Annotated in this window: 52 protein-coding genes (1 of these 52 running past the window's edge); 36 read left to right on the forward strand and 16 right to left on the reverse strand. The window is 39.6% G+C overall.

Going from position 1 to position 57,671, the window contains the following annotated elements:
* Nucleotides 1–330 precede the first annotated feature (330 nt).
* Nucleotides 331–1,701 carry a tRNA uridine-5-carboxymethylaminomethyl(34) synthesis GTPase MnmE gene (mnmE, locus tag KME09_15315; protein MBW4535303.1) on the forward strand — a complete coding sequence of 457 codons (1,371 nt, stop codon included), beginning with the start codon at nt 331–333 and terminating at the stop codon, nt 1,699–1,701.
* A gap of 16 nt (nt 1,702–1,717) precedes the next feature.
* On the opposite strand, the gene KME09_15320 is transcribed toward mnmE, so the two are convergent.
* The 5 genes from KME09_15320 to KME09_15340 form a co-directional block, all read right to left on the reverse strand.
* The gene (locus KME09_15320) at nt 1,718–3,088 is read right to left on the reverse strand and encodes a sugar transferase (GenBank protein MBW4535304.1); all 1,371 of its coding nucleotides are present in this window, start codon (nt 3,086–3,088) and stop codon (nt 1,718–1,720) included.
* Nucleotides 3,089–3,722: 634 nt separating this feature from the next.
* Complete coding sequence (locus KME09_15325; GenBank protein MBW4535305.1) at nt 3,723–5,114, reverse strand: IctB family putative bicarbonate transporter; 1,392 nt, start codon at nt 5,112–5,114, stop codon at nt 3,723–3,725.
* Nucleotides 5,115–5,217: 103 nt separating this feature from the next.
* Nucleotides 5,218–6,738, reverse strand: a complete 1,521-nt coding sequence (locus tag KME09_15330) for a GAF domain-containing protein (GenBank protein ID MBW4535306.1) — start codon at nt 6,736–6,738, stop codon at nt 5,218–5,220.
* 353 nt (nt 6,739–7,091) lie between these two features.
* Nucleotides 7,092–7,781: a GUN4 domain-containing protein gene (locus KME09_15335; GenBank protein MBW4535307.1), complete on the reverse strand. Its 690-nt coding sequence runs from the start codon at nt 7,779–7,781 to the stop codon at nt 7,092–7,094.
* Between the two features lie 248 nt (nt 7,782–8,029).
* Nucleotides 8,030–8,737, reverse strand: a complete 708-nt coding sequence (locus KME09_15340) for a response regulator transcription factor (protein MBW4535308.1) — start codon at nt 8,735–8,737, stop codon at nt 8,030–8,032.
* 225 nt (nt 8,738–8,962) lie between these two features.
* On the opposite strand from KME09_15340, the gene KME09_15345 reads away from it, so the two are divergent.
* The 6 genes from KME09_15345 (at nt 8,963) to KME09_15370 (ending at nt 14,057) form a co-directional block, all read left to right on the forward strand.
* Nucleotides 8,963–10,387, forward strand: coding sequence for an NADP-dependent isocitrate dehydrogenase (locus KME09_15345; protein MBW4535309.1), 1,425 nt, complete (start codon nt 8,963–8,965; stop codon nt 10,385–10,387).
* 227 nt (nt 10,388–10,614) lie between these two features.
* The gene (locus tag KME09_15350) at nt 10,615–11,343 is read left to right on the forward strand and encodes an ABC transporter ATP-binding protein (GenBank protein ID MBW4535310.1); all 729 of its coding nucleotides are present in this window, start codon (nt 10,615–10,617) and stop codon (nt 11,341–11,343) included.
* Nucleotides 11,344–11,546: 203 nt separating this feature from the next.
* The gene (locus tag KME09_15355; GenBank protein MBW4535311.1) at nt 11,547–11,687 is read left to right on the forward strand and encodes a photosystem II reaction center protein Ycf12; all 141 of its coding nucleotides are present in this window, start codon (nt 11,547–11,549) and stop codon (nt 11,685–11,687) included.
* A gap of 106 nt (nt 11,688–11,793) precedes the next feature.
* Nucleotides 11,794–12,234, forward strand: coding sequence for a DUF3293 domain-containing protein (locus KME09_15360; GenBank protein ID MBW4535312.1), 441 nt, complete (start codon nt 11,794–11,796; stop codon nt 12,232–12,234).
* A 308-nt stretch (nt 12,235–12,542) separates the two neighbouring features.
* Entirely contained in the window at nt 12,543–13,394 is an 852-nt protein-coding gene (locus KME09_15365; GenBank protein ID MBW4535313.1) for a M48 family metalloprotease, read from the forward strand.
* Between the two features lie 12 nt (nt 13,395–13,406).
* The gene (locus KME09_15370; protein ID MBW4535314.1) at nt 13,407–14,057 is read left to right on the forward strand and encodes a bifunctional 4-hydroxy-2-oxoglutarate aldolase/2-dehydro-3-deoxy-phosphogluconate aldolase; all 651 of its coding nucleotides are present in this window, start codon (nt 13,407–13,409) and stop codon (nt 14,055–14,057) included.
* A 44-nt stretch (nt 14,058–14,101) separates the two neighbouring features.
* On the opposite strand, the gene KME09_15375 is transcribed toward KME09_15370, so the two are convergent.
* On the reverse strand, nt 14,102–14,641 hold the full coding sequence (locus KME09_15375; GenBank protein MBW4535315.1) for a DUF2854 domain-containing protein: 540 nt from the start codon (nt 14,639–14,641) through the stop codon (nt 14,102–14,104).
* A gap of 80 nt (nt 14,642–14,721) precedes the next feature.
* Between KME09_15375 and KME09_15380 the strand changes: the two genes are divergently transcribed.
* The 9 genes from KME09_15380 to metK all read left to right on the forward strand — a co-directional run bounded on the left by KME09_15380 (nt 14,722) and on the right by metK (nt 22,378).
* Nucleotides 14,722–14,901: a hypothetical protein gene (locus KME09_15380; GenBank protein ID MBW4535316.1), complete on the forward strand. Its 180-nt coding sequence runs from the start codon at nt 14,722–14,724 to the stop codon at nt 14,899–14,901.
* Between the two features lie 41 nt (nt 14,902–14,942).
* Complete coding sequence (locus tag KME09_15385) at nt 14,943–15,389, forward strand: GNAT family N-acetyltransferase (protein MBW4535317.1); 447 nt, start codon at nt 14,943–14,945, stop codon at nt 15,387–15,389.
* A gap of 139 nt (nt 15,390–15,528) precedes the next feature.
* Nucleotides 15,529–15,855, forward strand: a complete 327-nt coding sequence (locus tag KME09_15390; protein MBW4535318.1) for a hypothetical protein — start codon at nt 15,529–15,531, stop codon at nt 15,853–15,855.
* A 308-nt stretch (nt 15,856–16,163) separates the two neighbouring features.
* The gene (gene psbB, locus KME09_15395) at nt 16,164–17,696 is read left to right on the forward strand and encodes a photosystem II chlorophyll-binding protein CP47 (GenBank protein MBW4535319.1); all 1,533 of its coding nucleotides are present in this window, start codon (nt 16,164–16,166) and stop codon (nt 17,694–17,696) included.
* 155 nt (nt 17,697–17,851) lie between these two features.
* A complete protein-coding gene (locus KME09_15400) occupies nt 17,852–17,947 on the forward strand; it encodes a photosystem II reaction center protein T (protein MBW4535320.1) in 96 nt (31 codons plus the stop codon).
* Between the two features lie 157 nt (nt 17,948–18,104).
* Complete coding sequence (gene nrdR / locus KME09_15405) at nt 18,105–18,641, forward strand: transcriptional regulator NrdR (protein MBW4535321.1); 537 nt, start codon at nt 18,105–18,107, stop codon at nt 18,639–18,641.
* Between the two features lie 281 nt (nt 18,642–18,922).
* Entirely contained in the window at nt 18,923–20,011 is a 1,089-nt protein-coding gene (locus tag KME09_15410) for a 30S ribosomal protein S1 (GenBank protein MBW4535322.1), read from the forward strand.
* A 111-nt stretch (nt 20,012–20,122) separates the two neighbouring features.
* Nucleotides 20,123–20,872, forward strand: a complete 750-nt coding sequence (locus KME09_15415) for an HAD-IA family hydrolase (GenBank protein ID MBW4535323.1) — start codon at nt 20,123–20,125, stop codon at nt 20,870–20,872.
* Between the two features lie 252 nt (nt 20,873–21,124).
* Nucleotides 21,125–22,378, forward strand: a complete 1,254-nt coding sequence (metK, locus tag KME09_15420) for a methionine adenosyltransferase (protein ID MBW4535324.1) — start codon at nt 21,125–21,127, stop codon at nt 22,376–22,378.
* A gap of 180 nt (nt 22,379–22,558) precedes the next feature.
* On the opposite strand, the gene thyX is transcribed toward metK, so the two are convergent.
* Together thyX and KME09_15430 are read right to left on the reverse strand one after the other, a co-directional pair.
* On the reverse strand, nt 22,559–23,269 hold the full coding sequence (gene thyX, locus KME09_15425) for an FAD-dependent thymidylate synthase (protein ID MBW4535325.1): 711 nt from the start codon (nt 23,267–23,269) through the stop codon (nt 22,559–22,561).
* A gap of 46 nt (nt 23,270–23,315) precedes the next feature.
* Nucleotides 23,316–23,918: a dCTP deaminase gene (locus KME09_15430; GenBank protein MBW4535326.1), complete on the reverse strand. Its 603-nt coding sequence runs from the start codon at nt 23,916–23,918 to the stop codon at nt 23,316–23,318.
* 407 nt (nt 23,919–24,325) lie between these two features.
* Here KME09_15430 and KME09_15435 point away from each other — a divergent pair, with 407 nt between their 5' ends.
* Nucleotides 24,326–24,787 carry an Hsp20/alpha crystallin family protein gene (locus KME09_15435; GenBank protein ID MBW4535327.1) on the forward strand — a complete coding sequence of 154 codons (462 nt, stop codon included), beginning with the start codon at nt 24,326–24,328 and terminating at the stop codon, nt 24,785–24,787.
* Nucleotides 24,788–24,903: 116 nt separating this feature from the next.
* On the opposite strand, the gene KME09_15440 is transcribed toward KME09_15435, so the two are convergent.
* Both KME09_15440 and KME09_15445 read right to left on the reverse strand, forming a co-directional pair.
* Nucleotides 24,904–25,113 (reverse strand): hypothetical protein, encoded by a 210-nt coding sequence (locus KME09_15440; GenBank protein MBW4535328.1) that lies wholly within the window; start codon nt 25,111–25,113, stop codon nt 24,904–24,906.
* A gap of 341 nt (nt 25,114–25,454) precedes the next feature.
* Nucleotides 25,455–26,021: a thioredoxin family protein gene (locus tag KME09_15445; GenBank protein MBW4535329.1), complete on the reverse strand. Its 567-nt coding sequence runs from the start codon at nt 26,019–26,021 to the stop codon at nt 25,455–25,457.
* A gap of 70 nt (nt 26,022–26,091) precedes the next feature.
* Between KME09_15445 and KME09_15450 the strand changes: the two genes are divergently transcribed.
* Complete coding sequence (locus KME09_15450) at nt 26,092–26,496, forward strand: 4Fe-4S binding protein (GenBank protein ID MBW4535330.1); 405 nt, start codon at nt 26,092–26,094, stop codon at nt 26,494–26,496.
* Between the two features lie 32 nt (nt 26,497–26,528).
* Here the strand turns inward: KME09_15450 and KME09_15455 are convergent, their stop codons facing one another.
* Together KME09_15455 and KME09_15460 are read right to left on the reverse strand one after the other, a co-directional pair.
* Nucleotides 26,529–26,888, reverse strand: a complete 360-nt coding sequence (locus KME09_15455; GenBank protein MBW4535331.1) for a DUF4164 family protein — start codon at nt 26,886–26,888, stop codon at nt 26,529–26,531.
* Nucleotides 26,889–27,125: 237 nt separating this feature from the next.
* Nucleotides 27,126–28,409: a sorbosone dehydrogenase family protein gene (locus KME09_15460; GenBank protein MBW4535332.1), complete on the reverse strand. Its 1,284-nt coding sequence runs from the start codon at nt 28,407–28,409 to the stop codon at nt 27,126–27,128.
* Nucleotides 28,410–28,559: 150 nt separating this feature from the next.
* On the opposite strand from KME09_15460, the gene lysS reads away from it, so the two are divergent.
* The 11 genes from lysS to KME09_15515 all read left to right on the forward strand — a co-directional run bounded on the left by lysS (nt 28,560) and on the right by KME09_15515 (nt 43,449).
* Nucleotides 28,560–30,284 (forward strand): lysine--tRNA ligase, encoded by a 1,725-nt coding sequence (lysS, locus tag KME09_15465; protein ID MBW4535333.1) that lies wholly within the window; start codon nt 28,560–28,562, stop codon nt 30,282–30,284.
* Between the two features lie 223 nt (nt 30,285–30,507).
* Nucleotides 30,508–34,140 (forward strand): tetratricopeptide repeat protein, encoded by a 3,633-nt coding sequence (locus KME09_15470; protein MBW4535334.1) that lies wholly within the window; start codon nt 30,508–30,510, stop codon nt 34,138–34,140.
* A gap of 377 nt (nt 34,141–34,517) precedes the next feature.
* Nucleotides 34,518–35,807, forward strand: a complete 1,290-nt coding sequence (locus KME09_15475; protein ID MBW4535335.1) for a tetratricopeptide repeat protein — start codon at nt 34,518–34,520, stop codon at nt 35,805–35,807.
* 40 nt (nt 35,808–35,847) lie between these two features.
* Nucleotides 35,848–36,996 carry a glycosyltransferase family 4 protein gene (locus tag KME09_15480; GenBank protein ID MBW4535336.1) on the forward strand — a complete coding sequence of 383 codons (1,149 nt, stop codon included), beginning with the start codon at nt 35,848–35,850 and terminating at the stop codon, nt 36,994–36,996.
* A gap of 62 nt (nt 36,997–37,058) precedes the next feature.
* Nucleotides 37,059–38,174 (forward strand): hypothetical protein, encoded by a 1,116-nt coding sequence (locus KME09_15485; GenBank protein MBW4535337.1) that lies wholly within the window; start codon nt 37,059–37,061, stop codon nt 38,172–38,174.
* 106 nt (nt 38,175–38,280) lie between these two features.
* Nucleotides 38,281–38,982 carry a papain-like cysteine peptidase gene (locus KME09_15490; GenBank protein MBW4535338.1) on the forward strand — a complete coding sequence of 234 codons (702 nt, stop codon included), beginning with the start codon at nt 38,281–38,283 and terminating at the stop codon, nt 38,980–38,982.
* Nucleotides 38,983–39,027: 45 nt separating this feature from the next.
* Entirely contained in the window at nt 39,028–39,855 is an 828-nt protein-coding gene (locus KME09_15495; protein ID MBW4535339.1) for an acyltransferase, read from the forward strand.
* A 111-nt stretch (nt 39,856–39,966) separates the two neighbouring features.
* Nucleotides 39,967–40,959 carry a KpsF/GutQ family sugar-phosphate isomerase gene (locus KME09_15500; protein MBW4535340.1) on the forward strand — a complete coding sequence of 331 codons (993 nt, stop codon included), beginning with the start codon at nt 39,967–39,969 and terminating at the stop codon, nt 40,957–40,959.
* Nucleotides 40,959–41,723 (forward strand): 3-deoxy-manno-octulosonate cytidylyltransferase, encoded by a 765-nt coding sequence (kdsB, locus tag KME09_15505; protein ID MBW4535341.1) that lies wholly within the window; start codon nt 40,959–40,961, stop codon nt 41,721–41,723. The genes KME09_15500 and kdsB overlap by 1 nt, the downstream gene beginning before the upstream one ends.
* Nucleotides 41,693–42,532, forward strand: a complete 840-nt coding sequence (gene kdsA, locus KME09_15510) for a 3-deoxy-8-phosphooctulonate synthase (protein ID MBW4535342.1) — start codon at nt 41,693–41,695, stop codon at nt 42,530–42,532. Before kdsB ends, kdsA begins: the two co-directional genes overlap by 31 nt.
* A gap of 404 nt (nt 42,533–42,936) precedes the next feature.
* On the forward strand, nt 42,937–43,449 hold the full coding sequence (locus KME09_15515) for an HAD-IIIA family hydrolase (GenBank protein MBW4535343.1): 513 nt from the start codon (nt 42,937–42,939) through the stop codon (nt 43,447–43,449).
* A 25-nt stretch (nt 43,450–43,474) separates the two neighbouring features.
* Here KME09_15515 and KME09_15520 read toward each other — a convergent pair whose 3' ends face one another.
* From KME09_15520 to KME09_15530, 3 genes are all read right to left on the reverse strand, one after another.
* On the reverse strand, nt 43,475–45,634 hold the full coding sequence (locus KME09_15520) for a DUF3769 domain-containing protein (GenBank protein MBW4535344.1): 2,160 nt from the start codon (nt 45,632–45,634) through the stop codon (nt 43,475–43,477).
* A gap of 177 nt (nt 45,635–45,811) precedes the next feature.
* On the reverse strand, nt 45,812–46,372 hold the full coding sequence (locus tag KME09_15525; protein ID MBW4535345.1) for an NAD(P)H-dependent oxidoreductase: 561 nt from the start codon (nt 46,370–46,372) through the stop codon (nt 45,812–45,814).
* A gap of 151 nt (nt 46,373–46,523) precedes the next feature.
* The gene (locus KME09_15530) at nt 46,524–47,711 is read right to left on the reverse strand and encodes a glycosyltransferase family 4 protein (protein ID MBW4535346.1); all 1,188 of its coding nucleotides are present in this window, start codon (nt 47,709–47,711) and stop codon (nt 46,524–46,526) included.
* Between the two features lie 303 nt (nt 47,712–48,014).
* Between KME09_15530 and KME09_15535 the strand changes: the two genes are divergently transcribed.
* The 7 genes from KME09_15535 (at nt 48,015) to KME09_15565 (ending at nt 57,227) form a co-directional block, all read left to right on the forward strand.
* Nucleotides 48,015–49,433: an MFS transporter gene (locus KME09_15535; GenBank protein MBW4535347.1), complete on the forward strand. Its 1,419-nt coding sequence runs from the start codon at nt 48,015–48,017 to the stop codon at nt 49,431–49,433.
* On the forward strand, nt 49,430–52,558 hold the full coding sequence (locus tag KME09_15540; GenBank protein MBW4535348.1) for a cyclic nucleotide-binding domain-containing protein: 3,129 nt from the start codon (nt 49,430–49,432) through the stop codon (nt 52,556–52,558). The genes KME09_15535 and KME09_15540 overlap by 4 nt, the downstream gene beginning before the upstream one ends.
* A gap of 252 nt (nt 52,559–52,810) precedes the next feature.
* Nucleotides 52,811–53,581 carry a hypothetical protein gene (locus tag KME09_15545; GenBank protein MBW4535349.1) on the forward strand — a complete coding sequence of 257 codons (771 nt, stop codon included), beginning with the start codon at nt 52,811–52,813 and terminating at the stop codon, nt 53,579–53,581.
* Nucleotides 53,582–54,074: 493 nt separating this feature from the next.
* Nucleotides 54,075–54,965, forward strand: a complete 891-nt coding sequence (locus KME09_15550; protein MBW4535350.1) for a zinc metalloprotease HtpX — start codon at nt 54,075–54,077, stop codon at nt 54,963–54,965.
* A 2-nt stretch (nt 54,966–54,967) separates the two neighbouring features.
* Nucleotides 54,968–55,276, forward strand: a complete 309-nt coding sequence (locus tag KME09_15555) for a hypothetical protein (GenBank protein MBW4535351.1) — start codon at nt 54,968–54,970, stop codon at nt 55,274–55,276.
* Between the two features lie 156 nt (nt 55,277–55,432).
* Nucleotides 55,433–56,152, forward strand: coding sequence for a gamma-glutamylcyclotransferase (locus tag KME09_15560; protein MBW4535352.1), 720 nt, complete (start codon nt 55,433–55,435; stop codon nt 56,150–56,152).
* 85 nt (nt 56,153–56,237) lie between these two features.
* Nucleotides 56,238–57,227, forward strand: a complete 990-nt coding sequence (locus KME09_15565) for a glycosyl transferase family 1 (protein ID MBW4535353.1) — start codon at nt 56,238–56,240, stop codon at nt 57,225–57,227.
* On the opposite strand, the gene KME09_15570 is transcribed toward KME09_15565, so the two are convergent.
* Nucleotides 57,217–57,671: the 3' portion of a hypothetical protein gene (locus KME09_15570; protein ID MBW4535354.1), read on the reverse strand. The gene runs 130 nt beyond the window's last position; 455 of the gene's 585 nt are visible here — the last part of the coding sequence; its start codon lies off the right edge, out of view; it ends in the stop codon at nt 57,217–57,219. The two genes, KME09_15565 and KME09_15570, sit on opposite strands and share 11 nt — an antisense overlap.

Consider the following 57,671-nt stretch of genomic DNA (forward strand, 5'->3'; position numbering starts at 1 on the left):
GTGATTCAAACCTGCCGTTTTCAGGGTCGCTCTGTGATGAATTTTTTCACTCAAGCTTTATTGGCAACCATCGGTGTTATTGATCGCCCTTCTTTAATCCCTCAACTTAGTACCTGAATTCTTACCATTTTTTCTATAATCTCGTCGTGATGATTCCCATGATGATTGCTTTGACTAAAAATAAATTTAATTCTGGGGTTTCATCATATATCTAAGAGAATGCTGGTAGCTGATAGCTGATAGCTGATAGCTACAAAAAGCTAAGCTACACAACTTAGAAACTTTCCCAGTTGTGTAAGATAAACAAAGCTCATCCATCAGGCAAGTTAAATGATTCAAGGAGAAACCATTGTAGCGATCGCCACTGCCGTATTACCCCAACAAGGCAGCGTGGGCATTGTACGCCTATCAGGTATCAAATCTTTGGCGATCGCTAAATCCTTATTTCACTCGACGGGGAAGCAGGAATGGTCATCTCATCGCATTCTTTATGGTCATATTCGCGATCCCCAAACCAAACAGATAGTAGATGAAGCACTGCTAATGTTAATGTTGCAACCTCGTTCTTTTACCCGTGAGGATGTCGTAGAATTTCACTGTCATGGCGGAATTATGGCGGTGCAAGAGGTTTTACAGCTATGTGTGGCTCAAGGAGCAAGATTAGCCCAACCAGGAGAGTTTAGTCTCAGAGCTTTTCTCAACGGCAGAATTGATTTAACTCAGGCTGAAAGTATTGCTGAACTAGTATCAGCCCAATCGAAAAAGGCCTCCCAGATAGCTTTAGCAGGTTTGCAGGGTAAATTAGGCAGTCCCATTCGGGATCTCAGAACAACTTGTTTAGATATCTTGGCAGAAGTAGAAGCCCGCATCGACTTTGCTGACGATCTTCCTCCACTGAATGAAGCCCAAATCGAACAGCAACTAGAGAATGTTTTGGCTCAAGTAAATCAGATCTTAGCAACAGCAGAACAGGGTGAATTGCTGAGAAATGGTTTAAAAGTGGCGATCGTTGGCTGCCCTAACGTGGGTAAGTCCAGTTTACTCAACGCCTGGAGCAAAAGCGATCGCGCCATTGTCACCGACTTACCAGGAACAACCCGCGATGTGATCGAGTCGACTCTAGTAGTTGGTGGGATTCCTATTCAGGTACTGGATACCGCAGGAATTAGGGAGACTACTGATACTGTAGAAAAAATTGGTGTAGAGCGATCGCGCAATGCGGCCAAAGATGCTGATTTAGTTCTCTTGACAGTCGATGCTTCTTTAGGTTGGACAGATCGGGATGGGGAGATATATGAGCAGGTTAAAGATAGACCTTTAATTCTGGTGATCAATAAAGCGGATCTAGCTTCACCTGAATCTTTAGATTGTCCCCAGGACATGGCATACAAGGTTTATACCAGTGCTACCCATCATCAGGGTATCACCGACCTAGAGACGGCAATTATCGCCTTGGCTCATCAGGGAAAAGTAATGGCAGCTAACCCAGAGGTAGCAGTAAATCAAAGACAGGCATCAGCCTTAACTAGAGCCAGAGTAGCGCTACAACAGGTACAGGAAACCATCTCTAATCAACTGCCCTTAGACTTTTGGACAATTGACCTTAGGGAGGCAATTCAAGCATTAGGAGAGATTACGGGAGAAGAAGTTACCGAATCTGTACTAGATCGCATCTTCAGCCGTTTTTGCATCGGTAAATAAAATAGTTAACTTTAAATTATCTACCTTTACCTAACAGTACTACTCTTAAGGTTTTAAAAGCGATCGCCAAATCCATCAATAAAGAATAGTTCTTGATGTAGTAAAGATCGTAAGCCACTTTTTGATAGGCATCTTCAACTGAAGCACCATAAGGATAACAAACCTGCGCCCAGCCAGTAATTCCAGGCTTAACTAAGTAGCGGACATCATAATAAGGAATTTGTTCTCTTAGCTGCATATCGAATTCAGGTCGCTCAGGACGAGGCCCAACTAGACTCATTTCCCCTTTAAAGACATTCCAAAGCTGAGGCAATTCATCAATTCTCGTGAGGCGAATAAAAGAACCAATTTTAGTGATGCGAGGATCTTTTTCTTTTGCCCATTGAACTCCTTTCGACTCAGCATTTTGGCACATTGAGCGAAATTTGTACACACGAAACTTCTTGCCGTTTAAGCCAGTTCTCACTTGAGAATAGAAAATCGGGCCTGGACTACTGAACTTGATGGCGATCGCTGTAGGCAGGGTGATTGGTAGAGAAACAATAATCATTACCGCTGCCACCACAATATCAATTAACTGTTTTAATTTAGCTTTAATTCTGTTGTGTAAAATGTTGAACCCAGAAGTGAAAGCAAACCAGTCATCCTGAACGTATGCAGGAGGAATTTTTTGCCAAAATTGTTCACAGAAATCAGCAATACTATATACATAAACTCCTTGCAGTCTCATGTCCATCAAATCTCTAACCATTTGCTGGGATAAGCTTCTTTCCGCACCGTCAATGAGAATTCCTGACCAGTACTGCTGTTTCCAAGTAGAGCTGAGGCTACCAACTCGATCGACTACCGCTGTTCTTGCGCTGGATCTAGCAGGAGTATAAGAATCTTCACCAGCAAAATCGGCAAAAGAAACAAATTCAGCCTGAGAGTTTAATTTGCGGTGTTCTTTACCAAACTCGACAACTTTTTGATCATCACCTAGTACTAGAAATCGGCTAGATTGCTGATTTGCTTTGAGCCATCCATCAACAATTGCTCTGCTAACTACAGCCCAAATTAAAAATAAACCAACACTAATTAATAAGACACCCCTACCGACAATCGGCTCACTACCCCATAACCCTGTAATGTAAACCAGAGAAGTTACTGCTGTTACCGCAGCAATAATACCCAGTATTGCTCTTTCTGAGAGACGAACTCCTGAAACTTCCCGATTGAGCTTATAAGTATCGGTTAAATATAATCCAAATAAATACATAGCAATCAAAGCATAGAGAATTGGCATCCCTAAATCTAGAGGTTGTGAAACTCGTAGCCGAAGAGCTAGGTCAAAGCACAACAGTAAACCAAGGATATCTCCAATGACCAACAAGCAGACTATGATCATACGGGATGTATGACTATAGATTAATAGAGTCGATAAATACTTCGACGATTGCCTACTGTAAAACATAAATTTGGATTATTAAAAAAACTAGTTCAAGGGATTTTTATAATCTAATTCTACAGGAAAATTAGTATATTTACTGATTAAATATTACTAATTTATAACTATGACAAACAGTGATTTTACTTATTTACAGAAGTTGATAATGGGTTGCCATCTATTATTAAAAAGTCGGCTAAAAACTCGCTTAAATAAAACGCTTAAATAAATACACAAATCTTAAAATCCTGTTAAAATGATATACCTTGATACAAAGTACAACCTTTATATCAGATGCTAAATTAGTAAAGATGCACTAAAATCTGTTATCAATTGGCTAAAAAGCAAATTTAAAATATTTTTAGGTTTAGTTTTATTAATATAAAACTAATAGAAACTCATAGCTGAAAAGATTATAAGTAGATTGTTTTAAGTTATTTTTTAGATATTAAGCAAAACTAATATATATAATATTTAATCTGAGAAAACGAGAAAAAAATAAAAAAAAGAAATTAAAAACTCAAATAAATCATGCGATTTGATGATTTACATTTCCCGCATGACTATACGGGATAAATGATTACTGATGTTGGCCTCAAGAATATACTTTTGCGGTATTACTTACTTGATTAACGTCTTCATAGAAACTGGCGACAATCGCCAAAATCAACCACCAAACCGTGTTTATTTGAGGGCGATACCAAACTGTATCAACAAATCCGTGAAAAGCAAGGCTAACAGTGGCAGCGATCGCAGCAATTAGATACAGACCTCTTTTGTTTCTAGTTTGGCGCAGGCGAGATATCTGTTGTAGACCATGATTACAGGTAACAGTGACCAGCCACAAAAAGCAGCCAAAGCCAAGATAGCCCATCTCAACAATATGTTCTAGATAGACAGAATAGGCGCTTAAAGCAGGGTAGCGCGAGTTCATGTAGCGAGGATAAATTTGATTAAAAGCATCGTGTCCTGGCCCAATACCGATTACGGGATAATCTCTAATAATTTGAAAACAGGCTTCCCAGACATTAATCCGAAAATTATTACTACTGTCTTCTCGCCCAGCAAAAATGCTCATTAATCTCAAGCGTAAAGGTTCTAAAGTAATAAAGGCGATGATTAATAGTCCTGCTAAAGAGCCAAAGACCAACGGTAAAAGCCAAATTTGCCAGAATCGGGGCAGATACTCGCGCCACCAAGCGTAAAACAACAGTAATAATACGCCAATTAACACTGCCATTGCCAGCCAAGCACCACGACTATCGGTAAAATACAAACAAGCTGAATTTACCGCCGTCATAATTACCGCTAAGGTTTTTTGCACCCAACCCTGCCAGACAAAGATCGCAGCTAGACTCAAAGCGATCGCTGGCAATAAATAACCTCCCAGCAAATTAGGATTACCCAAATAGCTATACACCCTAGTATCATTAGCTAGAGGAGAATTAGGATCGTTCCAAGTTGCCAGTTGCTGTACGCCAAAAAACTCTTGACGCACACCATAGGAGCTAACCACTAGAGCAGTTAACAGATAGCTGGTGATGATCCAGTTAAATAGCTTGGGCGATCGCAATATTTGAGCAGCCAGGGCAAAGAGAATTAAATACAAAGTTAGCGTAACCCAACCATTGAAAGCAGCAGACTTGACTGGAGAAAAGGCAGTGGCAACCGTGGCGACACACCAATACAAGAAAACCAGAACATGTATCGGGGTGATTATGGCTCTTTGAGCTGCCGTGAGGGTATTAATAATCCAGTATCCAGCCACTGCAACCAACAGCAAGCCAATGAGAGATGTAGAAGTATAAGGAGCAAGTAAAAACACGATACTGATTAAAGCAGCACCGATGGCTTCAGACCACTGAAATAGCCAACTGCTCTGTCGCCAGTCTGAGAGCCAGCCAGAAAATCGAGAGAGATAACTTCCCTTGAGCCACTGATTTAACTGAGGTTTTGAGAGGGTGATGATTGACCAAGCCGATTTCATGGATTAGATAACTGAGTTCCAAATTGAACATTAATATCCTAAACCACGTTTTCTCGCAATCTCAAATTTAATTGCTTAACCGATGCTTAGATCAGAGTTTAGTTTAGGTTTGAACCGACTTAACCGACTTAGTGGGTGGAATTTGTAATACATAACGATAACCCGAACTAGGAGAACCCTGGACAATCACTCTTCCTCCGTGCATTTCTGTCAAATGACAGCAAAATAATAAACTCAAGAGATCGCGAGGAATTTTATCAGTATTCTTGTCTAAATTATTTTCATCGTTAATTACCATCATCAAAGCCGAAGAAGTCAAGATTGGGTGATTATGAGGAGTCATAATACCTCTCGATATTTGGCCGCTTTCAAAATTTTGATTAAAACCTAGTGCTTGAGTCACTCCATGACCATGGAGTTTGGTCTCGCCAAAATCATTTCCTAGCCAGGGATGAGAAATAGTAACGGCAATGTTTAAGGCTTGACTACGTTGAGAAACATGAATTTGGAGTTCGCCTCCAGGTTCTGACATGGCTAAAATGCTGGCGATCAGATAATAGAGAGCTTGGCGAATTTTATCTTTATCTAAAGTCCAAAGCCGATTTCCTGGCTCGATGGAAAATCTCAATGTCTGCTGGTATTGTTTAGATAGATCCTCCAGACTATTAATTACTTGCTGAGACAACATTTCAATATCTACGGTTGTCGGATTCAGCTCAGAACTGCGATCGTTTAAAACTCCCAGACTGACTATTTCATCAACTAAACCAATTAAATTTTGACCACTATCATGAATAATTTCTAAATACTCTTTCTGTTTAACTGTCAAAGGGCCGTATACTTCTCGGTGCAGTACACTAGCCATGCCAATGACCGAAGTTAGGGGGGTTTTTAGCTCTTGAGTTAACTGTGCCAGTAATTTGAGCTTAATCGGGCTAGTTCTGGTAGGGTCTAATCTCAATTCAGATTGTTCGATTACAGCTAGTTGCTCCCTTGACAGTGAAGCTTCAGTATTAGTACTCTGCCACAGAGGTTGTAGGGAGGAGCTGATTGATTTGCCTGATTGAGTTTGGAGCATTTGATTTCGTTCAAATTCTCCCAGACACCAACTAGCAAGTAACGCCAGGTGATCTATGTCTCGATCGTCAAACTCTCTTGTTACCCAATCCATTACTTCTAAAGTTCCAATACAAACCCCTGAAGCTGTAACTAAAGGAACTCCCAAATAGGCTTTGATGCCGTAATGCTGAGTGAGAATGCTATGGGTAAAAGTGGCATGATTAAAAGTGTTAGCAATCGATAGAGGCTGTTGGCTATCAATCACATAGGTACTAAAAGACTCTTGAAGCGATATTTTTCTTTGAGTAGCCAGTTGATTAGTTAAATCAATAGCTGATAAACCTACCGCTGACTTAAACCACAGTTCATCTTCCACAACCAAGCTTAAAATGCTGATTGGCGCATGGACAAAACTTGCTGCTTTTTGCGTAGTTTCTTCTAAAATTGGCACTGCTTGTTGAACCATCAAGCCAAGTTCATTGAGCGTAGCTAATCTCTGTTCTGTTCTGACGGTAGGAGTCAGACCATCTAAACGGCAAAAAAGCTGGTTTTTCGGTTTAGCCATATTGTTAACTGACAATCCTAAATCTACTGCTTCCACTGGCATCACTAATTTTTTAATAAAAGTTATTGTTTATTGATGCAGTAGCTAATTCTGCATATTTAAATTTTTATGCAGCATTACGCGATCGATTAATTCTGCTCTAACTTAAAATTACAGAGAAAAGAGTCGGCGCGTTTTTTAGCCTGCTGACTTTAAAGTTCCCGAAAAAGTAGCGAAACAAACATTCTGCGCCTAAAATATTAAATTGCTCTTATCTCAAAACAGCAATAAATCAAGAATTCAGACTCTTTTAACCGTATTTTGCTGAACAATTGCTCAATTTAATTTAAAAACCTTAATTATCTAAGATTTATTTAATCTTGCTTTGTCCAAGCTGGATGAGCAAAAATAGCATCAATTACCCTAACTCCCCGTAGCTGATTGGATAAAGGTAAGTGACCCTTTGGCGCGGATAAATCCCAGGTAAACTCTTGAGGATAACGAGTCCAAACGTTACCAGATTTCCAGTTGATTTTTGTCCATAATTTAGTAAAATCCTTGCCTACAGACAACCAAATACGTCTCTGTACCGAAAACCCGAATTTACCAGCGGAAGACATGAGCCAAAGTCGATCTAAAGTGATTAAATCAGCACTCGGCAGGTTAACGACTTCGGTAAAGTAAATCCACTTGCGTTCTACCGCAGCAGTCCCCGCTAATTCACACATTTTTTGCAAAGTTAACACATCAGCGTCCTGAAAATTTTGCTGTGCCAGTAACTGCTGTAATGGTCGATAGTCAACTTCTTGGGTCGATTCTAAAGGTACAACCCCAAGTGGAAAGTTCTGCTGCAAAAATTCTTGGATCTTGGGATTGGGATTAAGATACAGTGCGTGATATGCTTTGCCCAAGGCTAAGTTTTCTGACTGTTCTTGGGTATCAATCATCCACCCCATCAGAGTTTGTAGATCTGACTCAGATTCTAATAGTCGATCGACTATTTTTAATTGATTTTGTTCAGATTCTAAATATATTGAATGATTGATGCTGCTGATATTCTGCATGTAATCTTTTCCTACCGCGAAGTGCTTGTCTAATAAACAAACTTCAAGATTTTAACTAAACTTTGCACCAATGCTGACAAACTTCATAAGTGTTTGTACTCAGTCCTATTATGCAAATACTATCATGATTTTGTGGCAGAAAACGCCTCAAATTATATTTGAATTGGGATTGCGTTATTTCCAGCTTAATTAGCATGATTAAATTATCTAAATTACTCAGGTAAGCAATTCTCCTGAATGTGAGTAAGCTAAGCTTTTTCATACCCTTGCTCATAAGCAAAACGAACTAGCTGAGTGCGATTGCTTAAGTCAAGCTTGCTGAGAATATTACTGAGGTGGGTTTGAACGGTTCTGGGACTAATAAACAAACGATCGCTGATCTGCTTGTTAGTATAGCCCTGAATGGTTTCCCAAAAAACTCTCTCTTCTGCGGGAGTTAAGGGTAAGGGTTTAGTGGGAACTGGGATAGCACTCTCTTCAATAGGTACAGTAGTTTGGCTCTCTTGAGCATTATTATTAAAGATCGTATCTTTTAACTGTGGACTAGCCAACTGCTCAATTAAATGGACTATTTCAGCATGAACCCGTCGCGATCGCTCGATCAAGGCTTCAATGTTTGCCAGCAGTTCCTTCATTTCAAACGGCTTAGTGAGATAGTTATCTGCGCCAATAGTATGACCCTGAACGCGATCGTTAAGTTCATTCTTCGCTGAGAGAAAAATAAAGGGAATGAGCTTTCCTGATGGCTGCGATCGCAGTTGACGACAAAATTCAAACCCATCCATTTCAGGCATGGAAACATCGGAGACAATAATATCTGGTACATCTTGACTAAACCGAGCCAAAGCATCCTTGCCAGAACCAACAGAAATGACCTGATAGCCTCTCTGTTCTAAAGAATTGTGCAAAATTCTGCGCAAGGTTAAATCATCGTCTACTATCAGTATTTTTTTCATTTCGTCTGCTTAAAGTAACTAAATTCAAATCTTTGCTGCTTTTTATTTTTATTTATATTTATTATTCTGCCATCAGTCATAGCAAGAAGATAATTGAACATCTTGCTTAAGATTTAAATTTAAGTTTTGTCTGAGCAAATTTAGGATGAATTATTCTGTTACTGTCAATTCAAGGCTACTTAATTGTACTGTAGCTATATTCAGTTTGTTTTTGACTAGAGTTTTATGTACGAGAAACTTACCCCGCCAACTATCGGTTCCAAAATCACCTTTAAGGATGGCAAGCCTGTTGTTCCCGATGAGCCGATTATTCCTTTTATTCGTGGCGATGGGACTGGGGTTGATATTTGGCCTGCTACAGAAATGGTAATTAATGCTGCGGTAGCCGCTGCTTATGGTGGACAGCGTAAAATTAACTGGTTTAAAGTATATGCAGGAGATGAAGCCTGTGAGCTGTACGGCACTTATCAATACCTACCTCAAGATACCCTAGACGCGATTAAAGAATATGGCATAGCTATCAAAGGGCCTTTAACTACCCCTGTAGGTGGGGGAATTCGCTCTCTAAATGTGGCTTTACGTCAAATGTTTCAGCTTTATGCTTGTGTGCGTCCCTGTCGCTATTATCAAGGCACGCCTTCTCCCCATAAGTATCCTGAAAAACTAGAAGTGATTGTCTATCGCGAGAATACAGAAGACATTTACTTAGGAATTGAATGGAAACAAGGAGACGAAATTGGCAAGAAGCTGATTGACCTTCTAAATCAGGAGCTAATCCCCAGCACTCCCGAACATGGTACAAAACAAATTCCTCTAGATGCGGGAATCGGCATTAAACCCATTAGTAAAACTGCTTCTCAGCGTTTAGTTAGAAAAGCCATTCAACATGCATTAACTTTAGTGCCAGAAAAACAGCAGGTAACATTAGTTCATAAAGGCAACATTATGAAATATACCGAAGGTGCTTTTCGCGATTGGGGTTATGAACTGGTAAAAAGCGAATTTCGTGCTGAGTGCATCATTGAACGAGAATCTTGGATTTTAAGTAACAAAGAGGCTAATGCTCAACTGACGACGGAAGATAACGCTCGTCAAATAGATCCTGGATATGATGCTTTAACTGCCGAAAAACAAGCCCAAATTTGCCAAGAGGTAGAAGCTGTTTTAGCTGAGATTTGGGATACTCATGGTAAGGGCCAATGGAAAAATAAGGTGATGGTTAACGATCGCATTGCCGATAGCATCTTTCAGCAAATTCAAACCCGCCCTGACGAGTATTCGATCTTGGCAACGATGAATCTTAATGGGGACTATCTTTCTGATGCAGCAGCAGCAATCGTCGGTGGCTTAGGGATGAGTCCTGGGGCAAATATTGGTGACACCTGTGCTATTTTTGAAGCTACCCACGGCACAGCACCCAAACATGCAGGACTAGATCGGATTAATCCTGGTTCGGTTATTCTTTCAGGAGTCATGATGCTGGAGTTTATGGGTTGGCAAGAAGCTGCGGATCTGATCCAAACTGGCTTAGCTAAGGCGATCGCCAATCGAGAAGTAACTTATGATCTCGCGCGGTTAATGTCTCCTGCGGTAGATCCTCCTTTAAAATGTTCCGAGTTTGCTCAAGCAATTATCCAACACTTTGCTTAAGTCTAATTAATTCAATCCATCGCCCTCTCTCGCGGTCAAAGCAAAATCATAGTTTGTGGTTTTTGCTGCGATCGCCTTAATAGTTTAGATGTATAAGCTACTTCACGATAACTTTAGGATACATGCAGTATTATGTTTCTAAGCAAAAATAAGTTGTTTAAAATAAATTATTGTTACAAATCTTTTCCCTCGATCAAAATACCTGAGATTGTGGCACTAATAAACTCATGAGTACAAATCTTCTCGAAGTAAATAATGTCCATGCGGGATACGTCAAAGATCTCAATATTTTGCAAGGCATAAATTTTCGGATTGCTCCTGGAGAATTAGTTGCTGTTATTGGCCCTAACGGAGCAGGTAAATCTACTTTAGCCAAAGCTATTTTTGGTTTGCTGACTCCACAACAGGGAGAAATTATCTTCAAAGGCAAAAATATTGTGGGACTTAAATCAGACAAAATTGTCAAACAGGGAATGTGCTATGTACCCCAAATTACCAATGTTTTTGCTTCATTATCCATAGAAGAAAACCTGGAAATGGGAGCTTTTATTCGTAGTGGCTCACTCGATTCTCTTAAGCAAAAAATTTATACCATGTTTCCTAGATTAGGTTCTCGTCGTCGTCAAAAGGCGGGAACTTTATCGGGAGGAGAACGGCAGATGTTAGCCATGGGCAAAGCATTGATGCTAGAACCTGACTTACTGTTACTTGACGAACCTTCTGCTGCTTTATCTCCGCTCTTAGTTAACTCAGTTTTAGAACAAGTAAAAGCAATTAACCAAACAGGGACGGCAATTGTTTTAGTAGAACAAAATGCTAAGAAAGCTTTGGCAATGGCAGATCGCGCTTACGTACTAGAAAATGGTTGCGATCGCTTTGAAGGCAAAGGTATCGACCTGTTAAATGATCCCAAGGTAGGCTCACTATATCTGGGTGCAGCTTTTAAGTCCGACTAATAGCTATTGACTGAGAGCTTTGATCATCATTGAGTTTAGCGTCAGATTAATTTAAAATGATCTAGAGTGGCGCAATGAAAGTTTATATATTTTTATATCGTTGCTGAAAAACGGCAGATACTTCCCAGGTATTATAGGTAATGGCTTACGGGACGTGCCAAAACTTTTTATAGATTTGATTTAGTTAAACTTTAGGAGAAAAAATGGATTTTGTAACCAACATTTTTAGTGCTATTGGCGGTATTAACTTTACCGTAATTTTTCAACTACTATGTCTGGCTTTGATTGTAATTTCAGGCCCAGTAGTAATATTTTTGCTAGCTTTACGTGGTGGCGATCTCTAAAGAAATTTTTATAATATTTGATCTTGTTTGTCATGCTGCTCTTTTGGCTTTACCAGAGAGCAGTTTTGCTCATGGCTGTTCCAGAACAATTTCAATTTAAGATTGAATGGACGATCGAGCAAAATTAGCCCAAGCTGAAATTGCCGCTTTAAGAGTAGCTTATGAGCAGGCGATATACGAAGTTTATGATGGTCAAGAAACTATCCAGATCAATATTGGTCAAAATTGTCCGCCATTAGACTCCTTGATTGCTCAAAGCGATCGCTTTACTTGGGCATTAATTACCGCTGCCAATCCCTATTCACAGCCTCTCTCAGCGCGAGAAAATCAGCGACGCGATCAGAGATTAAGCAAATATCTAAAAGGGTTACAATTGCCTTTAATTCCCGCTATGGGTAAAGATCCAACTGGGGTCTGGACTCCAGAACCAAGCTGGTTAATTTTAGGTATTACTCGCCCCCAGGCAATCGCTATCGGTCAAAAATTTGAGCAGAATGCCATTGTTTATGGCGAGTTGAACCAAGCAGCCGAGCTTCAATGGCTCTAAATTAACCTCAGTTCGGGTTAAGAACATTAATCGGTGGGCTAGCCCTTCGGGTTCGGCATTCGCTCTTTGCTGGAAACCAACAAGTCCTAAAGGATTAGCCCTAAAGGATTAGGAGCTTCGCTCCGTCCGCCTGGAGGCGCGTCACCGCGATGCCTCACTATAAGCTTTTTAGATATTTTCTATTTTCGATGAAATTCTACCCTGAAGGAATAGCAAAAAAAGTTCGGCAACTTAACCATCTAGTTGATCGTCAAAAGAAACATTACTATCAACCACTATTAATATCATAAGTTTGTTACATACCTGATATGTTTCAGCAATTATCTAGCTTTTTGCAGCGTTATTATCATCATTTTGTCTACGGATTTGTGGCTTTGATCCTTAGCGTTAGTATTAGCCTGCTTAATGTGCAACCTAGTTTCGGTGTTTCTTGGCTTGATTTGATTATTCGTGGGGTTCAAGTTGTCCAGATCTCCAATATTTCCAAGACTCAAGAAGTAGAGTTAGGCACATCGATTAATCAAGAGTTAATTAACTCTGGTCAAGCAAAAATATACCGTAATCAATCAATTAACGATTACATCAATCAGATTGGTCAGCGACTAGCAAAAACTAGTCAGCGGTCAGATATACCTTACACTTTTCAAATAGTTGATGATAATGGCATTAATGCTTTTGCCACCATGGGTGGGTATGTCTACGTTAATAAAGGATTAATTGCAGCAGCAGATAATGAGGCAGAATTGGCTAGTGTAATTGGACATGAAATTGGACATATTGCAGCTCGTCACGGTATCGAACACATGCGTGATAGTGCTGTAGCACAAGGATTACTCTCCGCAGCAGGTTTAGACCGCAGTGATGCTGTACAAATTGGCGTAGAACTCGCTGTTAGTCGTCCTAATGGTCGCTCTGATGAATTAGAAGCCGATCGCTTTGGTTTAAATAACATGATCAAAGCAAACTATGCTCCTGCTGGTATCTTGGGCTTTATGCAAAAATTATTACAAGCAGGTGGCTCTACTCCTAGTTTTTTAAGTACTCATCCCGCTACTTCGGAACGGATTAAAATCTTGCAAGAGCAAATTAATCCTCAAACTGCCAATGTAGGAGATGGTTTAGATAGTCGAGCTTATAAAAGTCGCATCAGTTCTTTATAAATCAACAATTTGATGGATGCATGGTTAAAGCTCTTACGCCAACATAAAGCGATCGCTATAATTCGCTGTGATGATTTTAACTTAGCTTACAAAATGGCTCAGGCTGTAGCAGCAGCGGGAATGAACCTAATTGAAATTACTTGGAATAGCGATCGCCCTGCACAGTTAATTGCTCGACTAAGAAAGGATTTACCCCACTGCACGATTGGCACAGGAACTATTCTAGATGTTAACCAGTTAGCTACTGCTGTTGACGCGGGAGCGCAGTTTGCTTTCTCTCCTTGTTTTGATGCTCGACTGCTAGAAACTTGCTTATCTCGCTATGCAATTCCTTTTATACCTGGCGTATTTTCCCCTACAGAAGCTGTAAATGCTTGGCAACATGGCGCACAAGCGGTAAAAGTCTTTCCGATTAAATCTTTAGGTGGTGCGGAGTATGTAAAATGTCTGCAAGGACCTTTAGGTCATATTCCTTTGATTCCTACTGGTGGGGTTACTGTGGAAAATGCGGTCAAGATGATTGAAGCTGGAGCGATCGCTGTAGGTATTTCGAGTAATTTGTTTCCGACATCAGCGATCGCCAATCAACAATGGTCACAAATTACTGAGCGGACTAAAGTTATGCTCGATCAGTTACAAACAACTGAATTAAGTGAATCATAAATCTGTGCGCTCGCCACTGTAAATTAAAACTGTAAATTCCCACCTCAAGATTTAATCAAAGCGACATCGATGCGAGATTTTTTTGGTTGAGTAATTTCGGCTTTAATATCGGGGCCAAAAAACTTTTCAATTTGCTCATGTCTTTCCTGCCAATCTTCCAGGGAGAAAAAGGGTGAATAATATTCCATCAGCAGAGTATAAGCACCTTCTCTAGATTGCTCCTGAATACCTGACAAGATCGGTCTTTCTTCATCTGTAGGGCTAAGACCAAACTTGGCTAAACAATCGTCTAGATGAGCCTCTTGTCCATAACGAAAACGAGTTACATCTTTACGCAGTTGCTCTTGAGTTGGGGTTGCTTGCGATCGCAATTCTTTCACTTCAGGAGTAGTTGGTTGCGTATAGGGTACTGGCTTTAATTCTGATGCCTTAAGAGCTAAACCTCCCAATAAAAGGGGAATGCCATAAAAGAACCCTGCTAAATTCAGAGTATTCATCCCCACTGCATAAGCATAAAAGCCAACGATGGTTAAAATTCCTCCTACGGTTAAACCAACAGCAGCTAATGGTATTTTTCGCAACATATTTAAAAAATTGTTTATATTTATCGATATTGTCTATTCTAGAGCTAATGGATACTTGAAAAAAATAAAATTATCAGATTATGGACAAAGCAGATATTAAAGCCCGAATCGCTCAAATGAACTCAAAACGCGATTCTTTAGTGGAACTTTTGGAAAGACCAAACTTGGGAACATTAAGAATCGATGTCGATCAAGCTTTAGAAGAACTAGATGAATTGATTGAAGAATTTAATGAAACTTTTCCCGAAGAAAAGGTTTAATCTGTTTTAGTGGCGGTAGAGTTAACTATCGATTAATGTCAATGGAAATTTATCAAGCAACTATAGAACAATTAGATCATGTTGCTTTTCTCTTCAATCAATATCGTATCTTCTACCGCCAAGCAGGAGATTTAGAGTCCGCCCAAAAATTTATTCGACAACGTTTACAGCAGCAGGATGCAGTTATCTTGCTAGCGATGGAAAATGAGCAACCTGTTGGCTATACTCAGCTATTTCCTTCTTGGTCTTCTATCTCGATGCAGCGAGTCTGGATTCTCAATGATTTGTTTGTGCTGAGTGAAAAGAGAAATCAGGGCATCGCTAAAGCTTTAATGAACAAGGCTAAAGATCATGCTACATCAACCAATGCGGTACGGATGATCTTGGCAACGGAAGCAACCAACAAAATAGGTCAAAATCTTTACGAATCCATGGGTTATCGCCAGTTTGATGATTTTTATCACTATGTACTGTCGATTGACCCTTAGTTTTCTGCTCAATTGCTGTATATTTGGGCAAATAGTCACTAAACTATTAGAGGAAAACTAATCAAACTTGGATATTACAACCTACAAAGTGCCAATTTTTGCTAACTTCAGACTTAAGAAATGAATAACTATTGGCACAGTGAAATACTTTTTTCTGAGTGATGGCTGGACTTACGATCGGGTTTGGGAATTTGGCGGATTGTGGGATCAAGTTGATTGGGGACGCAAACCCGAAATTAAACCTCTTAATTGTGGAATCTTGCAGCAGCAAGAGATTCTCTGGCTTTATGCAGTGGAAGATGAGGTGATCATGGTCGAAGTAAAGCCCAAACAAGACCTTCAGGGATCTAACATTGGACAGGTAGTACTTAAAAGATTAATTAGCGCCGAACAGGTAATTGAAATCTTGCACCAGGCTGAATCAGTTTTTAATGCCACAACGGGCAGTATAGCTACTCAATCATAAATAAAGAATGGTAATCTTGTAACAAAATTTAACTTTTGTCGATAACATGAGATAAATCTTGCAATAGTTTCTAACAATAGTTACACTTCTTTAAATAGCAGTAATTTCCAGGAACTCCTGAATTAGCAATTAGCCCAATTTTTACAACCACTACTAGTAGATTTTCTGTAGAAAGGTACTGATTGTGGCGAACATACAAATTACAAAATAAGAGTCAACTTTAGCATTACTATCTTAGTTAGTGATGTTGACCAATATTATTTGGTCTTACTAAACAAATTATTTAATCAATAGGAGGGGCGTAGTCTATGGGACTACCTTGGTATCGAGTTCATACAGTCGTCCTGAATGATCCAGGCAGACTAATATCAGTCCACTTAATGCACACTGCTTTAGTAGCAGGTTGGGCAGGTTCAATGGCTTTATTTGAGCTAGCAACCTTTGACCCTAGCGATGCTGTCTTAAATCCCATGTGGCGACAAGGTATGTTTGTACTGCCTTTCATGGCCCGTTTGGGTGTTGACACCTCTTGGGGTGGTTGGAGTGTGACTGGTGAAACTGGTGCAAGTGCTGGTTTTTGGTCGTTTGAAGGTGTAGCGATCGCTCACATCGTGCTTTCTGGCTTACTGTTCTTAGCAGCAGTATGGCATTGGGTATATTGGGATTTAGAATTATTTGTCGATCCTCGTACTGGTCAGCCAGCTTTGGATTTACCAAAAATGTTTGGGATTCATTTATTCTTATCTGGTCTACTTTGTTTCGGTTTTGGAGCCTTCCACCTTACAGGCCTATGGGGCCCTGGAATGTGGGTTTCAGATGCCTATGGCGTGACGGGTCATGTCCAAGGTGTTGCGCCAGAATGGGGCCCAGCAGGGTTTAATCCCTTTAATCCTGGCGGTGTTGTAGCTCACCATATTGCTGCTGGTGTAGTTGGTATTATTGCTGGTTTATTCCACCTCAGTGTCCGTCCTCCAGAAAGACTATACAAAGCGTTGAGAATGGGGAACATCGAAACTGTTCTCTCTAGCAGTATTGCTGCGGTTTTCTTTGCTGCTTTTGTCGTTACAGGAACTATGTGGTACGGTAATGCTACAACTCCTGTAGAATTATTCGGGCCTACTCGTTACCAATGGGATCAGGGTTATTTCCAACAAGAAATCCAGCGTCGTGTAGAAACTGCTATGGACGATGGTTTAACTCGTTCCGAAGCTTGGTCGACAATCCCTGAAAAACTAGCCTTTTATGACTATGTAGGTAACAGTCCCGCCAAAGGTGGTTTGTTCCGTACAGGCTCAATGGATAGCGGTGATGGTATTGCTCAAGAATGGTTGGGACACGCAGTATTTACTGATGCTGAAGGTCGTGAATTAAATGTCCGTCGGATGCCTAACTTCTTTGAGACTTTCCCTGTTATTTTGACTGATGCTGATGGCGTCGTTCGCGCCGATATTCCTTTCCGTCGTGCAGAATCTAAACTCAGTGTTGAACAAAGCGGTGTAAAAGTTGCCTTTTATGGTGGTGCATTGGACGGTCAAACCTTTGATGATCCTGCTACTGTTAAAAAATATGCTCGTAAAGCTCAGTTAGGAGAAGCGTTCGATTTTGACACTGAAACTTTAAATTCTGATGGTGTATTCCGCACTAGTCCTCGTGGTTGGTTTACCTTTGGTCATGCTGTGTTTGCACTCTTCTTTTTCTTTGGTCATATTTGGCATGGTTCTCGTACACTGTACCGAGACGTATTTGCTGGAGTTGACCCCGACCTAGAAGAAGAACAGGTAGAGTGGGGCTTCTATCAGAAAGTGGGTGATAAATCTACTCGTGCTACAAAAGGAGCATAATAGAGGTTAGCTAGCTGTTTTAAAGCTGAAAATTTCAGGGAAGACAAATTATTTATTTGATCCCCTTCCCTGAAATCATTTAGACAAAGTAGCTGAAACAACTTCAGTTATTTTATTGGTAAAATATTAAGTAAGATACTTTAGGAATTTTAATCATGGAAGCTGTTGCATACATTTTAGTTTTAGCTATGGCAATTTCGGTTCTTTTCTTTGCGATCGCTTTTCGCGAACCACCCCGCATTGAAAAATAAGCTGGCGCAAAACGTTAAGTATTATTAAGAACTCTCCACTTCTGGGTCTTTTTTAATTATGGTCTGTTGCAAGACAAACTATGATGTTAAAAATGGCTCAGATTTGTTGTTTATAAACACAATTTATTGTCAACAAGCATAATACTTAAAAAAATCAATGCACTGCCCCAATTGCCAACATACAGAGAGTAGAGTACTAGAATCTCGTTCTACGGAAAGTGGGCAAAGTATTCGTCGCCGCCGAGAATGTTTAAATTGTAAACAGCGTTTTACAACTTACGAGAGAATCGAACTAATTCCCATTACCGTGATTAAAAGAGATGGTAGTAGAGAACCTTTTGATCGAGGGAAGTTGCTACGTGGAGTCTTAAGAGCTTGTGAAAAAACTCAAGTTTCTTATCAAAAAGCGGAAGTAATCATTGATAATATCGAAGCTAAACTCCATCAAAATCCAGGCAAAGAATTTTGCAGTAGCGAAATTGGGGAATTAGTTTTGCATAATTTACGCTACGAAAACGAAGTAGCCTATATCCGTTTTGCCTCTGTTTATCGAAAATTTCAGGGAATCAAAGATTTCGTCGAAACTTTAAATCATTTGCAAAATGAAAATGCTCAAGATTCTCATTTTCAAACCTGGAATAATTCTCAAAGTCCAGGTTCGTCTACAGCAACTGCTAACTGTATTTCTCAATAGATGATTAAAGTATTGATACCTATACGCAAGTTAAAAAAAAATTTTTACGGTCAGCGCGATAAAAAGTTACAATGGTATAATGCTATCTTGCCATCAACACAGAAGCGTTCCAGTAGCAGAGTGCTTGGTCAAGATGTTTTATGACATCTGACTTATTCTTAGTTGCTCGAATATCTATCTAATGTAGGTGTAGACTGCACGATAAATAGGTGAGTGTACATTAAGCAGGAGGCTCATCCCATCAAAAAAGCAAGGAAACAACACAAGGACATCTAATCCATATGGTCAATCAGCAAGCAAATAGTACTAAAGATATTGGTTTTACTCACGAAGATTTCGCTGCACTCCTAGACAAATACGATTATCACTTCAGTCCAGGGGATATAGTTGCAGGAACAGTTTTCAGTATGGAACCAAGAGGAGCTTTGATTGACATTGGTGCCAAAACTGCTGCTTATATCCCAATTCAGGAGATGTCGATTAATCGAGTCGATAACCCCACTGAAGTCCTTCAGGCGGATGAAACTAGAGAATTTTTCATTTTAACTGATGAAAACGAAGATGGGCAGTTAACCCTGTCAATTAGACGCATTGAGTACATGCGCGCTTGGGAGAGAGTTAGACAGCTACAGCAAGAGGATGCTACTGTTCGTTCCAACGTTTTTGCTACTAACCGTGGTGGTGCTTTAGTCAGAATTGAAGGATTAAGAGGATTTATTCCTGGTTCGCATATCAGCGCTAGAGAAGCAAAAGAAGATTTAGTCGGGGAAGATTTACCGCTCAAATTCCTAGAAGTTGACGAAGAGCGGAATCGACTAGTTTTAAGTCATCGTCGTGCCTTAGTAGAGCGCAAGATGAACGGTTTAGAAGTCGGTCAAGTAGTCAGAGGTTCTGTACGCGGTATCAAGCCTTACGGTGCGTTTATTGACATTGGTGGAGTTAGTGGACTCCTCCATATTTCTGAAATATCTCACGATCATATCGATACACCTCATAGTGTATTTGGCGTAAATGACGAATTGAAAGTAATGATTATCGACCTAGATGCAGAAAGAGGTCGGATTTCACTTTCTACGAAGCAGCTAGAGCCAGAACCAGGTGATATGCTCAAAAACAGAGATATAGTATTTGAGAAAGCTGAAGAGATGGCGGAAAAATATCGTCAAAAACTGTTAGCCGAAGCTGAAGGTATTACTTTAGAAGAAATAGACGAAGAAGCAGTAACCGCAGAGGAAGCAGTAGAGGCTGAAGAAACTGTAGCAGCAGAGGAAGCAGTAGAAGAACCTGCCGAAGAACTTACTGATGAAACAGACGAACCCATAGCTGAAGATCCATCAGAAGAAATGGTAGGAGCAGCATCGGAAGAATAGAGTTCAGTTATTAGTTAAACGACATTTTGTTGATAATGCTATAGAGGGGGTTTAACTCTCTCTATTTTTTTTGTTTAATTACTTAATTGGAGAAAAACTTTGTCCATCGCGATGCCTTCGGCTAGTTTCACAATCGCCTGTGAAGATATGAGATTTGATAATATAACGGCCGTTATCTTTGATAAAGACGGCACTTTAGAAAATTCTGGAGCATATTGGCGCTTAGTTGGCTCTGAACGAGCGCGTTTAATCGACGCTCAAATACCAGGGGTAGGTGAGCCTCTAATGATGGCGTTTGGGATTGTAGATGATATCTTAGACCCTCAAGGCTTAATGGCAGTAGGCAGTTACGACGAGAATGAAATTGCAGCTGCTGCTTATATTGCCGAAACTGGTAGAAGTTGGTGTGAATCGAGAAAAATTGCCCAGGCTGCTTTTAATGAGGTGGCTGAGTCAAAATACCTAATTAAAACAGCTAAATTAGCTCCTTTATATAATGATGTCAGAGAAACACTACAATCGCTGACCAGCAAAGGATTAAAAATCGGTATTCTATCTGCTGACTCAACTAGTGCGGTAGAAAACTTTGTCAGCAATCACCAACTACATAGTTATATTCAACTTTGTCTAGGGGCAAACAAAGAAATAACTAAGCCAGACCCCAGGCTTTTTCGGCAAGCTTGTGAGGCTTTAAAAGTCAATCCAGAGCAAACCTTGATGATCGGAGATGCTTCGGTCGATATGATGATGGCAAAAGGCGCAAAAGCCGCGGGCGCAATTGGGATCTGTCGTCATCAAAATTTGCGAATAGATTTAGCAGACATCCAAATTGACACGTTAAACAAAATTCAAGCTTTGTAATTCTTAAAATAACCTGTATTATGTTCAGGGTAAGCGCAAGAATTAATAAACTGAGAGAGTTTTTAGTATTATTAACAATAATTCTCGTAATACTGGGGATTGAGGCTCAGTATTACCATAATTCAGCCTACATAGCATGTTTTGACTCAATTTTTCTGGCGCTTACCCTGGTATTATGTTGCTTAACGATTATAATGCTTGGTTTGTATTGATCGCTTCGTTTGACAAAGTTTCTTAGAGGATTGAAAAAAATTGTCTAGTAATTATTTATTCACTTCCGAATCAGTTACAGAAGGACATCCAGATAAAATCTGTGACCAAATCTCTGACGCTATTCTAGATGCTATCTTAGCTCAGGATCCGTCCAGTCGCGTGGCAGCCGAAGTGGTTGTGAACACTGGTTTAGTTTTGGTTACAGGAGAGATTACAACCAAAGCTCAAATCAATTATGTAGATTTAGTTAGAAGCAAGATTGCTGAAATTGGCTACACTCACGCCGAAAATGGCTTTTGTGCTAATAGCTGCTCCGTATTGGTTGCGCTTGATGAGCAGTCTCCCGATATTTCGCAAGGTGTCACTTCTGCCCAAGAACAAAGAGAAGAACTTAGTGACAGTGAGCTTGACCAAATTGGTGCTGGCGACCAAGGGTTAATGTTTGGTTATGCCTGTAACGAAACTCCAGAGTTGATGCCGATGCCTATTAGTCTGGCACATCGTATTTCTCGTCGCTTGGCCGAAGTACGTAAGCAAGGAGATTTAACCTATTTACGTCCTGACGGTAAGACTCAGGTTTCAGTTCAGTATGAAGATGGCAAGCCAGTAGGAATTGATACTATTTTAGTCTCAACGCAACATACAGAGACTATTGGTAATTTGTCTGATAATACTGCTATTCAAAAAAAGATTAAAGACGATCTTTGGTCGGCGGTAGTTCAACCTGTGTTTACCAATCTTGATTTAAAGCCCAACGACCATACTCGTTTTCTAGTCAATCCTACAGGTAAATTTGTTGTCGGTGGCCCTCAAGGGGATTCTGGATTAACTGGACGTAAAATTATTGTTGATACCTACGGTGGCTATTCTCGCCATGGTGGCGGTGCTTTTTCGGGCAAAGACCCCACAAAAGTCGATCGCAGTGCTTCTTATGCTTGTCGTTATGTTGCTAGCAATATTGTGGCAGCAGGTTTAGCCGATAAATGCGAAGTACAGGTAAGTTATGCGATCGGTGTTGCTCGTCCTGTTAGTATCTTTATTGAGACTTTTGGTACAGCTAAGATTGCTGAGGACAGTTTATTAGAGTTAGTTAAACAGCATTTTGAGTTGCGCCCTGCTGGTATTATCCAAACTCTTAATTTACGCAATTTACCCCAAGAAAGAGGTGGGCGTTTTTATCAAGACGTAGCTGCCTATGGCCATTTTGGTCGCACAGATTTAGATTTATCTTGGGAAAAAACAGATAAAGTAGCGCTTTTGAAAGATTTTGCGCTATCTAAAAGTGCAGGTTAATAATTGCTGTTTCGTCGCTAGAAAATAGCTGGATATTTGGTCGAGAAATTGAGAAATTTAATCATCTCGAATTTCTTAGAGAGAATATCTGAAAAACTATTTTCTAGCGATTTTTTTAGTTTTTTTGTCCACTGATACTTAAGTTAAGGTCAGGGGTTTTAAGTTTTTGAAGCTAGCTGGTTAGGCTTTTTTAGCATGATGTTTTGCCCATGCTTCGATGGAAACGGGTACAATTGGCTCAATTAACTCGACGATCGCACTTGCATAAGCCCCAATCTCGGTTTGCGCCCCCGCGCCTAGCCGTAAGCTAATAAAGTTAAGCAATGCCTGTAAAGAAACTGTCCAAACCCAGGAAGTATATACAGAAGGAGCTAGAACACCTCTAGCCTGTTCTCTCCCAACCCCTAGTTCTAGTAGTTGACTATAGGCTTGATAGCTATTTTCACATTGCTGTTGATAAATGGCGATCGCTTTATGATTTAATTCTGCATCCAAACTACCTACAGTTGCCTGTTTATTATTTTTGGACTGTTGCCTAAAGGTAGGAGGAATATAAAACTCGTTGCTGTCATCAATAGCTACATAGCGAAAACTTTTCTCATTCCAGCCTAGTTGTTCTTCGTTGTGGTTGCTGGCTATAACATGTTTCCACCACTGTCTACAGATATAAAGGGGTGCTTTTACCTTGAACTTAAATACCACTCCGCGAAATGGTGAAGTATGTTCATGTTTAATTAAATAACTTATCAACCTAAGATCTTTTTCGTCTAACTCAGCAGAACTTTTGTCAAACGACGCTCTAGCATCATTAACTATGCTTAAATCACTACCCATTGAATCGATTAATTCAATTCTACTTTTGCCATCGTTTAAAGGATCTTTGTCGCCCATTTTTTTTGCTTTTGATGTTGATATTTGTGCCGAATAAACTATCTGCTTAAACCTTGGGTAAGGTAACGCCCGATCCTTGATGCTGATATTTACCACCGCGATCGGCATAGGTAGTGTCACAAGCTTCTCCTTCAAAGAATAATAGCTGCACTACTCCTTCATTAGCGTAAATTTTTACATCAGCACTCGAAGCATTACTAAATTCTAAAGTAATACTCTCTCCCTGCCAGGAAGCTTCTAGGGGAGTTGTATTGGCAATTACACCTACGCGAGCATAAGTTGATTTTCCTAAGCAAATAGCAGTAACGTTGGCTGGCATTTTGATACTTTCTAAAGATGCCCCTAAGCCATAACTATTGGCGGGAATAATAAAGTATGATGAGCCATCTTCATCGCTGTGTAACTCAGCTTGTTCTAAGTTTTTCGGGTTAAACTTTTTGGGATCGATGACAGTGCCAGGAATATGTTTGAAAATTCTAAAATCGTGAGGAGACAAGCGAATATCATAGCCATAAGAACTCAGACCCCAGCTAATGGTAGGTATTGATTGCTTTGCACCTAATACAGCTTTTCTAACTGATTTTTCTTCAAAAGGTACAATCATACCTTGTTGTGCCTGTTCGACAATCCATTTATCGTTTTTTAACATAGGTATAATCTTTGGTGCTTTGTAGGTGAATAAAATTAGCAGCCAAACCCTTGAAATTATACTAATTAACGTGAGTTCTATTTACGTTAATTTAACGGTAAGCACGGGGCTTACGCCCCAAGCGCGAAGCGCGCTTGCCCCGAAGGGGCTGTAGCTATAAGCCATAAGCTTTTTGAATTTATTTTTTTCTTTGGCGATCGCTCCTCTTTTTTTAAAAGAGGTAACTGCTCATTGCCCACTGTTAAACGTTTACTAAAAAAAGTTGGGTTTTCTCGACCAATAAGTTCGGGCAGAAATCGCTACCAAATAGGGCATAAAACCACACTTCCAGTCAGTATTAAAATTGCCTAAGATGATATCAATTCGAGAAAAGAACAGATACAAATAAAACTTACGGAGACAATAATATGGCGATCGTTCGTTATAATCCCTGGTCAGAAATGAACTCTTTACAACGTCAACTAAATAGAATGTTTGATGATGTTTTAACTCCAGCTACTTTAGCTGATTTTGGTAACTTCTCTAAAGTTCCCGCAGCCGAACTTACTGAAAACGAAGATAATTTGGTTCTTAAGCTAGAAGTTCCTGGAATGCAGCCTGCCGATCTAAATATTGAAGCAACAGCAAAGAGCATCTCTATTTCAGGAGAGCGTAAATCTGAAACTCAAGCTGAAGACTCAGGTAAAACTCGTACTGAATTCCGCTATGGTAGTTTTGAAAGAGTAATTCCTTTACCAGTAAGAATCCAAAATACTGAAGTGAAAGCTGAGTATAAAAATGGTATTTTGCACCTGACTTTACCTAAAGCCGAAGCAGAAAAAAATAAGGTGGTTAAAGTTAATTTGTTAGATCAAGTTGATGCCCAATAACTTGGCGATCGCCTTGATTGGGATTAAATAATTAAGTGAGCTAGATATTACCAGTCATAGATAATATGGCTGGTTTTTTTTGGGTAAAAATAATTACTGATTACTGATTATTAAATTTACCAACTGCGATCGCGATCGATCTCTAATCTTTCGGTAACGGATATACCCATGAATTTGGCACTGCTCAAGGTGGGAAAGGAAGTATCACAGGTATAAATTCGACCCCTAGCATTCACTACACTAAAATGATAAGTTCGGTCATTACAATAATAAACTGCCAAAATACATTCATTAACTCCAATTAAGGCAGAAATCTTGATTCCCATAATTTTTAATTGTGATTAATATGTGATAAATATTATTTGAATTATTAGCCAAATGCATTATAGCCGTACAAAATTAGATTAGGAAAATTAGGGTGATCGGCTAGGAAATAGAAAATAAAAAATAGTATTTCAAAGATGTCCTAACGTTGTTATGTAGGGCTATAAATAATTCTTGGCAGCAAAAATTTTCTGCTGATTCACACTCCTCTTGATCTGAGCTTGAGAACTGCTTGATTAAACAATTTATATTAAGTATTTACATCACTAGGTTTATCTAGATTAAAATACGTATCTTATTTTTAAAACCGTATTTCTACGGAATTAAAGCGATCGCTTGCCTCCTATTTAACTGTCGCGCCATGACTACGAGGATCGGTAGTGTCGTCGGTAACGCTAACTTTTGCTTCGACTGGAGAAATTTGCCCTTTCTGATTGGCATAGGGGATGGAATTATTAGCGATCAGAGCATCCAAATCAGCTTCCAAAATTCCTTTGGGTTGTTCACCAATGGCTTCGGCGATCGCTTCTCCTTGAGCATTCATAAACAGAAAATGAGGAATGCCATCAACTCGGTAACGCAACATTTCTGGTAGCCATTTAGTATTATCAACGTTGAGCATGACAAAATTAACGCGATCGCCATAGCTTTCTTTGATCTGTGCTAAATCTCCCGCCATCGCCTGACAACTAGTACACCAGTCGGCATAGAATTCCGTAAGGGTAGGCTTACTATTATTTAAAGCCACGTTTAACGGAGTAGATTGTTTAGCCTGAGATTCTAAGGATGTGCCATTAGTTTCGGTTTTTGCACCTAAGAACAAAGCGATGCTCAAGACAACTGCGGCGATCGCAATTACAATATTTCTGACAGAATTATTAGTGGATGATTTTAGTTGTTGCTCGCTCATTTAGTAAACTGATAGATAGAGGTATTAATATATTTGCGCTTCTTATTCTATCTATAATCCATGATTCCCCATGAAAAAAAGGGTGACCATAACCTTTCCTCGAACAGCAATTCGTATTCCTCTAACCTACCGTCTGGCAAAAGATTTTAATATTGCCAGTAACATCATTCGCGCTCAAGTTGCGCCAAACCAAATTGGCAAACTGGTAGTGGAGTTACAGGGAGACATCGATCAGATTGATGCAGCGATCGAATGGATGAGAATGAATGATTTTCAGGTATATTCCGCTAGTGGCGAGATTGCCGTGGATGAAAAAATTTGTGTAGACTGCGGTTTGTGTACGGGAGTATGTCCCACCCAGGCTTTAGTATTAAACCCAGAAACCTTTAGACTGGATTTTAAGCGATCGCGCTGTATTGTCTGTGAGCAGTGTATTCCAACTTGTCCCGTTTCAGCTATTTCTACTAATCTTTAAGAGTTGTTTTTTTGGACAGTATTGGACAGGAGTTATTTACTTACCATCCAAAAAACCATAGCAAATCCACCCAAAATAACCACTAGCAAGCCGATTAAAATACCACGGTTAGCAAACTCAACATTACTAACTCGTTTGTCTAATTGGTCTGTTTTAGTGTCTAAGGCTTTGATATCACCTTTTAAATCAGCTTGACTTATTTCTATTTTATTTAGACGCTCATCTACTTTGTCAAATCTTTGTTCAATTTTTGATTCTAATTTATCTAACTTAGTATCTAGCTTTTCGTCTAATTTATCTAGCTTAGTATCTAACTTTTCGTCTAATTTATCTAGTTTAGAGTTTAAGTTATTTAATATACTGCCTAAGTCTTGTTCAATATTTATAGTCATTTTTTGATGAGATGAAGTGGCTTATTTTAAACTAAATTGTTAAATACTTTTTATTTATTAGTTTACTTCAAGAATCAGCCCTAAGCAGATACCTAGATGGTCATAAAAAATCCTAGTTATACCATTTCTTCTTGAGGTTGCACTTAATGTTTTAAGTTGAAATCTCGCGCCAAGGCGCAAAGACGCAAAGGGGTTAAATTTAATTTAGTGCATTGTTATAGAGAATTGGTATTAGTCTTACTTTGTGTAACTAATGCGATAAATATAATTGTTGCCATCTTCCGCTAGTAATAAACTACCATCGGGCATGACTTGCAAGCCAACAGGACGGGCAAAAGTTTCAGGAATATCAGGATTGACCAAAAACCCTGTGAGAAAATCTTCGTAGTAGCCAAGGGGTTGATGGTTTTTACCAAAGGGAACATAAACAATCTTATATCCTGTACCGCGATCGCGATTCCATGAGCCTCTAAAGGCTACAAATGCACCATTACGATACTGATCGGGAAATTGCTGCTGGTCATAGAACTGTACCCCTAAAGCTGCCGAATGTGCCTGAAACAATACATCTGGGGTAATGGTTTTAGCTGCTAGTTCTGGTTTTTCGCTTTTGTCTCCCTGTATCCGTCGTGGATCGAGTGATTTGGGAGACAGGTAGGCATAAGGCCAACCATAAAAGCCATTCTTTTTTACTTGGGTAAAGTAATCGGGTACTAAATCATCACCTAATAAATCTCGTTCGTTAACGGCAGCAAATAATTCGCCTGTAACGGGATGAAAATCTAAACCAACAGGATTACGTAAACCAGAAGCATAAGTAGATCGTGCTGAACCATCTAAATTCATTACTTGAATCGAAGCGCGGGGTAATTCTTCAGGTTCGACATTGGATTTAGAGCCAACGGAAACATAGAGTCGATCGCCATCTGGGGAGGTAACAATATTGCGCGTCCAGTGCTGATTATAGCCCCCTGGAGTTAGTTCCGTGATTTGTGTGCCTGTTCCCTCAAGTTCTAACTGTCCTGGCTGATAGTTAAAGCGCAACACTTCCCCTGTATTGGCTACATAAAAAGCATCTCCAGCAAAGGTAACGCCTAAAGGCTGATCGAGATTGTTATTGCGATCGCCAAATGTTTGTTTTATTTCAGCAACGCCATCGTTATTTTTATCCTGTAATAGAGTAATTTTATTTTGTTTGGACTGTACTGCTAAGACATCGCCGTCAGGAGTTACGGTCATCCAACGTACGTCAGGAAGATTATTAGCAAAGACATTAACCTTAAATCCAGCAGGAACTTGTAGTGTGGGTCGATTGGGTACAGGTATCACGTTAGGGGAATTACTAGCAGACTCGCTAGCATAAGGTTGGGGCAGATCTGCTAGGGTAATTTTAATCGGCGTTGGGGTTAAATTCTGAGTTTTAATCGTAGCTGTTGGTGTCTTGGCGACTGAATTACAGCTAGTTAAGAGCGCGATTAATCCTAAACCAATTAGCGTGAATTTTCTGGGAGCAATAAACATAATAAAATTCAACAATCAATTTTAGTGACAAGCCAGTTGAAGTACTTAGATACGTTATAATTCAATCTGTTTGTCATGTAGCAGCATCTTTTAAGCGATCGCAGTACAGGCAAATCAACTTAATCCCGATTAATCTAAATTTTAGTAGTAATGGCAGAAGATAATTCCTCAAATAAGCCCCAAGGTGGTTCTAATTTAGACGAAATTCGCGCTACCAGAATTGAAAAGGTGGCCCAGATGAAGGAATTGGGCTTGAACCCCTACGCTTATAAATGGGAATCAAGTCATCATGCTGCTGAGTTACAGGCAAAATATGTCGCTCTGGCTGCGGGAGAAGAGGTAGAAGACCAAGTGGCGATCGCTGGGAGAATTATGGCGCGCCGTGTTTTTGGTAAACTGGCGTTTTTCGAACTACAGGACGAGACGGGAAAAATCCAGCTTTACCTAGAGAAAAAAAGAATTAATCAAACTATGTCAGAAGACTTAGAGGGGGCATTTAATCACCTGAAAAGGCTTTCTGACACGGGGGATATTTTAGGTGTCAAAGGAACGGTTAAACGGACAGAAAAGGGTGAACTTTCGGTTTATGTCAGTGAGTTTCAAATTCTGACTAAATCTTTATTACCTTTACCTGATAAATGGCACGGTTTAACGGATACCGAAAAACGCTATCGTCAGCGTTATGTAGATTTAATTGTTAATCCCCAGGTAAGACAGACTTTCCGTATTCGCGCCAAAATTACCGCAGCGATTCGTCGTTATTTAGAAACTAGGGACTTTTTAGAAATTGAAACTCCCGTTTTACAAAGCGAAGCAGGTGGTGCGGAAGCTCGTCCCTTTATTACTTATCACAATACTTTGGAGATGGATCTCTATCTCCGTATCGCTACCGAGTTACACCTCAAAAGATTAATTGTTGGTGGGTTTGAGCGAGTGTTTGAACTAGGCAGAATCTTTCGTAATGAGGGAGTTTCAACCCGCCATAATCCTGAGTTTACTTCCATCGAGGTGTATCAAGCTTACGCCGACTATCACGACATGATGGCGTTGACGGAAACCATGATTAGCGATGTGGCGCAGTCAGTATTAGGTACAACTAAAGTTACCTACCAAGGAGAGGAAATAGATTTAACTCCTCCCTGGCGCAGAGTAACCATGCATGAAGTTGTTCAAGATGCCACAGGAGTAGACTTTGCTCAGTTTAGCGACTTCGACTTGGCGAGAACCGCAGCTAAAGATGCTGGGATCGAAGTTCCCGCAGACTGCCAAACTATTGGTAAATTGCTCAACGAGGCTTTTGAGCAGAAAGTAGAAACCACTTTGATCCAGCCGACTTTTATTACCGACTACCCCGTAGAAATATCCCCTCTAGCAAAACCCCATCGCGACAAACCAGGATTAGTGGAAAGATTTGAACTATTTGTGGTGGGTAGAGAAACTGCCAATAGTTTTTCGGAGTTAACCGATCCTCTAGATCAACGAGGGAGACTGGAAGCTCAAGCAGCCAAAAAAGCAGCAGGCGACTTAGAAGCTAACGATATTGATGAAGACTTTTTAGCAGCCTTAGAATATGGGATGCCTCCTACTGCTGGTTTAGGCATCGGCATAGATCGTTTGGTTATGCTGTTAACCGACTCTCCTAGCATCCGCGATGTAATTGCTTTCCCTCTACTCAAAAATCAAAGTACAGCAATTAAAGACTTTGACTATGATGCAGACAAGCAAACTCTGCGAGTTGTTTTTGGTAATGGCAGCGTCTATCAATATTCTGATGTGCCTGAAAAGATTTATCAAGAATTGAAAGAAACTGGCTCAGTGGGACAGTATTTTAATTCACAAATTCGAGACAAGTTTGGCTTTGATCGCGAAATGTGATTTGTCGTTTTAAGAGTTTTAAAGAGCAATAATTTAGAAGATAGTCTGGTCAGGAATTAGGAAATTAGGGAATTAGGGAACTAGGGAGAGATCACTAATTACGCCTATTTATATTAGTGCTTCAAAGCTAAAGCAGTTAATTTGAGTGGTCAATTAGCCGATTAAATGTTAGGTTCGCGATTAGTTGCACCTATAAGTTAATTCTTTTCCACCCGATTTAAAAATGCTCCAAGTAGATGAGGCTCAAGCTTGTTTAGAACAAGCACAAAAATACTGGCAATCTAAGCAATGGCAAAAGACCATTCAAGCCTGCGCTCAAGCTCTCAGTTTAAATCAACACTCACCCCAAGCTCATAAGCTGATGGGGGATGCTCTGCAACAAACTGAGCAAATAAAAGAAGCGATTAGCTCTTATGGACAAGCAATCAAGCTTCAGCCTAATTTTGTCGAAGTTTATGCCAACTTGGGAACTCTCTACGTTCATCAACAAAAGTACCAATTGGCGATTAACTATTATCAACAGGCGCTGAAGATTGACCCTAACTTGACTGCGGTCAAGAAACATTTAGCTAAAGCCACATTATTATTACAGCAAACTCAGTCAAGTAACCAGATATCGCCCAAAGCTAATTCGATCGATAGTCATTTAGCACAGGGACGGAATTTAGAACAGCAGGGAGAATTAAAAGCTGCTTTAGAACAATATCTGATTGCAGCGAAACTCAAACCCCAGCGAGTTGAAACCTACAAAGAAATTCTCAAGCTCTGTGAAAGTCTAGAATTATGGTCGGAAGCAGCTAAGTACTGTCGGCTGATTTTAAAGTTGACCAACGGTACTAATAATATTGATAATATTGGTACGGTAGACTCGCGATCGCTAGATTCTCCATCAGTTTTAGGTAGTAAGGAGATCGCACTTAAAAAAGCTGCTGCCGACTCGGTGCAATCTTATGAATTATTAGAGCAGGCTAAAAGTTTTGTTAGTCAAGGTCAGCACGAGTTAGCTATTACCTGCTATCGTCGAGCAATTGAGCAACAGCCTGAGTTAATTGAAGCTTATCTGGCTTTTGGAGCGTTATTAGTCCAATTGGGTCGGGTAAAATCGGCAATTTCCTGCTATTTGTCAGCTTTAAAACGGCAACACCATCCGCAACTATATTTTGCTTTGGGTAATATTTATCAAGCAATACAAATGTGGTCACGGGCTGTTTTATGCTACCAAAGAACAATTCAATCCGATCCCCATCATGTTCAAGCCTGTCATGAATTAGGAGAAGTTTTTACTCAGCAACAGCAATGGTCAAATGCGGTTCAGGCTTATCGTCAGGCGATCGCCCTCAAGACTAAAAATTCCTGGTCATACAATAATTTAGGCTATGCTCTGATCCAGTTAGATAGATGCTCAGAAGCAATCCCTGCATATCGCCAGGCAATTAAACTTAATCCTGATTTTCCTTGGTCTTATTATAATCTGGCTGAAGCCCATAGCAAGTTAGGTCAGTGGCCAGAAGCGATCGCCTTTTATCAACAGGCAGCTAAACTACAAGCGGATTTACCCCAAGTGCAGCAAAAGCTAGGGGATGCTTTTTATCGTCGTAGTCAGCAAGATCGTCAACAGGCCTTAGATTGTTTTTTGCAAGCTATTGAACAAGATCCGCAAAATGCTGATGTCTATCATCAAGCTTTGGCGATCGATAATCGCAATGTGGATTTATATCTTAAGTTAGGCAATCTTCTAGCCGAGTCGGGTAAACCAGAGCAGGCGCTGGTCACCTATCAAATGGCGCTCCAGGTGCAGCCCAAGAATATTGATGTTTTGAGTAAAATTCAGCAATATCAAGGAGATTCTGCTCTATCTTTGGCAATTACGCCGATTGTTCCCGAGCCGATCGATTGTGTTGCCTTTGCTGCCGAATTACAAGAACTTTTGCCTCATAGTGAGACTCCAGAAGTATCGATCGTTATTCCTGTCTATAACCAGTTAGATTACACTCTAAGATGTCTTAAAGCGATCGCGGTTAACTTCGATCGATCTATTCCTGTGGAGATTATCCTGGTCAATGACTGTTCGAGCGATCGAACTGAGGAAATTTTATCGTTTCTGATGGCAGTTAATTTAATTAATCAACCAGCAAACCAAGGTTTTATTGATGCCTGCAATCAGGGTGCAGCAGTTGCTAAAGGTAAATATCTCTATTTTCTCAACAACGATACGCAGATCGAGCCGAACTGTATTGCTAGTCTAGTTCAAGTGTTGGCTCAAGATGAAACAGTTGGGGCAGTAGGTTCTAAATTAATTTATCCTCAAGGTACTCTTCAAGAAGCTGGGGGAATTGTTTGGCAAGATGCTTCAGCCTGGAACTATGGCAGACAAGAAAATCCTCATGCTCCCGAATATAATTATCTGCGTCCTGTGGACTATTGTTCGGGAGCGAGTTTGATGGTCAAAAAAGAGGTTTTTGAGCGCTTGGACGGCTTTGCTACGAATTTTGCCCCCGCCTACTATGAAGATACCGATCTGTGTTTCGCGATTCGTCATCAGTTAGGGATGAAGGTGATGTATCAACCTAAGTCGGAAGTAATTCACTATGAGGGGATTAGTTCGGGAACTTCGATTACTAACGGTATTAAGCAATATCAGGCAGTTAATGCCATTAAGTTTAAGCAGAAGTGGCAAGCTAATTTAAACCAGGATCATTATCTACCTAATTTGGGGAAAGCTAATGCCTCTGTGGCTGCGAGGAATCATTTTGGCGGTCAGACTATCTTGGTGATTGATAGCTATATGCCCAGCTACGATCGCGAATCTGGCTCCCGCAGATTATTTGAACTGTTAAAAATTTTCAAGGATTTAAACTATCATGTCATCTTTGCTGCGGATAACGGATTTAAGCAAGAACCTTACGTCTCTGTCTTACAGAATTTACAAATTGAGGTTTTATATACCCAGTCAGGCTATGGCAGAGGAATCGAGTCGCAAATTGAGTCCCGCCTAGATTTAATCGATCTAGCCTGGATTTGCCGTCCTGAACTAAATCAAAAATATGCTGCGCTCATCCGCCAGAAACCAGAAATCAAGCTAATCTACGATACGATCGATCTTCATTATCTTAGACTCAAAAGAGCTTGGGCGATCGACTCGAACCACTGTGCTAAAGAACAATGGGTGGAGATGCAGGCGCAAGAATTAAAAATGGCTCATCTAGCAGATCTAACCATTACGGTTACGGCAACGGAACAAAAGATCCTCGAAGCTCAAGGAGTCGAGCAAGTCGCCACGATCCCCAACATTCATCATGCTTATCAGGGCGATCTCCCCAATTTTGAACATCGTGAGGGAATTTTATTTATCGGTAGCTACAATCATTTACCCAATATCGATGCGGTGCAGTGGCTTTGTCAGGAAATTATGCCTCTAGTCTGGCAGATTCAACCTGAGATTAAAGTCACGCTACTTGGTAACAACCCTAGTGCTGAAGTCTTAGCTTTGGAGAGCGATCGCATTGCCGTCACGGGATATATTGATGATGTTAGCCCTTACTTTTTAAGCCACAAGCTATCTGTCTCTCCCCTCAGATATGGTGCAGGGATGAAAGGTAAAATCGGTCAGAGCTTGGAATATAGCTTGCCCGTAGTTTCTACGCAAATTGGCACCGAAGGAATGAACCTCGTTCCCGAACAAGATATTTTAGAAGCTAGTAATTCGCTCAACTTTGCTCAACAAATTTTACGTCTTTATACGGACAAATACCTTTGGAACTCAATTTCGAGCAATTCTCACCAGGCGATCGCGAATTATAGTCCTAAGCTAATTAAGCAGAAGTTACGTCAAGTTTTACAATTTCCTTCGACATAAGAGAAACTCTTGGATAAACTAGCGTTGATCGGTTGGTTTATCCGTGAAAACTATTAGATATATTTAATTAGTTCTTGTCATGAGCAAACCGTAACAATTAGCACTTGTACTTAAGCAAAAACCTCGATCAATCAGTAATTACACTAATGTAAGTTCTAGAGGGATAATGTTATTTTTATGTAGAAATCTAATCGACAATAAACTGCATTGATTCAAAGCAATACAGTAGAAGTATCGATTGTAAAAGCTGAACCCTGTCCTTTTTTTGTTAATAACTAAAGAGCGTATATTTTAGCTAAACTTCTAGCTAAAACATAGACAAAATAGTTTTCGTAAAAATCCACTATTGATTTACTTGTGTACCATAATCTATTTTGATGACTACTAAAACACAAAACCAAAATATTGAGAATCAGATTGAAGAATTGCACACTCAAGCTGTTAATAAGCACAAGCAAAATCAGCTAGAAGATGCACTTAATCTTTATTTGCAGTCGATAGAGCTAAATGAATTACAGTCAGAGTGGATTTATGCCAATGCTATTACAGTAGCAGCCCAAATTAGAAATTATGCTACAGCTCAAAGTTTAGTGATCAAAGCCCATAAAATATATGCTAATTCCTCCGAGATCTCAAGAGCATCTGGCATATTTTTTCACAAAATAAATCATCTCGACAAAGCGATCGCCTCTTATCAAAAGTCGATTATTTTGGACTCAGAACAGCCAGAATGGGTATATGCCAAGTTAATCGATCTTTTAATTCAATCTAAACTTTATGACCATGCTGTCGAGGTACAAAAAACTGCCATCAAGCATTTTCCTCAGTCTAAAATTATTAACCAACAGTTAGAACAAAAGATCGATCAAAGTGATTATGCTGTAAATAAAACACCAACATCTACTTATACCGCAGAGGAGAAACAGCAGCTTTTCAAAACTTCTCAAGCTAGAGAAACTCCCGAAAATATTGAGCATTGTGTAGATCTAACTATTAGTGAATTAAGGCGTAAATTAACTGACTCCGCTATTGTAGAGCGATATTCAATTCTACTTAATCAATTGTTATGTCATATTAATGAGGGAAAAAAAGAAATGGATGTTGATGCCTTAGTACAATGTTTAGCAGAAATCAAAACTGATATTCACTATTTAAAAACAAAGGTACTTAACCCTTCAGAAGATACGGTAGATCCACAGGCTCAACAAAATGTTGAATTGGAAAAAATTATTGGTTTAAATAAACCAATGTTGGTTAAATGTGAACTTAAAGAGCGTATTGTGGGTTCAGGTTGGTACGATGCTGAAGAACATGGACGTTGGAGTGGCCCTGGTACAGTTTCTTCAATAGTCTTGCCTTACCCAGTAGCAGGAAAATATAAGTTAGAAATAGTTATTCGAGCAGAAGCAAAGCTCGATCTATTAGAAACATTAACCGTTAATCTCAACGATCGGACATTAGAGACATCTTTAATCCAAAGAAAAAACAATTTTTTCCCTGCGGTTGTTCGAGGAGAAATTACTATTCCTCAAGAAAAAGCTCAATCTTTTCTGGCGATCGATTTAATTATAGACGAAACTGTAGTCCCCCAAAAAGCTGACTGTAGGTCGATTGGATTATTGGTTGAAAGAGTTAGTTTGATTCCTAATTATACGGTCACCAATTAGGAAAATGAACTTAGAAAGTATTGTCAATCAAAAAAAACTTGTGCTAGCAACAGACGCTCCTTTTTGGGAGGGTAAAATGGGTAGCCATCAACGTATCTTAGCAATAGCTAAAGCCTTAAAGAATCATTGTTCTTTAAAAATATTTTTCTTTGGTAGCATCGGTTTACAAAGAAGAACTCAGATCAAAGAAGCTGGGTTTGAAAATATGGTGGTCAGCTATAAAGATTTTGACCAACATCTAAAACCAGAAGAAGCTGGGTTACCAAAATTAACTTCTTTTGCTAATATCCAAGGATTAAAAAAAAGAAGGCATGATGCTTTTTACACGACATTTGCGCAGTATGTTGCTGCTGTTCAACCAAATATAGTGCTAATTGAGTATATATATCTTGCTTATTTACAAGATGCTATACCAAGTAATTGCTTGAAATTAATTGATACTCACGATGTTATGTGTTTTCGAGAGTATCGTTTTTATCAGCATCAAATGCTCAATGCAATTTCTATGTCGGTTTCTTATCAAGAAGAGCAGTTTATCTTAAATCATTTTGATGCAGTCTTAGCAATTCAAAAGAACGAGTATGAAATTTTACGCAAAATGTTGCCTAATAAAGTCTTGTTACTCTGTCCTCATTCGGTAACTTACGACAGTCAATATCGAAAATTAAATGAAATTAAAAATATTGGCTTTATTGGTGCCGATAACGAAGCTAATTATAGCGGTTTAGATTGGTTTATCAAACAGGTTTGGCCCATAGTTAAGCAATTAAATCTTAACCTATATATTTTTGGTAAAGTTGGCGATCGCTTTGCGGGTATTTGTGATGCTGATGAATCGATCAAAAATATGTCAGATCAGCTAAGTCAAGCGGAAGTTTATTCTTTAGTAGATTGCATGATTAACCCAGTTTTTGTGGGGGGAGGACTAAAAATCAAAACTTTAGAAGCACTAGCTTATGGTAAGCCACTTATCTCATCAAAAGAAGGCAGTGTTGGCATAGATAACCAAGCTGAAAATGGCATTATAGTTGCTCATAACCGTCTGGAATTTATTGAAAGCCTCATTAAATTAGTCAAGCAGCCAAATCTAGCAACAGAATTAATTCAACAGGGTCAAACTACTATTGAGCAACAGTTTTCACCTGAAAGCTGCTATCAACCGCTAATCAATTTAATTAGTTACTGCTAATTTTATACGGCAATTATCATCGTTTATTTTTGTTCTCTCTCTAGGTGTAATGATTTGAGTTTATGCAGACTAACTACAAGCAAATAAAATTTACAGGAGACATTTTTCGAGTTAGTTATAATCAAAGACCTACTCAAGATGGAAATATTAAATGGTTATATCATGCTTTAAAAAATCCTCTAAAGCTAGCTACTTCTTTACCAGTAGAGACAGAATTATTTTCTAAACAAGATATATCTTTAGTCAGCTCAGGTTATCGCATGATTGATGAAGAGATATCAATGGAGGGATGGCCAAAACTTTTTTATCACAATGATTTTAGTGAAGAATTTTTGCAACAAGTTTGGTTGAATTTTAAAAACTCGATTGTCATTGCCTTTGAGTTACCAGAATTATTAAAATCTGCTCTGGATAGTTTAAATATTCCTTTTGTAGATATTATTATTCATCCTGTACGCTTTCTTGATGACTTGGTTTTTGGGATTAGAAGTAATAATCGGGAAATTTCTCAGTTATTACAGAATTATTTGGTTCCTGAAGAATCTATTTTAATTCAAGCTGGGATTGTGATGGCATCAATGAATCGTTTAAAACGATTAGACATTACTGGTAAAGCGGCTCTTTTTGCTGGACAAACAACAGATGATAAAGTTTTGATTAATGAGGGAAAATTTCATAAGGTTAGTAATTTCTTAGATAAATTTAGCGAAATTTCTAATTCATACGATACTTTAATTATTAAATCTCATCCCTACAGTGCCGATCCTTTTGAAGCTATTTCAATTTCTCGCTTATTCAATAACTGTGTAACAGTTACGGATAACTTTTACTATTTGATGTCTCACGAAAATATCGAGGCAGTATATAGTATTAGTTCTAGTACATCAATTGAAGCTAGATATTTAGGGAAAGAAGGTTATCATCTTGCCAAATATCCTTTTCGCTTCACTGAAGACTTTAATGAAGGAGAATTTCAATTAGGTTCTTTCTTTACTATTGACGATGCTATTTTTTCAGCAGATTTTTGGCGGACAATTCTTGCACCTTTAGTATTAACTACGCCGATCACAGATATCAAAATACCCAAAAAACCAAACAGAATTAGAACTTCTTTACGTAGCTTCTGGGGATTCAATTTTGTAGATACAGATATAATTTGTCAAATATATAAACAGTAGGATAAGCTATTTTAGATTTTATTTACTGATTTTGGCTAAACTATTAGCTAAAAAAATCAAGAAATATTTCACAGTTTAAATTAATCAAAAATTGAGGAATTAACTCATGACAAATGATGTAATGACCAAAATTAATCACAAACAATGCTACAATCATGTAGTTAGCTTGGGCTGCGCTTGTAATACTTCGTTATATTTAAAGAAATTAGGATTAAAACTGTTTTCTCTTCCATATGACTGGATTTTTAGTAATTTAGACATGATTCAGCACACTATTGAAGATGACTTTAAATCCTTTTTGAATCTAGAATTAATCAATTCTAAGAAACCAAAGCAAGCTGGACATAGTTATTATCACAAGAGATTATTTAATCATCATAATCCTAAAGATGATCGGGATGACTACCATTACTATCAACGTTGTATAACTAGATTCAAAGAAATACTTGATTCTACTGACAATAAATTATTTGTCCATACCGTATACCAAGAGCCAGAAAAATACCATCGCCACTTTATAGAATTCAATTCTGAGTTTAAAAAAGTAAATTTTGAACTAGAAGATGCTAGAAAATTTACTTCTTTTTTAAGCAAATTAACTAAAAACTATACTTTCATAGTAATTATCGAAAACCCCAATCAAACAAAGTCTCAAGTCAGAAATATTTTAGCTGAAGATAATTTGATTGTTTATGTTATTGATTGTTTGGGAGTATCTTCTGGCGAAATTTTAACCAATACAATAGATAGCTCAAATTATCAACAAATTATTACTCAATTTGACTATGATTTAAAAGAAATTGCTTAAATATCAGCAAAATATCCGAGAAAAATTGTTTAGGAACAAGATCTTATGAATTACCATCAACTAAGTCAAGAAATATTCAATCTAATTGAAAGCAATTTTTCTCAATCAGACAGAAATACTTTTTTATCCCAATTAGATGCCTATGAAATAATATGCGTTAAAAAGAATACTGCCTATGAGCAACAGCTACCTAAAAATTTATCGATCAATAAGCTTCCTCAAGCAAATGAAGCCGTAAATTATATTATTATCGGCAAAAACTATAATCCTTTTTTGAAAAAAACTGCTCTGGAATTTCATGGTTCTAACAATGTTTTTTTTGCAGCCAATAAAAGCAAAATTGGCGTCGGTGACATTAGGTTTTATGACTCAGAAGGCATGGTAATTCTGAATGAAAATAGTCGCCATAAAAATTGGTTTACAGTTTGGATGCATTCACCACGTTCTTGTGTTTACTGGGGTAAAGATTCAACATCTAGTGGAGTTACTTGTGTCACAAATGACTCCAAAGGTATCTTTGTAGGCGATGATTGTATGATTGCGGCTAACACCTGGATGAGATGTTCAGATATGCACGATATATTCGATCTAGATTCCCTGGAAGTTATTAACAACGCCGCTGATGTTTTAATCGAATCTCATGTTTGGATTGCTCAAGAATCATTAATACTTAAAGGAGCAAAAATAAAATCGGGTTCAATTATCGGCGCTAGATCCCTAGTTACAGGTGAAATACCTCGTTTTTCTTTAGCCACTGGTTCACCAGCCAAAGTAATTAAACAAAATGTTTCTTGGCATCGAACTAAAGTTGAAAATGAGCGACAAGATGAATTAGAAAGATTGCATAAATTGCTGCCAATTCAGTGTTTTTAGCCTACCAACTTTTCATCCTTTACGCAAGCAACCCTCCCAGTTATATTTCAATTCCAACCAATATTCTTTGGTGTACTCCTTACTAAGTATTTCATCTATACGCTACTCAAAATGTATACCGAACCAATTCAAACTTCTCCTGTTTCTCATATATATCAATTGCTTAAAATTGAAGCGTCGGCTATTAATAGAGCCTCTGAGCAGTTAGATCGAGAACAAGCAGCTCAAAGCATAGAGCTATTAAATAACTGCCCAGGAAAAGTGATCATGACTGGGGTAGGCAAATCGGGGATTGTGGCAAAAAAGATTGCTGCTACTCTCACCAGTATTGGCACATTAGCAATTTATTTGCATCCTTGCGATGCTCTTCATGGTGATTTTGGGATCGTCACCAAAGAAGATGTTGTGATCATGCTGAGTAATAGTGGTGAGACAGATGAATTACTAACCATGATTCCTCATTTAAAACTGCGATCGGTACCAATTATTGGCATTTTAGGTAATACTAAGTCAACTTTGGCTCTTCTTGCCGATACGGTTTTAGATGCTTCTGTCGATCGCGAAGCCTGTCCATTAAATTTAGCTCCAACTACCAGTACTACTGTTGCTTTGGCGATTGGTGATGCTTTGGCGATGACTCTAGTACAGATGAAAGGTTTAACTCCAGAAGCTTTTGCTTTCAATCATCCTGCGGGAAGACTGGGGAAACGTCTTACATTGCGGGTGGCAGATTTAATGCATGGTACTGGCTATCCTAAATTAACTCCTGATGCCAAGTGGACTGAAGTAGTCTGCGCTTTAACCCAAGGAGGATTTGGTGCGGTTAATGTAGTGGATCGAGAAGAGCTATTACTGGGGATTATTACTGATGGTGATTTGCGTCGGTGGATGATGAAAATTCAATCAACTGAGTTAGATCATTTAACGGCAAAAGACATGATGACCAATAACCCAACGGTAGTTGCGCCTGAAACTTTAGCCTATGCTGCTTTGCAGTTGATGGAAAAACGGGAGTCACAAATTTCCGTGTTACCTGTTGTCGATCGCGAACAAAAAAGCATTGGTCTAATTCGTTTACACGATATAGTGAGGAGTGGTTTGTAATGAAAATTCTGGCAGTAATTCCCGCACGTTACGATTCTCAAAGATTAGCGGGAAAAGTTTTAGCCTCGATCGGTGATAAACCAATGGTGCAGTGGGTATATGAAGCAGCGGTAAGCTCTAGAGTATTTACCAAAGTTGTAGTGGCGACTGATAGTCAATTGGTGGCCGATCGCGTCGAGGCTTTTGGTGGGGAGGTTGAATTAACAAGTTCTCAACATACGACAGGTACAGATCGCGTAGCCGAAGTAGCCACCAGATATCCTGAGTTTGCGGTAGTGGTGAATGTCCAAGGAGATCAACCTTTTGTCACGCCTGAGATGTTAAAGGAATTAGTCACACCATATCTAGAGGGTGAATTGCCTGAAATGACTACCTTGGCTTGTCCCTTAGACCACGACACAGGATATCACGATCCCAACTCGGTCAAGGTCGTGTGTGGTCAAAAACAACAGGCTCTTTACTTCTCGCGATCGCCGATTCCTTTTTACCGTAATCCTGTCAAAGTCCCAGTTTATCATCACTTAGGGCTATATGCCTTTCGTCAAGATTTCTTGGAAACATATACGCAACTTTCCTCTACGCCGATCGAGGAGTGTGAAGGTTTAGAACAACTAAGAGTTCTCGAACATGGCTACACCATTCGCGTCTGTCAAACGGCGAAAGCTGTAGTAGAAGTCAATACTGCTGAAGATTTAATTAAAGCTCAAGAACTAATTTTGGAGACAAATACATTATGGTCAGAACTCAAATCACAGACAGTTTAGCCGTTGGCGATCATTGTCCTCTAACCTTGTTTGGTGGGCCTTGTGTGATCGAATCTGAGGAATTTACCCTTAAGATGGCTAGGGAGATTAAGAAAGTATGCGATCGCTTGAAGATTAACTTTGTCTTTAAATCGTCCTTTGATAAGGCAAATCGCACCTCCATCGATTCCTTTCGAGGCTATCCAATCGAAGAAGGTCTAAAAGTTCTGCAAAGGGTAAAAGACGAAATCGGTGTCCCGTTGGTGACTGATATTCATCTGCCAGAACAAGCTGCGATCGCTGCTGAAGTTGTAGATATTCTCCAAATTCCAGCCTTCTTATGTCGTCAAACCGATCTTTTGGTGGCTGCTGCTGCTACAGGCAAGACGATCAATGTCAAAAAGGGTCAGTTTTTAGCGCCTTGGGATATGAAAAATGTGGTCACTAAATTAGAATCATGTGGCAACAATCGTATCCTGCTAACCGAACGCGGTACTAGTTTTGGCTATAACACCTTAGTTGTCGATTTTCGCTCTCTACCTCAGATGCGCGCTTTAGGTTATCCCGTCGTATTTGACGCTACCCATAGTGTACAAATGCCTGGAGGACAGGGCAATACATCAGGAGGACAACGAGAATTTGTCCCTTATCTAGCTCGTGCTGCTGCTGCCATTGGCATGGATGCATTATTTATGGAAATTCATGAAGATCCCGACCAAGCTTTTAGTGATGGGCCTAATATGATTTATTTGGCTAATTTAGAAAATGTTTTGCGCTCAATCGTCAATGTGCGTAATAGCCTTGAAATGCCTCTTCCAGCCTTAGTTTAAAACGGAAATAGGAAATAGGAAATGGAAGTAGGAAATAGGAAATAGGAAATAGGAAGTAGGAAATGGGAAGTAATATTTCAAAAATGTCCTAATGTTTTGACCTATGGCTAATATATTCAAATTGAAGAAACTACGTTTTAATTAACTAGCTATCAGCTATTGCTTTGTCAATTAATTAATGATGGGTGAGCAAGCTTAGAGTAATGGGTAATAAGCAATGGGTAATGAGTTTTTTACCTATTACCTATTACCTACTACCTACTACCTACTACCTACTACCTACTACCTACTACCTATTACCTATTACCTACTAACTACTACCTATTACCTACTACCTACTACCTACTACCTAAAAACCAATCAATGTCGTTTCATGAATCAAATAGGACTGCTATAAATTGACGATGATAGAAACTAAATTACAGTCTAGCTTTGCTCAAGTTAAACTTTTGGCTTTGGACGTGGATGGAGTGTTAACCGATGGCGGACTTTACTATAGCGAAAGTGGCGAAGTCTGTAAGAAATTTAATGTTAAAGATGGCAAAGGAATTAAATTAATTATGCAAGCGGGAATCGAAGTAGCAATTATCAGTGCTAATGACTCTCCTGCTACTAACCATCGCGCTCAAAAATTAGGTATTACCAATTGTTTTATTGGCGTAGGCGATAAAATGATCGTCCTACAAAATCTTTGTCAGCAGCTTAATTTATCTTTAGACCAAGTGGCTTATATGGGCGATGATCTAAATGATTTACCTGTCTTAAAATCAGTTGGTGTTCCTCTAACCGTAGCCGATGCCATCCCCGAAAATAAAGCGATCGCCGTTTATATTACAGAACAATTAGGTGGTCAAGGTGCTGTCAGAGAAGTTTGTAACCTATTGCTCAACTCAATTAAAGTTCCCCTGACTGTTTAATGGCCTGAACCTCAACTGCGGTTAGTTAATCAACTCCCTGAATCACGGGCGTAATTCCTTCATTTCTAAAAGGCTCGGAATTTCCTTGCCAATTAAAGTCGCTAATTCGCAAACTGAAAGAACCGATTTCTAAGACGGGATTATAACGTAAGATAATATTATGAGTACGGCGACTATACTCCAGAATATAGTCGCTACTGATCACATCGCGATCGCGTAAATCGATTGACGTTTGATAACCTACACGAATAGGGCCATAAATTTGTTGGGTCAGATTAAAGGATAAAATTTGCCGATCTACTAAACGATCAAAGCGAAACGGCGATTCATCACCACGAAGATTTTGGGAATAGCTGAATTGAAACCCCGTATAATCTAGCCAGTCGCGAGAAAAATGACCGACTTGTCCCTCAATACCAATCTTTCCCTCTAAAGATAGCTGGGAATCACTATTACTGTATAAACTGCCGACTCCCGAAACTTGCGTAAACAGATTTAGATAGGGAACTACGGGGACGGGAGTATAGCGTAATCCCTGGTCTTTGGTGCTAGGTAATGCTTTACCAGTCCACAGGGAAAAGTTTTTATCCAGAAATGCTGCTCCTTGATAGCGAGTTAGATTAATCCGATCGTTAGTTCGTTCTGGCTCCAGTAAATCTGCTCGATCGGTATCGCTATCAATGTTTTTAATCGATCCTTGAATATTTAAATTAACGCCAGTCTTGCCTAAAGTTATTTGAGGGGAAGTGATCACCCCACCAATACTCTGTTGCACAGTTTCAAAACCTAACGAACCGTTAAATAGGCGATCGCGATAATTATATTCTAGGGCTAGTTGATAGGGATTGTTGAGGTTGCCGAGTCGATGCTGTAGCTCAACTTTGCTTCTTAAATTGTCTTCATAATTGTCTAGCTCGATCCCTGCCAAGGAAAAATTACCATTCAAATTGGTTCTGGGATTAAAATCGGCTTGAATAGCGCTAGTTAAACCAAACACTGAGGGATCGACTAACCCTCCTTGATCGTCATCACTAAAGCCAAACGCGGAGGGGAATAATGCTCGCTGTAAGAAATATTGTGGGGTAATGCTCCAGCTAAACCGCTCACCATTAAACAAGTTGAAGCTGCGTTCTAAATATAGCCCACCACGTTCATCTCCATCAAAAGCAAAATTAAACAGTTCTGGTCTAACAATACGGCTATCAAAGGCAAATGCGCTGACAAGAAAGGGAATTTTGAGACGATCATCAAGTACTAAGTCTGATTCAGTAGTAGTCAGCTTGCCACCAGTAGATGACTGTTGAAAAGAAGCTGTTTTAGATCTTAATTCTAATTCAGGTGGTGAAAACGGATCGTTGGTCAGGCGTAGATTAGCCGCTTTCCAATTGTTGCTCTCAAAATCCAATCTATCTGCCTCAAACCGCAGTCTTTTGATCGTTGAACCACCACTAAAATTATTATTATCTCCCAAGAGATCGATGCCTTGGCTGCCCAAATTAATCTCAATTCCCTCTGTGGCTGTAACGTCTGTCAATGGCTGACTATTAATTAAGCGATCGCCCAAAGTTTGCTCGGCAAGATTAGATTCTGATGTCAACCGCTGCTTAAAGTTGGTATCTTGATTCAAAGTTGGCTGATAGATTTCTCCTGCTGCGGCAGTAATAGTTCCTCGATCCGCCACCAAATTATATTCAAATTTTTCTCCTCGGAGAACTTGTTCACCTCGCGTAAGGACTACGTTGTTTTGCGCCACCGCCAGACGATTGTTTAAATTAATCTCCAGGCGATCGCTGGTCATCACAGATTGGGCAAAGCGCATCAGCACATTGCCTTCGGCGGTGACTGTTCCTCTCAATTGGTCGTATTCTTGGCGATCGGCAATTACCTCAATTACCTCCACCTGTTCGATCTCCGTTCCCGATGGCGCATTTTTGTCCGTGGGAATAGTAAAATTATGGCGATCGCCATTTCTTGATTGAGTAACTAAATAGCGACCAGAGCGAGCAGAATGAACAGGTTTTGGTACTACAATCAAACCCTCCTGACTATCTGGGGTTGGTCGTAATTTATGAGGTAAAGCATCAGCCGACTTTGCCACTTTTGGTAACTCCGTCGCCGATAAGGAGGACTGTAACAAACACACCCATAAGATTAGGCTAACGTAACGGCGCAAAAAACTAACCATAAAGGGGTCTTGGCAACAACTCCGTAGTATAACTCTTTATTTGCCAAGTTCTTAGGGCTTTTACCGCAGTTTTCGATTGAGTAGACAGATTAATGTATCGAAGTAATGGGTAATGGGTAATGGGTAATGGGTAATGGGTAATAGGTAATTGAAATTCGCTGTAAGTTAAATACTCTTTTAATCAGCAACGCCATTTTGTTTACCGTTTAATAAAGCGGAGTTATTAACTAAACTTCGAGCAAACTGATCGAATCTTTCCCCTAGCTTTTCATCCTTTAGCTCTCCTGATGGTGCAAACGCCTGCCATGCCTGTCCGATCGCAATCTGTTCTGGAATGACCCAACCGTGTACCCATCTAACAATAATTCTTAAATCATTCAACGCATTGCTGTTTGATTGTCCACCCAAAACACTAATCAAGCCAGTTACCTTCCCAGACAAGTGTTCAAAACTCATGAGATCCAATGCATTCTTTAATACACCACTGACGCTGCCATGATATTCGGGAGTTGCCAAGATTAATCCATCTGCTGCCTTAACTTTTTCTCTTAATATTTCCACATCTGGATATCCTGGATATTCACTACCACCATCACAAAAAGGTAAGTGCATTTCTCTTAAGTCCAGTGTATCAGTGACCGCTCCTAATTCCTTGACCCGCTCCATTGCCTGCTGTAAAGCTAAAGCACTATAAGCATCTGGGCGACGACTACCAACAATTCCAACTATTTTAACCATGATTTAACTCATACTCATTACGACTACGTATAAGCTAACAGATTTTTGACCTAATTGCCAAGTAAGACAAGTAATTAGGTGTAGGGTGGGCATCGAAAATAACAATAATCAAGACCGATTGCCTAAATAATGCCCACCGTTAATCAGTAATCTACCAAATAATTTGCGATCGCTCATGAGCAATATGGAGATATACGCCACAAGTTTGTTTAGCTAGATCGTGCCAACTAAAGCGTTCAGCAATTGATTTATAAGCTTGCTCGACTAATTGTTGAGAGTATTCAGGGTTTTGTAGCACTTGCAAAATACCCCAGGTTAAGGAGTCAGGATCGTTAGCACGAGTAACAATTCCCGTACGGTTATGCTCCACCACTTCAGGAAGTCCCCCTGTATCAGAGACAACCACGGGAACACGAGCAGCAAAGCTTTCTAACGCCACGATCCCGAAAGGTTCATATAAACTAGGAAAAACAGCGCAGTCGGCGATCGTCTGAAACTTATCTAAATCAGCGTCTGACATAAAGCCAGTAAAATAACACTGTTCCCAAATTCCCAAGCTTTGTGCTTGGTACTTTAAACGGCTAGTATCTCCTCCACCGATAATCACAAATTTAACTCCGCCACCCATCAAGCTGATAATTCGTGGGGCAGCATCAAGCAAGACAGAAATACCTTTTTCATAGGTCATACGCCCGACATAATAAATAATCTTCTCGTGATCGTTGGCAAAGCGACGACGAAATTTAGTCCGATCAAAGTTATTACCGTGATGTTTTTTTTCAGGGCGGATGCCATTATAAACCACGTCAATTTTGTCTGGAGGAGACTGAAACACTCGCTGAATTTCCTCACGCATATATTGACTACAGACAATGATGCGCCAAGCCTCATGAGCCAGAAGTTTCTCTTTGCCGTTGATATACTGTTGTCTGATGTTGTGGAGACCGTTGTAACGACCATATTCTGTAGCGTGGATCGTCGCGACGAGGGGCAGTTTAAAATTATACTTGAGGGCGATCGCTGCATCCCCTACCAACCAATCATGGGCGTGAATCAAATCAAAGTCGCCATGCTTGTTTAAGAGTTCGCCACCAAGACAGCCCATACTATCGTTCATATTAGCAACCCAATGGAAAAAATCATTTCCATGACTAACAGGACAGCGATAAAGATGAATCCCTTCGACTATCTCATATTTAGGTGCTGAACCAAATTCCACAGTGAGCAAATGGACTTCGTATCCCAGTTTAATGATTTCTGGATACAATTCTGCTACATGGCGAGCAATGCCGCCAACGATACGGGGGGGGAATTCCCAAGCTAGTGCTAAAATCTTCATTTTTTTGATTCCTCACGCGATCGCACTGTGGATAGCTACAACTCTACCTGACTTTAGGCCCTCATCATAAAGTTTGAAATCCATTTTAAATTACTGATGATTCCAAATTATTTATCTGTAAGAGAGAAATAAAAGTAATTTTCGCTATCAATTACTGTCCTCATATTTAAGCACACACACAATCAGACTGTCCCCTAGTTGCAGATTTTCAGCATCGACAAATCAGCAACGGGTAGAAAGTTATCCTAAACTTACAATATTATTGGGCTGTTACGGGCTTACTATTTTTCTCTGGTTCTGTTTATGTTAATTTCGCCACAATCTGCACAAAAGCCTGTATTTAATTCTCGACAACTATGGAATATGAATTTCGGGTTTTTGGGAATTCAGTTTGGGTGGGGACTACAGATGGCTAATATGAGCGCTATTTTTGAGCATTTGGGCGCTCACGCCGATCAACTCCCAATGCTCTGGTTGGCTGCCCCTTTAACTGGCTTGTTGGTACAGCCTATTGTCGGCAATTTAAGTGACTATACTTGGAATTTTCTGGGTAGAAGACGACCATACTTTTTAGCAGGGGCCATTCTGGCTTTTATCGCCTTAATTTTGATGCCTCACGCTTCTAACCTGTGGATGGCAGCAGGATTACTCTGGATTTTAGATACTAGCGCCAATATCAGCATGGTTCCTTTTCGCGCTTTCGTCGGCGATTTATTATCCCAAGAGCAGCGTACTAAGGGATTTGCAGTGCAAAGTATGATGCTGGGTTTAGGCGCGGTTTCCGCTTCAGCACTCCCCTGGATTTTGAGTAATGTTTTTCGCCTGAGCAACGCGACAATTAACCCTTGGCGTAAGATCCCCCTGACGGTGGAAGTATCTTTCTATGTGGGCGGAGTATTATTTTTAGGTACTGTATTGTGGACAATTGTGACCACTCCTGAATATCCCCCCGTAAATTTGGCTCAGTTTGAGCAGCTTAAGTCATCTCAGGGCGGTGTGGTCAGCAGTTTGAGGGAATCATGGCAGACGTTGAGACAGATGCCCAACATTATGCAACAGTTGGCTAAAATCCAATTTTTCACCTGGCTGGGTATTTTTTGTTTCTTGCTGTATTTCCCTCCCGCAGTGGCGCGCAATATTTTTGGCGCGACTAGTCAGAATTCTCTGCTTTACAGTGACGGGATCGAATGGGCGGGAATTTGTTTTGCGGTTTATAACGCCGTATGTGTGGGGTTTTCTTTTGTTATTCCCCGTATTGCTAAATATTTAGGTTGTCCTTTGACTCATGGTTTATGTTTATTCTGTGGCGGTATTTGCTTAGTATCTTTGTTAACTATCCATAATCAATATGTTTTACTTTTGGCAATGTTGGGCTTGGGGATTGCTTGGGCTAGTGCCTTGATTATGCCCTATGTCATGTTGAGTGGTTCAATTCCGTCCCAGCGCCAAGGAATTTATCAGGGAATATTTAATTTTTTTATCGTGTTACCAGAAGTTGTAGCAGCCTTGGGTTTTGGCTGGATTATGCAGTATTTACTGCACGAAGATCGCTTATTGGCAGTTGTTTTAGGTGGAGTGTCCTTGATTATTGCAGCGGGATTAACGTTTTTTCTGCAAAATACGGATGATTTAACGGGTGATTTAATTGTAGAGATGCCAGATAGTACACAAGATTTGACCTCAGTAAGAGAAGCTCAAGCAGATGAGCAGAGAGTATTATGATTAAGCAATTCGATCGCTTGCCTCAACTGCTCCTATTAGCCGTTACAGTCTTAATTTATAACGTGATGGCAATGGCGATCGCCAATTCACTATTCGTCAGTCAAGTAGGTGCGGGGCAGTTGCCGATCGCTTTTATGTTGATTGGCTTATGTTCTCTACCCATTTACGGTGCTTTTTCGCAAATTGCCGATCGCTATAGTCGCCCCCAAGTATTTCGCTATGTACTATTAGGCTCAATTGTCTTGATGGTAGGTTTGAGGTGGTTGATTAACCTAGATGTAACTTGGGTTTATTATGTGCTGCTGATGGCGATTTTTTTTCAGTGGGATTTTTATAATAATTTGCTCTATCCTGGGCTGCTGACAGACTATTTTACGATTCTGGAATATAAGCGCTATGCTCCTTTTATCGGCATTGCTCAGGCAGTAGGAACTTTAGTTGGGGGTGGTTTAACCCTGCTGCTATCTAATTATTTTCCTAGCCCAGAATTATTGTGGTGTTTGCCCTGGTTTATGGCGATCGCTTTTGGGCAGTTGGTTTATTTGGAACGTTCTCAGCGTCGTTTACAAACTCCCCCCAAAGAGGAAAAACTCAACCTATGGGAATCTTGGAAAATCTTACCCGAATTGGGTAAACGTTATCCCCTGGTGTTGTTTTTGGCTAGCAGTACTTTTCTCTTGGTAATTATCTATATCTGCTCTGAATTCCTCTGGTTTAATATCTATGGACAGCAGTTTGATGAGTCTGAACTAACAGGATTTCTCGGATTGATGCGGATGATTATTTCTTTAATTCAGGTGGTATTTCTGTATGGTATTACTCGCCCATTACTCAAATGGGTGGGAGTAGCCAGACTCAACGCTGTTTATCCGCTGACAACTTTACTCAGTTTAGGAGGGTTGCTGTTTAATTTTAAATTACCGATGGCGATCGCCTTGCAGATTAATGGTGATGCTCTTTATAAAGCCATCAACTTGCCCGTACATCAGCTTAACTATAATGGCATTCCCCATCAGTATGTGGGGCGGGTTCGAGCTTTGAGCGACGGTTTAATTTATTCTGTGGGCTTAACTCTGGCTGGACTAGTCTTGTGGCTCTGTCATCTTTATCTCAGCTTGGTGCAGATTACCTGGCTAGCGATAATTTTAACTCTGGTTTTGTTGCTGGTACGTATTCCGATGGGTAAATATTACATCCAAAGTTTAGAAGAGATGATTCGCACCGATATCATTAATCTAGATGATTTTGATGAGCCTGAAAATCAATTACCACCACAATCAAGTAGCGTCATTCGCGAATTTCTCACTAGTGACGATCGCTATCACCAACTTAAAGGTTTAGAGTTAGCTACTAATGTGAGTAATCCTGAACAGTTTTTTACCGAGGTGAAATCTTTATTACCTAATGCTGATAGTGCTTTGCGCCAGGGAATTTTAAAGCTGTATAGCAGCAATCAAACTATCCTCCCAGAATTTGCCTCGCTGTTAGCCGATCCTAATCCCAGTGTACGGGGAGTTGCTTTAGAAGTTTTAATTGCCAATCAGTATCCTTTTACTCCATCTGACTTAGAACCTTTAATAGTCGATCGAGATCTCGAAGTACAGACATTAGCCTTGGTTGCTAGCTTTCAAAACACTCAGACAAAAGACTTAGACTTTAAGATTGCCGAACAATTCTGGCAGCTTAAATTAACGGATGAAACGATCAAAGCGATCGCCAGAGTCGTGCGCTATAGTGGCAATCCTGAATTTGTCACCTTAATTGAATATTTACTCCCCCAAGCCAATCCTGAAGCCAAGCAAGCAGCCTTAGAAGCGCTGGTAAGTCTAGCTACGGCTCAAGACTCTAGTTTAACTAAAATTGCTGTAGCGGAAACCCAACATGACAACCCAGCCGTGCGAGTTGCTGCCTACAAACTCTTGGAAATTACCCATACTCCAGAAGCGATCGCCCAGGTAACTCAAGGATTAGGAGATGTCTCGGCGCAAGTGCGTCAACAGGTAGCCTGTACTCTAGCTGCCTATGGTAAACAAGGGTTAGCAATAGCTCAATCCCAGCTAACTGTACCAGATCCTCTAGTAGTTCAAACAGCGATCGCCGCGATCGCTAAATTAAACAATAAACGTGCCAACGAGATTCTGTTTCAACACCTAATTCCTGAATTTCAGCAGTTGAACCTAACTCGTAAATGGCAACAACAAATACCCACAGAAGATCCTAGCTGGCAATTTTTAGCCGTAGCTATTGAAGATTATCAACAACGGTTATTACAAAAAGTACTGTACATCCTTGCTTGTCTTGGCTATTCCCGCACCGTTAACTTAGTACAACGTATCTTCGTCACTGGCGAACGCCGAGATTTAGCTAATGCCGTCGAAATCCTCGCCTCCATCAATCATCGTCGTTTTGTTCAACCCTTAATGCCGTTATTAGAACAAAGAGTATCCAGCAAAACCCCCCGTAAACTAGAAGTTACTCCTCAATGGCTGGAAGACAAAGGCTATAAAATACTCCTGGAGGCTCTAGACTCAAGCGATCGCTGGATCAAAACAGGTGCATCTGTTGCCTTGGCGGTTGTGCCGACAGCCTTACTCAAAGATCCCGATCCCGTCGTACAATCAGTGACACGGGAAATGTTTCCTGTAGCTTATCAGCTTACCTGCCCTGTGAGTACCTCTATGAATCGATTGCTTTTATTGCGAAACATTGCTCTGTTTAAAAATCTTTCCCTTGATGAGCTGTTTTCCATCGATCAAGCACTAGAACAAAAACAGGTGTTGGGGGGAGAAACTATCTATACGGAAGGCAGTTGGGGCGGTCATTTATATATTATCGCTGCGGGCAAAATCCAAATTATTAAAGAGCTGGATGGAGAGCAACAGGTAATTAAACAGTTAACTACAGGGCAGTATTTTGGTGAAATTGCCCTATTTGATGAAGCTCTCCGCTGGGATGGAGCGATCGCCCTTGAAGATTCAACCCTACTTTGCTTAGAGAAAAAACGCTTTATTAGTCTAATTTCTCAACGCCCCCAGATCATTTTAGAACTCTGTCGCTTCTTGAGTCGCAGATTGAGAGACACAGATAAATATATGTCTGCTAAGAAAATGCATTCAGCCAACTAACTTTTTACGCTTGATGTGAATTAGCTTCGTTTATTTAAATGAACTATTAGACTTGGTAGGTTGGGTAGAACCAAGCGTGAAACCCAACAAAATCTTTTAATCGTTGGGTTTCGTGCCTCAACCCAACCTACTAGCTACAATTTAATTTTATTTCTACAGCTATTTTTGAGAATTGGTATCATTTGCTGATATGTTTGTAGGTTAAGGATACATTACCACTACATTATTATTTAGCAAAATTGATAGACGCTCATGAGTACTAGCCAGTCTTCGGGATCTTTGTGGCTGACAACATACAACTTATCCCCAAGTAAAGTTACTAAACTTTTGCTTTCGGCAATTGCCCTACTCATGTTGCTTAATTTGCTTGAAAGAGTCATAGTTCATTGGTTAAATTCTCAAGGAAATAGTCAATTAATTTCAATATATTTTAACTTTGATGAAGAAGCTAATCTACCTAGTTTATATTCATCCTTGACCTTAGGATTCTCTAGCTACTTGCTCGCTATAATTGCTACTTTTAGCAAACAAATAAAGGCTAAATATACTAGACATTGGCAAGCATTAGCTTGGATATTTTTGTATTTAGCAATCGATGAAATGTGCAGTATTCATGAATTACTAATTCCCATTTTAAAAGGAGTAGTAAATGCCCAAGGATTATTATATTTTCCCTGGGTAATTCCCGCATTTTGTTTGGTAATTATTTTTTTAATTATCTTTAGAAAATTTATTTTAGCTTTGCCCAATCAAACTAAAGTTTTCTTTTTATTGGCAGGAGCGATTTATATTTTTGGAGCTTTAGGCATGGAGATGATTGGCGGATACATTGCAGATCATTATGGATATAATACGATTTATGGAATTGCTTCGTCTATTGAAGAATTATCAGAGATGTTGGGCATAGTGGTGTTTATTAATGCACTATTAAACTATCTACAATCTCAAGTATCGGAACTACATTTTTGTCTATCTTTTCAGAGGCAGAAAAAAAATAGCTCGCTTCGTAAGATTGGTCATTAGGGACGCAATATGTAGCGATTATGCTCCCCTAAAGGATATGCGTAGCGGTATCTCCAACTATGCGAGACAAGTGCTTTAGCACTAGCTCCGCGTGACGCGACGTTAGGAGCTAATCCTTTAGGACGCGCCTAGCCTTCGGCATCGCCTGAATATATAGCAGTCCTATTTAATTCATGAAAATACATTGATTGGTTTTTAGGTAGTCCTAAAGGATACCGCTTCCCATATAGGTAGTAGGTAGTCCTAAAGGATACCGCTTCCCATATAGGTGGTAGAAATTTCTCATTTCATTGATGATTGCTATATTTGCCTTTCTATTGAGCAATAAAATGATCTTTGAAGTTAAATTTTAGTCGACTAATTTTTAACTTGAAATTACTAACTCAAGTCAAAGTTTAAATATATAGCCATAGGTAGATACGTAAGCAACCACTGTTAATCTTAAATATGATTAGCCGAAAAAATATTTTAAATTTAACTACACATACGAATTATGTTAAAAGGTGGTCAAATAAAAACTGCTGCCCTTTTGGGCTTAATGAGTGGACTATTAGTATTAGGTGGCTATTGGGCAACGGGTAATACTCAAGGAGCATTAATTGGTCTAGCATTTGCTGCTGTTACTAGCTTTGGCTCATGGTTTTACTCGGATAAGGCTGCATTAGCTGCATATAAAGCACAGCCCGTTACTCGCGAACAAGCACCAGAACTATACGACATGGTTGCAGGCTTAGCGAAAAAAGCAAATTTGCCCATGCCTAAACTAGCAGTTGTGCCGACTCAAACTCCCAACGCTTTTGCGACTGGAAGAAATCCCGATCATGCTGCTGTTGCGGTAACCGAAGGGATTATGCAAATTTTAGACAAAGATGAATTAGCAGGTGTCATTGCCCATGAATTAACTCATATCAGAAACCGTGATACTCTTACCCAAGCCGTTGCTGGTACTCTCGGTGGTGCAGTGACATTTCTCGGCAGAATGCTTTCTTTTGGTGCCATGTATGGCCCAGTAGATCGAGATAATCGTCAGGGTGGTAATCCCTTGGGAATTTTGGTTCTAGTTATCCTAGCGCCAATCTCAGCCTCGTTAATTCAAATGGCAATATCTCGTACTCGTGAATTTTCCGCAGATCGGGGTTCGGCAGAAATTACAGGTAATCCTCTAGCCTTAGCCAGTGCCTTACAAAAACTAGAATCGATTGGCAAGCAAATACCCATGAACGGTAATCCCGCATTTGAACCAGTCTTGATTATCAATCCTTTTTCTGGTGGTGGTTTACAGTCTCTATTTCGTACCCATCCCTCAACAGAAGAACGAGTACGCAAACTACAAGAACTAGCCCAGCAGCAACAAAACTACACTAGCTTTGCCTTAAACCAATAAATATGAACAATTTAATTAAACTAATTGCGATCGCCTTTTTTTACCTTGCGATCGCTTTTTTACCTCAGACGGCGCTAGCTGATACAGTTAAATCAAATAATGCTGATTCGACTAAACAGGCTGCCAAAGAAGTAGTTAAAGACACTGGGGTGAAAGAACAGTTTGGCAAGTCAGCTAAAGGTGAGCAACTCATCGATAATGCTCAGGATAAAGCTAATAAAAAACTGAATAATTTGTCTGATAAAGCCAAATCAGGGGAAGATTTACCTGATAGTGAAAAACTATTTTTGAAAAACTTACAGGGTAAATAAAACGATGCTCAAATGTTGCTTAAAAATATTAAGTGCAATGCTCTTAGTTGACGGATTACTCTATAGCAATCCGAGCAAGCAGTAATAGTTTATCAATGACAAATATTTAAGGAGATTATTGTTAGACTAGTTCTTCGCAACTTATCTATTCGTAGAATGGTCTTAAATCGGCAAGCTCTTGAATCAAAACTGCTCCAGCAATTACTAGCTCATCCCCAACTAAATTTCAAAATTTGGAGTGATGAAGAACTACTACAATCCATTCGATCAACTTTACAGCAACGATCGAGTAAAGAATTGTGGATTTTTGCTTATGGTTCATTAATTTGGAACCCACTATTTGATTATAGCGATCGCCGTTACGTTATGGCCGAAGGTTGGCAAAGGCACTTTTGCCTTCTTGCTCCTGTTGGTCGAGGTACAATTGATAATCCTGGTTTAATCTTAGGTTTAGAAGCAAACCAAAAAACTCTTTGTCAGGGTATTGCCTATCGTTTGCCGATCGATGAAAACTTAGAATCTGAATTATTGCTATTGTGGCGTAGAGAAATGGTTGTTGGTTCATATATTCCTACTTGGATTACTGGTAGAAATATTAATCAATCTTTAGGCGATTTAGCTACGGATGAAATAGAAATGTTAGCCTTTACTGTTAATCCACAACATTCCGTATACGTTAACAATTTAGCTACTCAAACAGTTGTGGAGTCTTTAGCTACTGCTCAAGGTATTTTGGGTACGTCTGCCGAATATCTATGCAATACTGTACAAGGTTTGTTAGCAGCAGGAATAGAAGACAGGGCATTAATTGAACTGGATGCTTTAGTAAAATCTAGACAGCAAAAGCTATTAAAAAATACAAAAAGATCAATTTAAAACTAATATTATGATAGTCAAAAGCGATCGCCATGTTGTCAGTTGAATCAAAGTAAAGATCCAGATTTTTACGCGAAAAAATAGCATGACTCATTTTGGTATCATTTGTCCCGCAGCGACAGGTCATCTTAATCCCATGACCACTTTAGGATACGAACTACAAAAACGTTGTCATCGCGTCAGTGTCATCAATGTTGAACATGTTCGCTCTCAAGCCATAGCAGCAGGATTAGAATTTCAGGAAATAGGCAAGTCAGATTATTCCTCAGAAGTAAAATCTTGGGCTGCCCAATTGGGCAATCTCAATGGTTTCCAGGCAGTAAAACATTCAGTTCAATGGATGGCTGCCGTAGCCAATACAACTCTACGAGATGCTCTTGAAGTAATTAGAGCCACAGGTATAGAAGCACTACTAATAGACCAGGCTTCTCCAGAAGGAGGTACGGTTGCTCAATATTTAGATCTCCCCTTTGTTAGTATTTGCAGTGCCATCATGCTTAATCGGGATCCAAATATACCTCCTGTTCTTACTTCTTGGAATTACGACCCTACCTGGCGAGGAGTTTTACACAATCGAATCGGTTATGGATTACTTGGCCAGGTTGCCAAACCAATTACCAAAACAATTCAGTCTTATCGTCAACAGTGGAATTTACCCGATCCCGATTCTGGTAGGGATGGCTATTCTCAACTAGCTCAGATCGCTCAACAGCCAGCCGAGTTTGAATTTCCTAGAAAAGAATTGCCAAGCTGCTTTCATTTTACCGGCCCTTTTAGCAATCCGATGAGTCGAGAACGAATTCCTTTCCCTTTTGAAAAGCTAACGGGACAACCTTTAATTTACGCCTCTTTAGGGACGTTGCAAAATCAATATCTCTGGATTTTTCAAGCGATCGCCCAAGCTTGTGCTGGATTAGATGTTCAATTAGTTATTTCTCTAGGAAGAAGAGCTAGTCCAAAATCTTTACCCCAATTGCCAGGAAAACAGTTAAAACGCTCGATCTCAAAAATAGCGGATATCTTTAATTCCCCTCTAACTACTCGTAAAGATATACGGTATGTATCTAATGATTGAATCTTTGAAAAATCTTCGCAATTTTTAGAGTTAAAGGATCTAGTTCAATACTTAAAGTTTCTGACTGCTTTTCCCGTAAGCTTGTTGTTTCTAGGGTACTAGAATAAACATTGAAGGACAGAAAATGATTAGATATCTCAATTATTTGCAAGAAAATACCGTCTAAACAAACGCAATCCATAACTGATAAATAATCAACTAAATCACTCTCAAATGAGACTTTCATCAATAAGTTTCCATTCGATAGTGATTCTCGTGAAACAAGTTTAGCTGCTCCTGTAGGAATTCCATAGAAAAATGTTCCAGGTATTTCTTCTCCTAAACGAACTGCTGGTTCTAAATTAACCTTTTCTTGAGGTAAATAGTTTTTAGATTGATACAAATTAGAATTGTAGAACTTTAAATAATTAACTTCATTATTAACATCTTTTGATAAAACTCTTA

The sequence above is a fragment of the Pleurocapsa minor HA4230-MV1 genome, assembly GCA_019359095.1.
Classification (GTDB): Bacteria; Cyanobacteriota; Cyanobacteriia; order Cyanobacteriales; family Xenococcaceae; genus Waterburya; species Waterburya minor.

What these genes read in the sequence shown, in the direction of transcription:
- KME09_15475 (MBW4535335.1), top strand. Translation starts at nt 34,518, where the DNA reads ATGACTACTAAAACACAAAACCAAAATATTGAGAATCAGATTGAAGAA.
- KME09_15330 (MBW4535306.1), bottom strand. Translation starts at nt 6,738, where the DNA reads ATGGCTAAACCGAAAAACCAGCTTTTTTGCCGTTTAGATGGTCTGACT.
- KME09_15485 (MBW4535337.1), top strand. Translation starts at nt 37,059, where the DNA reads ATGCAGACTAACTACAAGCAAATAAAATTTACAGGAGACATTTTTCGA.
- nrdR (MBW4535321.1), top strand. Translation starts at nt 18,105, where the DNA reads ATGCACTGCCCCAATTGCCAACATACAGAGAGTAGAGTACTAGAATCT.
- KME09_15445 (MBW4535329.1), bottom strand. Translation starts at nt 26,021, where the DNA reads ATGAGCGAGCAACAACTAAAATCATCCACTAATAATTCTGTCAGAAAT.
- KME09_15345 (MBW4535309.1), top strand. Translation starts at nt 8,963, where the DNA reads ATGTACGAGAAACTTACCCCGCCAACTATCGGTTCCAAAATCACCTTT.
- KME09_15525 (MBW4535345.1), bottom strand. Translation starts at nt 46,372, where the DNA reads ATGGTTAAAATAGTTGGAATTGTTGGTAGTCGTCGCCCAGATGCTTAT.
- kdsB (MBW4535341.1), top strand. Translation starts at nt 40,959, where the DNA reads ATGAAAATTCTGGCAGTAATTCCCGCACGTTACGATTCTCAAAGATTA.
- KME09_15460 (MBW4535332.1), bottom strand. Translation starts at nt 28,409, where the DNA reads ATGTTTATTGCTCCCAGAAAATTCACGCTAATTGGTTTAGGATTAATC.
- KME09_15435 (MBW4535327.1), top strand. Translation starts at nt 24,326, where the DNA reads ATGGCGATCGTTCGTTATAATCCCTGGTCAGAAATGAACTCTTTACAA.
- KME09_15340 (MBW4535308.1), bottom strand. Translation starts at nt 8,737, where the DNA reads ATGAAAAAAATACTGATAGTAGACGATGATTTAACCTTGCGCAGAATT.
- KME09_15555 (MBW4535351.1), top strand. Translation starts at nt 54,968, where the DNA reads ATGAACAATTTAATTAAACTAATTGCGATCGCCTTTTTTTACCTTGCG.
- KME09_15560 (MBW4535352.1), top strand. Translation starts at nt 55,433, where the DNA reads ATGGTCTTAAATCGGCAAGCTCTTGAATCAAAACTGCTCCAGCAATTA.
- KME09_15430 (MBW4535326.1), bottom strand. Translation starts at nt 23,918, where the DNA reads ATGTTAAAAAACGATAAATGGATTGTCGAACAGGCACAACAAGGTATG.
- KME09_15365 (MBW4535313.1), top strand. Translation starts at nt 12,543, where the DNA reads ATGTTTCAGCAATTATCTAGCTTTTTGCAGCGTTATTATCATCATTTT.
- KME09_15495 (MBW4535339.1), top strand. Translation starts at nt 39,028, where the DNA reads ATGAATTACCATCAACTAAGTCAAGAAATATTCAATCTAATTGAAAGC.
- KME09_15355 (MBW4535311.1), top strand. Translation starts at nt 11,547, where the DNA reads ATGGATTTTGTAACCAACATTTTTAGTGCTATTGGCGGTATTAACTTT.
- KME09_15500 (MBW4535340.1), top strand. Translation starts at nt 39,967, where the DNA reads ATGTATACCGAACCAATTCAAACTTCTCCTGTTTCTCATATATATCAA.
- KME09_15520 (MBW4535344.1), bottom strand. Translation starts at nt 45,634, where the DNA reads ATGGTTAGTTTTTTGCGCCGTTACGTTAGCCTAATCTTATGGGTGTGT.
- KME09_15535 (MBW4535347.1), top strand. Translation starts at nt 48,015, where the DNA reads ATGTTAATTTCGCCACAATCTGCACAAAAGCCTGTATTTAATTCTCGA.
- kdsA (MBW4535342.1), top strand. Translation starts at nt 41,693, where the DNA reads ATGGTCAGAACTCAAATCACAGACAGTTTAGCCGTTGGCGATCATTGT.
- KME09_15380 (MBW4535316.1), top strand. Translation starts at nt 14,722, where the DNA reads ATGGACAAAGCAGATATTAAAGCCCGAATCGCTCAAATGAACTCAAAA.
- KME09_15400 (MBW4535320.1), top strand. Translation starts at nt 17,852, where the DNA reads ATGGAAGCTGTTGCATACATTTTAGTTTTAGCTATGGCAATTTCGGTT.
- KME09_15545 (MBW4535349.1), top strand. Translation starts at nt 52,811, where the DNA reads ATGAGTACTAGCCAGTCTTCGGGATCTTTGTGGCTGACAACATACAAC.
- KME09_15350 (MBW4535310.1), top strand. Translation starts at nt 10,615, where the DNA reads ATGAGTACAAATCTTCTCGAAGTAAATAATGTCCATGCGGGATACGTC.
- KME09_15565 (MBW4535353.1), top strand. Translation starts at nt 56,238, where the DNA reads ATGACTCATTTTGGTATCATTTGTCCCGCAGCGACAGGTCATCTTAAT.
- KME09_15515 (MBW4535343.1), top strand. Translation starts at nt 42,937, where the DNA reads ATGATAGAAACTAAATTACAGTCTAGCTTTGCTCAAGTTAAACTTTTG.
- KME09_15375 (MBW4535315.1), bottom strand. Translation starts at nt 14,641, where the DNA reads ATGTTGCGAAAAATACCATTAGCTGCTGTTGGTTTAACCGTAGGAGGA.
- KME09_15360 (MBW4535312.1), top strand. Translation starts at nt 11,794, where the DNA reads ATGGACGATCGAGCAAAATTAGCCCAAGCTGAAATTGCCGCTTTAAGA.
- KME09_15325 (MBW4535305.1), bottom strand. Translation starts at nt 5,114, where the DNA reads ATGAAATCGGCTTGGTCAATCATCACCCTCTCAAAACCTCAGTTAAAT.
- thyX (MBW4535325.1), bottom strand. Translation starts at nt 23,269, where the DNA reads ATGGGCGACAAAGATCCTTTAAACGATGGCAAAAGTAGAATTGAATTA.
- KME09_15470 (MBW4535334.1), top strand. Translation starts at nt 30,508, where the DNA reads ATGCTCCAAGTAGATGAGGCTCAAGCTTGTTTAGAACAAGCACAAAAA.
- KME09_15540 (MBW4535348.1), top strand. Translation starts at nt 49,430, where the DNA reads ATGATTAAGCAATTCGATCGCTTGCCTCAACTGCTCCTATTAGCCGTT.
- KME09_15385 (MBW4535317.1), top strand. Translation starts at nt 14,943, where the DNA reads ATGGAAATTTATCAAGCAACTATAGAACAATTAGATCATGTTGCTTTT.
- KME09_15440 (MBW4535328.1), bottom strand. Translation starts at nt 25,113, where the DNA reads ATGGGAATCAAGATTTCTGCCTTAATTGGAGTTAATGAATGTATTTTG.
- KME09_15550 (MBW4535350.1), top strand. Translation starts at nt 54,075, where the DNA reads ATGTTAAAAGGTGGTCAAATAAAAACTGCTGCCCTTTTGGGCTTAATG.
- KME09_15450 (MBW4535330.1), top strand. Translation starts at nt 26,092, where the DNA reads ATGAAAAAAAGGGTGACCATAACCTTTCCTCGAACAGCAATTCGTATT.
- KME09_15410 (MBW4535322.1), top strand. Translation starts at nt 18,923, where the DNA reads ATGGTCAATCAGCAAGCAAATAGTACTAAAGATATTGGTTTTACTCAC.
- KME09_15370 (MBW4535314.1), top strand. Translation starts at nt 13,407, where the DNA reads ATGGATGCATGGTTAAAGCTCTTACGCCAACATAAAGCGATCGCTATA.
- KME09_15335 (MBW4535307.1), bottom strand. Translation starts at nt 7,781, where the DNA reads ATGCAGAATATCAGCAGCATCAATCATTCAATATATTTAGAATCTGAA.
- KME09_15320 (MBW4535304.1), bottom strand. Translation starts at nt 3,088, where the DNA reads ATGATCATAGTCTGCTTGTTGGTCATTGGAGATATCCTTGGTTTACTG.
- lysS (MBW4535333.1), top strand. Translation starts at nt 28,560, where the DNA reads ATGGCAGAAGATAATTCCTCAAATAAGCCCCAAGGTGGTTCTAATTTA.
- KME09_15455 (MBW4535331.1), bottom strand. Translation starts at nt 26,888, where the DNA reads ATGACTATAAATATTGAACAAGACTTAGGCAGTATATTAAATAACTTA.
- KME09_15490 (MBW4535338.1), top strand. Translation starts at nt 38,281, where the DNA reads ATGACAAATGATGTAATGACCAAAATTAATCACAAACAATGCTACAAT.
- psbB (MBW4535319.1), top strand. Translation starts at nt 16,164, where the DNA reads ATGGGACTACCTTGGTATCGAGTTCATACAGTCGTCCTGAATGATCCA.
- KME09_15415 (MBW4535323.1), top strand. Translation starts at nt 20,123, where the DNA reads ATGCCTTCGGCTAGTTTCACAATCGCCTGTGAAGATATGAGATTTGAT.
- mnmE (MBW4535303.1), top strand. Translation starts at nt 331, where the DNA reads ATGATTCAAGGAGAAACCATTGTAGCGATCGCCACTGCCGTATTACCC.
- KME09_15530 (MBW4535346.1), bottom strand. Translation starts at nt 47,711, where the DNA reads ATGAAGATTTTAGCACTAGCTTGGGAATTCCCCCCCCGTATCGTTGGC.